Source organism: Pelomonas caseinilytica, from assembly GCF_021353235.1.
In the GTDB taxonomy this organism is placed as follows: Bacteria; Pseudomonadota; Gammaproteobacteria; order Burkholderiales; family Burkholderiaceae_C; genus Pelomonas; species Pelomonas caseinilytica.
The window spans coordinates 222,893-276,735 of record NZ_JAJTWT010000006.1 but is presented as its reverse complement, the minus strand read 5'-3'; the positions used below and the strand labels follow the sequence as shown (position 1 = coordinate 276,735).

The window sequence follows — 53,843 nt, the reverse complement described above, 5'->3', positions numbered from 1 at the left end:
CCCACCTGGCCATGCGCCACCAGCTGCGCGCGGCGCAGCTGGCCGTGTCCAACGCCTGCGCCTCCTCGGCCCAGGCCATCGGCGAGGCGCTCTGGCTGCTCCGCAACGGCCGCGCCGACCTGGCCCTGGTGGGCGGCTCGGAGGCCATGCTCAACGTCGGCAGCGCCCTGGGCTGGCAGGCCATGGGCGTCATGGCGCCGCTGGACGCCGAGGCGCCCGAGCAGAGCTGCCGCCCCTTCGACGACGGCCGCCGCGGCCTGGTGCTGGGCGAAGGCGCGGCAGCCCTGGTGCTGGAGACCGAGGCCCATGCCCGTGCGCGCGGCGCCACGCCGCTGGCGGTGCTGGCCGGCTACGGCCACAGCGTCGACGCCGTCCACCTGTCGCGCCCGGATGCCGCGGGGCAGGTGCGGGCCATGCGCGCCGCCCTGCGCGACGCCGGCCTGCAGCCCCCCGACATCGGTTACGTGAACGCCCACGGCACGGCCACCGAGGTGGGCGATGCGGTCGAGGCCGAGTCCATCGCCACCGTCTTCGGCGCGCGCGCCGTGCCGGTCTCGGCCACCAAGGCCCTGCACGGCCACCTGATCGGCGCCGGCGGCGCGCTGGAGCTGGTGTCCACCGTCCAGGCGCTGCGGCGCCAGGCCCTGCCCCCCAGCGCCCACGTGCGAACCAGCCGGTTGAGCGAGCAGCTGGACCTGCTGACCGACGGCGCCCGCCCGGCACGGGTGCGCGCCGCCATGTCCAACTCCTTCGCATTCGGCGGCAGCAACGTGGCCCTGGTGATCCACGCGGCGGACTGACCTCGCCGGCCGAACGGGCCGCGCTGGCGTGGCGCGGTCGCCGTTTTCTGGGGCTTCTTCACACGGCAAGCGCGCAATCACGCGGGTCATCTGGCGTCTGCCAGCACTACCATTGCGCCCTGCCTCGGGGTCACCATGAAACTGCTCGCCAAATTCAACCTGGTCTATCTGCTCGTCATGAGCCTGGGCATCGCCCTGAGCGGCTACATCGCCCGCCAACTGCTGCAGGACAACGCCCAGCAGGAGGTCGTCGGCAGCGCCCGCATGCTGATGGAAAAGGCGCTGGCGGTGCGCAACTACACCAACACCCAGATCAAGCCGCTGCTGGCCGCCCAGATGGCCACCGAGTTCCTGCCGCAGACGGTGCCGAGCTACTCCGCCACCGAGGTGCTGGGGACGCTGCTGGCCAAGCACCCCGAGTTCGCCTACAAAGAGGCGACGCTCAACCCGACGAACCCGCGCGACCGGGCCACCAGCTGGGAGGTCGACATCGTCGGCCAGTTCCGCAGCAATGCCGAGCTCAAGGAGACCGTCGGCACGCGCGACACGCCGGCCGGCCCGTCCCTCTACATCGCGCGCCCGCTGCGCATCACCGACCCGGCCTGCCTGGCCTGCCACAGCAGCGTGGACGCCGCGCCGGCCACCATGGTGGCCAAGTACGGCCCGGCCAACGGCTTCGGCTGGAACCTCAACGAGGTCATCGGCGCCCAGATCGTCTCGGTGCCCCTGGGCGTGCCGCTGCAGCGGGCCGACCAGACCTTCAAGGTCTTCATCACCTCGCTGGTGGGCGTCTTCGTCGCCGTCGGCATCGTGCTGAACGTGATGATCTGGATGCTGGTGGTGCGCCCCGTCACGCGGCTGTCGGCGCTGGCCGACCGCGTCAGCCAGGGCGACCTGGACGCGCCGGAGTTCCGCGCCTCGGGCCGGGACGAAATCGCCACGCTGTCCGACTCCTTCTCCCGCATGCGCGCCAGCGTCGTGCAGGCGATGAAGCTCCTCGACGCCTGATCGCGACGGCATGAGCGAAAGCAGGCATCCCACGCAGCTCGGCAAGTACCGCATCACGGCGGTGCTCGGCGAGGGGGCGATGGGCGTCGTCTACAAGGGCTTCGACCCCGACATCCAGCGCACCGTCGCGCTCAAGACCATCCGGCAGAACCTTGACGCCGGCGACGACAGCCCCGGCGCCCCGGCCTCGCGCTTCCGCAACGAGGCGCAGGCCGCGGGGCGGCTGGCCCACCCGGGCATCGTCGCCGTCTACGACTTCGGCCGCGACCAGCACATCGCCTACATCGCGATGGAGTACGTCGAGGGCCGCTCGCTGGCCAGCTATCTGAGCGCCAAGCTGCGCTTCACCGACACCGACATCCCGGGCATCATGAGCCAGCTGCTCGAGGCCCTGGACCATGCGCACGACAAGGGCGTCTGGCACCGCGACGTCAAGCCGGCCAACATCATCATGATGGCCAACGGCCGGCTCAAGGTGGCCGACTTCGGCATCGCCCGCATCGAGAGCACCCACCTCACGCAGACCCACTACATGGTGGGCACGCCCAGCCACATGGCGCCCGAGCAGTTCCTCGGCAAGGCCATGGACCGGCGGGTGGACATCTACGGCGCCGGCGTCGTCCTCTACCAGCTGCTGACCGGCCGCGCACCCTTCGCCGGCACGACCGAGGCGCTGATGTACAAGGTCGTCAACGAGCCGCCCGAACCGCCGTCCCAGGTGGAGGGCGCCGACCGGCCCGCCTGCTTCGACCCCATCGTGCTGCGCGCGCTGGCCAAGCGGCCCGAGGACCGCTTCGCCACCGCCGAGGAGTTCAAGCAGGCGCTGCTCGACGCCGTCGGCCAGAGCATCGACGACACCGGCTGGGAGAAGACGGTGATGATGGCCGCGCCGCGTGCCGCGCGCGCGCCGCAGGCGCCGCCCACCATCGCGCCGCCCTCGGTCGGCAGCGCCTCCAGCGGCGCCCCGCCCGCCACGCACTGGGACAAGGCCCTGCTGACCCAGGCCGAACAGACGCTGGCACGCCACGTCGGCCCGCTGGCCAGCGTCCTCGTGCGCCGCGCGGCGCGCGAGTGCCACGACATCAACGAGCTCTATGCCAAGCTCGCCGAGCAGGTCACCGACCCGCGCGCCCGCGACGCCTTCCTCGGCCAGGCCAGCCTCGTCACCGGCGGCAGCCTGCGCACGGCCGGCGGCACCAGCGGCTCGCCGCCCAGCCTGGGCTCCAAGGCGGCCACCGGCTCCGCCGGCAGCGGCACGGCCCTCGGCGGCCCGCTCGACGAGGCCGTCATGGACAAGGCCCAGGCCTTGCTGGCCCAGCATGTCGGCCCCATCGCCAAGGTCCTGGTCAAGCGCGCCGCCACCGGCACGGACAGCCGCGCGGTGTTCTTCAACCGGCTGGCGGAGGCGGTGGCGGATGCGGCGGCGCGAGACAGGCTGCTGAAGGACCTGGGGCGGCTGCCTTAGGGCCGCCGATAGGCCAGCACCTTCAGCGCCCGGTCCTCGTCCACGTCGGCGAACACGGCCGGGTTGGCCACGCGTTCCACGAACACCAGCTCCGGCGCGTGCTCGGCCACCACGCCGCGCAGGAAGTCCGGCCCCAGCTCCGGCGCGTTCAGGCACAGCAGGGCCGTGCCGCCCGGGGCGAGCAGGGCCGGCAGGCGCCTGGCGACGCGGGCGTAATCCTTGGTCGCCACGAAGCTGCCCTTCTGGAAGCTCGGCGGGTCGCAGACCACCAGGTCGTAGGGCCCGCCGCGGGTGAGCTTGCCCCAGGAGTTGAAGAGGTCGTGGGCCAGGAACTTCGCCCCCGTCTTCACGCCGTTGAGCTCGTGGTTGCCGCGGCCCGTCGCCAGCGCCCCTGACGCCATGTCCACGTTGACCACCTCGGCGGCGCCGGCCTGCAGGGCGACGACCGAGAAGGCGCAGGTGTAGGCGAAGAGGTTGAGCACCTTGCCGCCGGGCCTGACGTGTTCGCGCACCCAGCGCCGGCCCTCGGCCATGTCGAGGAAGAGGCCGTGGTTCTGGCCGCGCAGCAGGTGGACGAGGTAGCGCGTGCCGGCCTCGGTGACGACGTGGGGATCGGGCACGTCGCCGGACATCAGCCGGGTCTCGGCCCCTTCGCCGCGGCATTGGTAGACGCAGGGCCAGCGCCCGCCGATGGCCGCGGCGACGGCGGCCAGGTCGGCTTCGCCGAGCGGCCTGAAGCTGGTGAGCAGCAGCACCGGCGGGAAGGCGTCCAGCGCGAGATGCTCGCAGCCGGGGAAGCGGCCGCCGCGGCCGTGGAAGAGGCGTTGGGCGTCCAGCGGAAGTTCCGCCATCGCGACGATGGCATCGAGCAGGGCTTGCATGGCGGTGATTGTCCCGGCGCCAGAATGCCCGCCATGGACTTCCAGCTCATCCTCGACGAGATCAACGACGAACTGCGCCCGCTGCTGCCCACGGCCGGCGGCAAGGTGGCCAGCTACATCCCGGCGCTGGCGCGCGTGTCGCCACTGCAGTTCGGCATCGCGCTGCGCACCAATGCCGGCCAGACGGCGGCGGCTGGCGACAGCGCCGTGCCCTTTTCCATCCAGAGCATGTCCAAGGTGTTCTCGCTGACGCTGGCCATCCGCGCGCTGGGCGAGGCGATGTGGGACCGCATCGGTCGCGAGCCCTCGGGCAGCTCCTTCAATTCGCTCGTGCAGCTGGAGTCGGAGCACGGCATCCCGCGCAACCCCTTCATCAATGCCGGCGCCATCGCGGTGGCGGACCGGCTGGTCTCGCAGGGCGACGCCAAGGCCGAGCTGCTGGCCCTGTTGGGCCGGCTCTGTGGCGAGCCCGTGCACATCGACGCCGAGGTCGCGAGGTCGGAGGCCGACACCGGCTTTCGCAACACCGCGCTGGCCAATTTCATGAAGGGCTTCGGCACGCTGGACAACGACGTGGCCACGGTGCTGGACGTCTATTTCAACCAGTGCGCCATCGCGATGAGCTGCGAGCAGGTGGCCTGTGCGGCCGGCTACCTGTGCCGAGACGGCGGCCATCCGCTGGCCGGCACGCCCGTGCTGAGTGCGGCCCAGGCGCGACGGGTCAATGCGCTGATGCTGACCTGCGGCACCTACGACGCGGCCGGCGAGTTCGCCTTCCGCATCGGCCTGCCCTGCAAGAGCGGCGTGGGTGGTGGCATCGTGGCCGTGGTGCCGGACCGCCTCAGCCTGTGCGTCTGGTCGCCGGCGCTGGACGCCACCGGCAACTCGCTGCTGGGACGGCGGGCGCTGGAACTCTTCGTCGCGCGGACGGGGCTGTCGGTGTTCTGAGTTCGCTAACTGCCGTACTTGACGCAGCAGCCGTCGGGCCGCGTCGAGGCTTTCTGCAGCGCCAGCATGTTGCCGCTGCCGTAGTGCTTGCGGACGTAGGGGCAGTCGTGATTGGTCCACTCCAGCACCACGGTGCAACCCGTGAAGTCGGCCATGGCGGCCGCCTGGGCCAGCGCCGGCAGGACGAGGGCGGCGAGCAGGCTGCGCCGCAGCAGGCTCATGTCGAACTCCTGGAGGAGGCGCCCGCCGAGACGGCTTCGATGACGAGGCCGGGCGTCAGGATCTGCGGCAGCACCTCGGCCTCGGCGGCGCCGGGCGCGTAGTAGAGGTAGAGGGGCACGCCGGAGCGGCCATGGGCCTTGAGCACGGCGGTGATGCGCGGGTCCTCGCGGGTCCAGTCGCCCTTGAGGTAGACGACGCCGGCCTTGGCGAAGGCCTCGTGCACCTCGGGGCGCGACAGGGCCACGCGTTCGTTGACCAGGCAGGAGATGCACCAGGCCGCCGTGAGGTTGACGAAGACCGGCTTGTTCTGCGCCCGCAGCTCGGCCAGGCGCTCGCTGCTGAAGGGCTCGATGCCGCTCTCGCCGGCCGCTGCCTTCACGTCGGCCGCCACCGGCTTGATCCACGCCGCCGCGCCCAAGGCCAGCACCAGGCTGACGATGGCAGCCCCGGTGCCGACGGCGCTCGCGCGGCTGGCGTTGCGCCACCACAGGCCGAAGGCGATCAGCACCATGCCGCCGAGGGCCAGGGCCACGCCGTCGGCGCCGGCCTGCTGGGCCAGCACCCACAGCAACCAGACGACGGCCGCATACATCGGGAAGGCCAGGGCCTGCTTGAAGCGGTCCATCCACGCCCCGGGGCGCGGCAGCCAGCGCTGCGCGGCCGGCCAGAAGGCCAGCACCAGGAAAGGCAGGGCCAGGCCCAGGCCCAGTGCCAGGAAGACGGCCAGCATCACCGCCGCCGGCTGGGCCAGGGCGAAGGCCAGCGCCGCACCCATGAAAGGCGCCGTGCAGGGCGTGGCCACGACGGCCGCCAGCACACCGGTGAAGAAGCTGCCGGCCAGGCCGTCGCGGGCCGCCAGGCCCGAGCCCAGGCCGGTGAAGCTGCCGCCGATCTCGAACAGGCCCGACAGGCTCAGGCCCACCAGGAAGAGCAGGTAGGCCACCACCAGCACAAAGACGGGCGAATGGAACTGGAAGCCCCAGCCCACCTGCTGGCCGCCGGCACGCAGCGCGATCAGCACCGCCGCCAGCACGGCGAAGCTGGCCAGCACGCCGGCCGTGTAGGCCAGGCCCTCGCCGCGGTGGTTGCCCTTGTTCACCAGCGCCAGCGCCTTGATGGACAGCACCGGGAAGACGCAGGGCATGAGGTTGAGGATGAGGCCGCCGGCCAAGGCCAGGGCCAGGGCCGGCAGCAGGCCGAGGTCGCTCTCGGGGGCGGGGGCAGGCGGCGTGGCCGCCGCGCCCTCCGCGGTGGACGGCGCGCTGAGGTCGGCCGGCCCGGGGCCCTTGCCAGCACCCTCGGGCACGGGGGCCGAGACGGCCCAGGCCTGCTCGCCCGCCGCCGTGGTCAGCACCAGCACGCCGGACAGCGGCTTGCCGGCAGCCAGGGGCTCGTCCCCGGCGGGGATGTCCAGCGCCCAGCCGCCGCCCTCGGCCTGGAGGGCCTGGGGCGCGCTGTGGGCCACGGCGCCCCAGGTGTCGGCGAAGAAATAGGCCTTGGTGACCCCCGCGGTCGGGCCGCTCATGCGCACGCCCTGGGCCGCCGGCTTGAGCTGCACGGCGAAGCCGGCCGGCTTGGGGATGGCGCCGCGCCATTCCTCGATCTGGGCGGCGTCAGGGCCGGCCTTGGGCTCGGCGGCGACGGGCAGGTCCAGGCCCAGGCTCACCTGTTCGGGGATGCAGACGTCCTTGCAGACCAGCCACTTGACCTCGGCGCCGGGCTTGAAGCGGCTGCCGGGCTTGGCGTCAGCCGGGACGGCCAGGTCGACCAACAGGGCCGCGCGGCCTTCGTAGCCATAGTTGACGATGGGGCCGATGGCCTGGATGGAGGGCGTCGGCCACTGGATGTCGCCGGCCTGGGCGCCGGTCCAGTCGATGCTGGTGGCCTGGCCGGAGTCGCCCGGGTTGCGCCAGTAGGTGTGCCAGTGGGGCTTGATGGCCTGTTCCAGGGCCACCGTGAAGCGTTGGCCCGGCGCCACCGTGGCCTGGCTCGAGACCAGCCGCGCCTGGACGTGCTCGGTGGCCGCCTCCGGCGGTGCCGCCCAGGACAACAGCGGGGCGGCCAGCAGGGCCAGGACGAGGGAGCGCGCAAAGGAAGACATCCCGCGATGCTAGGCCAAACGGCCGCGGCCCCTTGAAGTCACCCCCGCAAGCCACCGCGGCGGGCAAGGCCGGCCTGGACGAAGCGGTCGAAGGCGGCCCACAGCGGCGCGAAGCGCTCGGCGCCGCCCTCCAACAGCGCCAGCGCGTGCAGGCCGGCTTCCAGCGTGGACAGTTGGCCCGGCCGGTGCGCCCGCCGCAGCGCATAGCGACCGGGCAGGCCGGACGGCAGGGCCAGCCGAGGCAGCAGGGCCAGCCACGGGTTGGCGGCGAGCAGGCGCCGGCTCTGTCGCCAGCTGCCGTCGAGCAGGATGAGCCGCCGCAGGCCGGCGGGCGCTGCCGCCGCCCCGCTCGTTCCCGGGTAGAGCAGCGCCGTGCCGGCGACGGCCAGCGCCGGATCGAAGCATTCTCCGCGCAGCAGCCGGGCCGACTGCAGGCCCGGGGTCAGCAGTGCCGCGGTGTTCTTGGCATGGCCGGCTTCGGCGGGGTGCTGCAGGATCAGCAGCTCGGTGCCGTGGGCCAGGGGCGCCGGCAGGGTGGCGCACAGGCAGGTGCTGGCCGGCCGCTCGCAGCGCGTGCAGACCGGCCGGCCCATCAATGGACCGGCGGCGAGACCGAATGCGGCGCCACGGTGGAGACCGTGCTGTCGGCACCGGCGTCGGGCGAGGAGGCCTCGCCACCCTGGCGACGGCGCGAGCGCGTGCTGGGCAGGCCGAGCTGACGCTTCTTGGCCCAGCGGCCGGCCAGCCAGACGCCGGCGACGATGCCGAAGATGTTCAACGCCCCGAAGAGCGGCGCGGCGCTGGAAGACAGCAGCATGGTCTGCAGCGGCGCCGAATAGGCGCGCGGCTTCAGGGCAAAGCTGAAGGCGCCGGAGATCAGCCAGCCGGCCCAGGCCACGCCCACGCCGGACATCATCCAGGCCACGTAGGGCCGGTGGCGGCGGCGCGTCGGGCGCAGGGTGACATACCCCCAGACCGCGGCGATCAGGCACAGCAGCAGGGCGATGGCCACCGCCTCGCCGAGCATGACGGGCAGGCTGTTGCGCCCGCCCAGGGCCGTGTAGACCTGGCGAGGCAGGCCGATGCTGGCGTATTTCATGGCCGCTCCGGCGCCGAAGCAGTAGAGCAGGACGCCCGAGACGAAGGCGATGGAGCGGCGGGCAGCTTTCATGGGGGCGCATTCTCGGTGCTGGCGGCGGCCCGGCGAAACCGGATCGACCGCCGGCGCGGCAAACTCCACGTCCGAGCGGCTGCGCGCCCAAAACAAAGCCCGCCGTCCGGAGGCCGGACGGCGGGCTGGGCAGGAAAGTGGGAGGGTGAGCCGGCGCTTCAGCGCTTGCGGTCCAGGCGCAGGGCGCGGGCGAGGCCGCGGCGTTCGCCGCTGTAGAAGCCAGTGTCGAAGGCTTCGTGCTTGCGGCCCTTGTCGACGGATTCCTCGGCGCTCCAGGCCATCTCGGAGGCGGGAAGGCGGCGCGGTTGCGGTTCGGTACGGGACTGGATCTTCATCATGGCTGTCTTGCCTGTCTCGCGGCCCGAAAGCGGCGCGATTGGGGGGACAACGCGGGCCCGCGGAGCCGGGTTGACAGGCTGCACACAATTCTTTGCATGTCCGAAGCGGCGGACGGCTGCGGCCAGGTTTGCCGACAATGCCGGCTTCCACACCCCCGGAACCCCGCCGCCATGAGCGTCCAGCTGAAGAAAACCCTGCCGGCCAAGGCCGTGCCCCTCACCGTCGTCGACCGCGCCGCCTTCCAGGCCCTGGCGCCCGAGCTGCCGGAGGCGACGCGCCAGTGGCTGGCCACCGTCGGCTTCGTCGGCGCGCCCGACACCCACGCCCTGGTCCCCGGCGCCGACGGCCGGCTGGCCGGCGTCTGGGCCGGCGTGGCCCACGCGGCCCATCCCTACGCCCTCAGCCACCTGCCCCTGGCCCTGCCCGAGGGCGTCTACCGGCTGGCCGACACCGGCCTGGCCCTGCTCCCGGAAGCCGCGGCCCTGTCCTGGGAGCTGGGGGGCTACCGCTTCGACCTCTACAAGCCCGCCAAGCGCGCCCCGGCGACGCTGGTGCTCAAGGCCGGCGCCGACGCCGAGCGCGGCCTGGCCCTGGCGGCGGCCATCACGGCCACGCGCGACCTGGTCAACACGCCGGCCGAGCACATGGGCCCGGCCGAGCTGTCGGCCGCCGCCAAGGCCCTGTCCAGGCAGTACGGCGCCACCTTCTCCGAGACTGTCGGCGACGCCCTGCTGAAGAAGAACTTCCCGAGCATCCATGCGGTCGGCCGCGCGAGCACGCGCTCACCTCGCTTGATCGAGCTGAACTGGGGCAACCCGCGGCACCCCAAGCTGGCCCTGGTGGGCAAGGGGGTCTGCTTCGACTCGGGCGGCCTCAACATCAAGCCGGGCGAAGGCATGCGCCAGATGAAGAAGGACATGGGCGGCGCGGCCAACGCCCTGGGCCTGGCGACGCTGATCATGGCCCTGGGCCTGCCGGTGCGGCTGCAGTTGCTGATCCCGGCGGTCGAGAACTCGATCTCGGGCAACGCCTACCGGCCCGGCGACGTCATCAAGACCCGCAAGGGCCTGCACATCGAGATCGGCAACACCGATGCCGAAGGCCGCGTCATCCTCTGCGACGCCCTGGCCTACGCGGCGGAGGGCCAGCCCGACCTGGTCATCGACCTGGCCACGCTGACCGGCGCCGCCCGCGTGGCGCTGGGCGCGCAGTTGCCCGCCCTCTTCGCCAAGCACATGGACACGGCGCGCGACCTCGTCGACCTGGGCCTGAAGCTGGACGACCCGCTCTGGCACATGCCGCTGTGGGCGCCCTACCACGCCGGCATCGAGAGTTCGATCGGCGACATCGTCAACACCGGCAAGAGCGCCCTGGCCGGCGCGATCAACGCCGCCCTGTTCCTGGAAGACTTCCTGCCGCCCCAGCAGGACTGGCTGCACATCGACCTGTTCGCCTGGAACGACACGGCGCGGCCCGGCCGGCCGGTGGGCGGCGAGGCGCAGACCCTGCGCACCCTGCTCGCCTACCTGGAGCAGCGTTACTCGGGCGCCTGATCCTCGGGCGCGGGCGCGGCGGGCGCCGCCTGGGGCGAAGCGGCGGCCGGCGCCGGGTCGGGGCGGGCCGGGCGGTCGCTGCGCGGCGGCCCGGGCTTGCGGCCCGGCTGGGGTGGTCGGCCGCCTTCACGTCGCTCACCTCCGCGTGGCGCCTCGCGCCGGGCGTCCGCACGCGGGCCCGGACGGCGTTCGCCCCGGTCCTGCGGCCGGCCGCCACCGGGGCGGCGGTCGTCGCGGCGCCCGCCATCGCGATCCTGGCGCGGCGGGGCCGGCGGCGCCTCGGCCCGCTCCTTGCGGGCGATCTCGAGCAGCCCCGGCAGTTCGGCCGGCGTCAGGCCCTTGAGGACGCAGAAGTTGGCCTCGGTCAGCGTCGTGCGCTCGAAGTCCCACAGCAGCTGGGCACGGTTGCGGCGCTGCTGCACCTCCAGCTGCTCACGTTCCTGGCGGGCTCCCTTGCGGCGGGCCAGCTCCTCGCGGGCGGCAGTCAGGTGTTCCTCGGTGATCTCGCCGGCTGGGTTGCCGTCGAGGTCGAAGCGCGTCTTGGCCTGGGTCAGGGCGATCAGGTAGCCGGTGCTGCCCGTGTGGCGGCGCAGGAAGGCGCTGAGCTGGGCCTTGCTGAACTTGCCCGGCGCACGCTCCTGGATGTCGGCCTGGATGCGCAGCTTGACGGGCTTGGGCTTGCCGGTGAACAGGGCCGGGAACAGGGCCTTGAGCTCGGCGGTGGCATCGGCCGGCTGGCCCGGGGCCCCGGGCTGGGGCGCCGCCTCGGATGCGGGCACGGCGGCGTCAGGCGCGTCGGCCCTGGGCTCGGCCGGGGCATCGGCCGGGTTGGCGGGATCGGGAAGATCGGAATTCATCGCAAGGCGGCCGCGGCCAGGTACATGGGCAAGGGCGGGGATTGTCGTTCAGCGCGGCGGCCCTTGCCTGGGGATGGCAAGAGTGCCCGGCCGGGGGCCATGATCGGCACCCCGCCCACGCCCGAGCGCCTGCCATGCACCTCGAAGGTTCCTGCCATTGCCGCAGCGTCGGCTTCTCGGTCGAGGCCGACTCGCCCGTGCCCTTCATGCGCTGCTACTGTTCCATCTGCCGCAAGACGGCGGGTGCCGGCGGCTATGCGATCAACCTCGGCGCCAGCACCCGGACGATGAAGGTCCGCGGCAAGCGCCATCTGCGCATCTACCGCGCCCGGCTGCCTGACAAGGACGGCGGCGGCACCCACGAGAGCAGCGCGCGGCGCTACTTCTGCGGGCGCTGCGGCAGCGCGCTGTGGCTGTGGGACCCGACCTGGCCGGAGCTGGTGCACCCGCACGCCAGCGCCATCGACACACCCCTGCCCACGCCGCCCCAGCACGTGCACTGCCTGGTGGGTTCCAAGGCCTCATGGGTCGAGGTGGAAGGCCATCCCGCCGACCCGCGCTTCGACGGCTACCCCGACACCTCGCTGGCCGAATGGCACGAGGCGCACGGCTTCAAGGCCGGGTGACCGGCGCCTCACAGGCTGCCGAACACCTTCTTCAGCAGGGCGCTGCCGGTGCCGACCGGGTCACGGCGGATCTTCTTCTCTTCCTCGCCGATCATGCGGTAAAGGCCGTCCAGCGCCTTGCCGGTGACGTACTGCTGGATGTTGGCCTCGTCGCCGCGCACCAGGCCGAAGCCGGAAGCCTTTTTCGCCACGGCGTTGTACTTGTCGGCCAGCGACACCCGCTCGGTGGCCCGGGTGACGATGGGCAGGAACTGCGCATGCAGCGGCTCGCGCGTCTTGCCGGCGAAGAACTGGGTCACGGACTCGTCGCCGCCGCGCAGGATGCCCAGGCCGTCCTCGACGCTCATGTCCCGCACGGCCTTGACGAGCAGCGGCTTGGCGGCGGGCACGGCGGCCTCGGCGGCCCGGTTCATGGCCGTCACGAGTTCGTCGAGCCGGGCGCCCTGCCCCGTGGCGCGCAGCAGCTTGGCGGCGTCCCGCAAGCCGCCGGGCAGCTCGATCTTCACGAGCGGGTTGCCGAGGAAGCCGTCGGGCCGCCCGAGCAGGGCCACTGCGGCATTGGCCCCGCGCTCCAGCGCCGTGCGGATGCCGGCATTGGCGTCACCCTCGGTCAGGCCCGCGGCCCCGGCCGGGCGCAGCAGCAGCAGCAGGGCGGGGGCGCAGGCGATGAGGTGGCGGCGTTGCATGGCGGTGCTCCGGTCGGGTGGGAGAGGCATCTTCCCACCGCGGAGCCCCGCTTGGCGCGCCGGCGTGCCGGTCATGCCGCAGCCGCCTGCGGGCGGCGCTTGTGGACGTACATGCGCTGGTCGGCCAGCTCGATGAGCCGGGAGACTTCGTCGCCGTCCTGGGGAAAGCAGGCCGCCCCCATGCTGGCGCCGACCAGCAGCTCATGGCCCTCGAAGTCGAAGCGGCCGTTGAGCCGCTCGGCGAGGCGGCGCATCGTGGCTTCGGGGCCGCCCTCGGCCGTCAGGGGCAGCAGCACGGCGAACTCGTCGCCGCCCAGGCGCGCGGCCGTGTCGGACTGGCGCAGCACACCGAGCAGGCGGCGGGCGAATTCGCGCAGGGCGGCGTCGCCGGCGCGATGCCCGAAGTGGTCGTTGATGGGCTTGAGGCCGTCCAGGTCGAGCATGACGACGGCCAGCGGCTGGCCGTCGCGGCGCGCCTGGGCCAGGCTGGCGTGCAGCCGATCCAGAAAGAGCGAACGGTTGGGCAGGTCGGTCAGGCCGTCGTGCGTGGCCTTGTGGAAGAGTTCGCTGGGCGAGTAGCTGGTGGCGAAGTAGGTCGCCGCGGCGACCAGGTCGGACAGCAGGCCCAGCAGCGTCATCTGCGCATCGCTGAAATGAGCCTTGCGCGTGGACATCGCCTTGAGCACGCCCACCGTCACGCCATGGTGGCGCAGCGGCACGACCACCATGGAGCGCAGGCCCAGGCGCTCGCAGGCGGCGTGGTCGGTGCGCGGGTCGGTGAGGGCGTCGTCGCAGCGCAGCGCCTGCCCCTGGGCGACGCACAGCCCCGACAGGCTCTGGTCGCGCTTCAGCCGCAGGCCCAGCGCCCCCTCGGCGATGCCGGCGGTGGCGCGGTAGACCATCTCGTCGCCCTCGGACATCTCCACGGCAGCGCCGTCCGCCTGCACGAGGTGCAGGGTGCGCTGGGCCACGAGATGCAGCAAGCGCCCCAGGTCCAGGTCCAGCCCCAGACCGGCCACCTCGGTCTGAATCGCAATGACCTCCAGCAGTTGATCCCTGCTTGGCATCGGTCCGCCCTCCACGTCGAACGGCGCGCCCTTGTGCCAGGACCCTGCCGCTTGCCCCTAGGACCAGTGTCTCACGCGGGCATAAATGATGTCGACTTCCGGTCAACCCTCATTCCTGGGCGGCATCCGGCCCGATTGCTCTGCATCAACACGCCGTCAGCCCCGCTGCCTAGCATGGCGGACAGGAGACAAGAACCATGCTGCCCGCCTACATCAGCCACCCCGACTGCGCCCGCCACGAGATGGGCGAGGGCCATCCCGAATGCCCCGAGCGCCTGGCCGCCATCGCCGATGCGCTGCTGGCGCGCGGACTGCTCGACTACATGCTCCCCTACGACGCACCCATGGCGACCGAGGCCCAGCTGGAACGCGCCCACACCGCGCTGCACGTGCGGCGCGTGCTGGACGCCGCCCCGGCCAGCGGTTATGCCCAGGTCGACCCCGACACCCGCATGAACCCCCACACCGTCACCGCCGCCCTGCGCGCCGCCGGCGCGGCCGTGCTGGCCACCGACCTGGTGCTTGGCGGCAAGGTGCCGGCGGCCTTCTGCGCCGTGCGTCCGCCGGGTCATCACGCCGAACGCAACGCGGCCATGGGCTTTTGCTTTTTCAACAACGCGGCGGTGGGCATACGGCATGCGCTGGACGTCCATGGCCTGGCACGCGTGGCCCTGGTGGACTTCGACGTGCACCACGGCAACGGCAGCGAGGACATCCTCGCCGGCGACGAGCGCGTGCTGATGTGCAGCATCTTCGAGACCGGCCTCTACCCTTTCAACGGCGAGGATGCCCGCTCGCTGAAGGACGCGCCCAACATGGTCAACGTCGGCCTGCCGGCGAGGAGCGGCAGCGAGGCCTTCCGTGCCGCCGTGACCGCACACTGGCTGCCCGCGCTGGACCGCTTCCAGCCGCAGCTGCTCTACATCAGCGCCGGCTTCGACGCCCACCGCGACGACGACATGGCCAACCTCGGCCTCGTCGACGCCGACTACGAGTGGGTCACGCGCCAGTTGATGGACCTGGCCTGGCGCCACTGCCGCGGCCGCGTCGTCTCCTGCCTCGAAGGCGGCTATGTGCTCAACCCGCTGGCGCGCAGCGTCGCGGCCCACGTCAAGGTGCTGATCGGCGCCGATTAGGCCACCAGGCCCTAGAGTCCCTGTCCATGGACAACCATTTCCTGACCCCGCTGTTCATGCCCCGCTCGGTCGTCGTGTTCGCCGGCCCGCGGGACGACCCCGACCGCCAGACCCGCCAGGCCCGCGTGCTGTGCGCCGCGCTGGAGGCCGCGCCGGGCACGAGCCCGCCTCAGTTCCTGCACGGCGACACCACCGGCACGCTGGGCGAGCTGGCCCGCTCCCGGGCCGACCTCGCCATCATCGCCCTGCCCACCGAGGAGATCGCCGCCGCGCTGGAGATGGCCGGGCGCATCGCCTGCCGCTCGGCCCTCATCGTCAGCGACGGCGTCGACGCCGAGCATGCCGCCCAGCTCAAGCGCATCGCGCGGCGCGAGGGCGTGCACCTGCTGGGGCCCAATTGCCTGGGCTTCCAGCGCCCGCATCTCAAGCTCAACGCCAGCGCCGCCGGCCCGCTCGCCGCGGAAGGCTCGCTCGCCCTGGTGTCCCAGTCGGGCGCATTGACCTCGGCCATGCTCGACTGGGCACGGCAGAACCACGTCGGCTTCAGCCAAGTCGTCTCCCTGGGGCCCAACGCGGCGGTCGACCTGGCCCAAGTGCTGGACTTCCTCGCCACCGACAACCACACCCAAAGCATCGTCGTCTACCTCGAAGGCATCTCCAGCGCCCGGCGCTTCATGAGCGCCTTGCGCTCGGCCTCGCACGCCAAACCCGTCGTCGTCCTGAAGGCGGGGCGGCGCAGCGCCGGCAACGAGGCGGCGCTGACGCACAGCCGCGCCATCGTTGGCAGTGACGACGTCTTCGACGCCGCGCTGCGCCGCGCCGGCGCGGTGCGGGTGCGCAGCTTCGTCGAGCTGTTCTCCGCCGCCAAATGCCTGGCGGCGCGCTACCGCCCGGTCGGCAAGCGCCTGGCCATCGTCACCAACGGCGGCGGCCCCGGCGTGCTCGCGGCCGACTGGGTCAGCGAGATCGGCCTGCAGCTCGGCCGCCTCTCGCCCGAGGTGGCCGCCGGCCTGCAACCGCGCCTGCCGGCGCTGGCCTCGCTGGCCGACCTGATCGACCTCTCCGCCGCGGCGACGCCCGAGCATTTCCGCGCCGCCGTGGAGGCCGCCGCCCAGGACGCATCCGTGGACGGGCTGCTGGTGGTCTACGCGCCGCAGATCGGCTCCGACGCCACCGAGACGGCGCGCGCCGTCGTCGCCGCCAAGGCGAGCACGGCCAAGCCGCTGCTGGCCTGCTGGATGGGCGACTCCTCGGTGCTGGAAGCGCGCCACGTGCTCAACGAGGCGGCCATCGCCAACTTCCGCACGCCCGAAGCCGCGGTCGGCGCCTTCGGCAACATCGCCTCGTTCTACGCCAACCAGCAGCTGCTGATGCAGACGCCGCCGCCGATGTCCAACCTCGCCCAGCCGGACGTCGAGGCCGCCCGGCTGCTGATCGAGAGCGTGCTGGCCGAACGCCGCCGCACGTTGACCGAGATGGAGAGCAAGGCCCTGCTCGCGGCCTTCCACATCCCCGTCACCCAGACGGTGCTGGCCCGCACCGCCAACGAGGCCATGATGCTGGCCACGCAGATGGGCTTCCCGGTGGCGCTCAAGATCGATTCGCCCGACATCGCCCACAAGAGCGACGTGCAGGGCGTGGCCCTGAACATCCAGAGCGGCTCGGCCGCGCGCGACACCTACAACGAGATGGTGGCCCGCGTGAAGCGGCTGCAGCCCCAGGCCCGCATCAACGGCGTGACGGTGCAGAAGATGGCGCGTGCCCGGCGTGGCCGCGAAGTCTGCGTCGGGCTGGTGACGGACGAGGCCTTCGGGCCCGTCATCGTCTTCGGTGCCGGCGGCACCATGATCGAACTCATCGCCGACCGGGCGATGGAGCTGCCACCGCTGAACCAGTTCCTCGCGAGGCGGCTGATCGAGCGGGCCCGCGTGGCCGAGACCCTGGCGCAGGGATGGCATGGCGGCGAGCTGGCCGACCTGGAGGCGCTGGAGCGCGTGCTGTTGCGCGTCAGCGAGATGGTCTGCGAGTTCCCGCAGCTGCGCGAGATGGACATCAACCCGCTCATCGTCGACGAGAACGGCGCCATCGCCGTGGACGCGCGGGTCGTGCTGCAGCCCGGGACCCAGCCGGGCAGCCCGCGCGCCTTCGACTACCCCCACCTGGCCATCCTGCCCTACCCGGCGCACTTCGAGCAGGTGTGGCCGCTGGCCGGCGGCGGCGAAGTCACCGTCAGGCCCGTGCGGCCCGACGACGCCCAGATGCTGCAGGACCTGGTGCGAGGCCTCAAGCCCGAGAGCCGCTACTTCCGCTTCGCCAGCGCCATCAAGGAGCTGCCGCCGGGCCTGCTGGCGCGGCTCACGCTGATCGACTACGACCGCGAGATGGCGCTCGTGGCGGTGTATTGCGAACGCACGGCCCGGGACGACGGCGGTTTCGACGAGAGCGAGCGCATCGTCGGCGTGTCGCGCATCATCACCAACCCCGACCAGACCAGCTGCGAATTCAGCCTGCTCGTGGCCGACGACTTCGGCGGCAAGGGCCTGGGTTCGCGCCTCATGGAAGGCATCATGGACGCCGCCCGCGAGAAGGGCCTGGCCGACATCGAGGGCCTGGTGCTGAGCAACAACGCCGACATGCTCAAGCTGATGCGCGGCCTGGGCTTCACGATCAAGCCCTTCGCCGAGGAGCCGGACTTCAGGCTGGTGACGCGCCCGCTACAGGGGTGAAGCCAGATCTCACAGCCGCGCTAACCGCTCGGTCAACAGCGCGAAAAAGCCGTCCGAATCGGCGTGGCGCAGCACCTGGGCGTTGGCCGGCAGGCCGGTCACGCCCCACCAGTCGATGACGCTCATGCCGCGCGTCAGCTCGCTGGCGGTCTCGATGCGCACGTTGCAGTCGCGGCTGGTGAACAGCGCAGGCTGCAGCAGGAAGGCGATGACGCAGGGGTCGTGCAGCGGGCCGCCGTCCTGGCCGTATTTCTCCTCGTCGTAGCGCTCGAAGAACTCCATCCAGGCGCTCACCACCTCGCCGACGCGCGTGCCCAGCCGGCGGATGGCGTCGATGCGCGCGGCCGTCGTCAGCACCTCGTGGGTGACGTCCAGCGGCGCCATCGTGATGGGCACGCCGCTGGTGAAGACCTCGTGCGCGGCGCGCGGGTCGACGTAGAAGTTGAACTCGGCCGCGGGGGTGACGTTGCCGCCCTCGAAGAAGCCACCGCCCATCAGCACGATGCGCCGGATGCGTGGCGCGATGTCGGGCGCGCGGCGCAGGGCCAGGGCGATGTTGGTGAGCGGGCCCAGGGGGCACAGCGTCACCGTGCCGGCCCCGCGCTCGCGCAGGGTCTGGACGATGAAGTCCACGGCATGGCGCGGGTCCGTCGGCAGCGTCGGCTCGGGCAGCTCGATGCCGTTCAGGCCGGTGTCGCCATGAACGTGCTCCGCCGTCACCAGCGGCACGTCCAGCGGACGGTCGGCACCGGCGCAGATGGGCACGTCGCGCCGGCCGGCCAGCTCCATGACGATGCGGGCGTTGCGCGTCGTCAGCGCCAGCGGCACGTTGCCGGCGACGGTGGTGATGCCGAGCAGCTCCAGCTCGGGGCTGGCGGCGGCCAGCAGCAGGGCGATGGCGTCGTCCTGGCCGGGGTCGGTGTCGATGATGATGGGGTTCATGCGGCGGGCGGGGGCAAGAAGTCGAGGTCGATGGCGCCGAAGAGGCTGTGCTGGCCGTCGGCGGCCTTGAGGTCCAGGCGCAGGCTGTCGCCCGGCGCGAGGGCGATGTCGAGCGCGCCCAGGGCGACGCCCGCGAGCTGGCCGGCCCGCAGGGCGCGCCAGCGCACCACGCGGGCCAGGGCCTCGCCCGGCGCGGCGGCCACGTCGCGCGGCTCCAGCTTGCTGCCGTTGTGCAGGGCGACGAGGCTGGCCTGCAGAACGCCGCGCTGCCAGGCGTCGCCCAGTTCGTCGGGCGTCACGGCCAGCGGTGCGGCATGCGAGGCGACGAGCTCGCCCTCCGCGCGCCAGTCCACCGCCAGGCCGAGCAGCCGCAGCGCGTCGAGCGCGGCGCCGGCGTCGCTGGCCGCGTGCAGGTCTCCGGCAATGGCCATCAGCGCCGGCTCGCAGCTCGCCAGGGCCCGCAGGGGCTTGCCGCCGCCGAGGAACTGGCCGGCCTCGCGCCGCACGCGGCCATCGGCGGCGACGACGGCCCAGCCGTAGGCGCGCGGCAGGGGCGCCAGGCATTTGCCGGGCTCGAAGGGGAAGGCGTGGCGGAGCTTGCCGTGGTTGAGCTGCACGGCGAGGTCCTGCAGCTGGGGCGCGATGAAGCCCCAGTCGTCGAGGAGGTCCTGCAGCCGCGTGCAGATGCCGCTGGCGTAGTGGGCCTGGGTCAGGTCGCGCGAGACGACGACGAGGTGGCCGTCGCGCGAGCCGTCGGCGTAGCTGGCGAGTTTCATGGAAGGTGGTGCAGGGAAGGCGGCGCTTGGTGGCAGCATTGTGCGATGCGCGCCGGCACGCTCCCGCTCCGCGCCGCCGCGATCGCGCTGGCGGCGAGCCTGCTCGCCCACGTCCTGCTGCTGGGCGGCGGCCGGGCACGCGAGGAGGCCACCCGCCCGGCGGCCCGCGCGGCCAGCATCAGCCTGCTGCGGCCGCCCGTGCCGCCGGCAGCGACCCGCCCCGAGCCCGCGGCACAACCGCTGCCTGCCCGTCCCCGGGCGGGCAGGCCGGCCGATCAGCCAAGCCCGGCAGCCGAGATCCATGTCGACGTGGAGACCTCGTCGGCCGCGCCCACCGCGCCGCCGCTGCGCCTGGCCGGCCCCGCCTCTTGGCGCTACCGCCTGCGCCAGGGTGGCCAGGACGGCGAGGCGTCGCTGGCCTGGCAACCCCAGCCCGACGGCCGCTACAGCCTGCGCCTGACGCGCAGCATCGGCGAGCGCGCCCTGCCCGCCTGGGAAAGCCTCGGCCACACCGGCGCCGCCGGCCTGGCGCCGGAACGCTTCGCCCTGCAACGCGGCGGCCAGGACCGCCAGGCCGTCAACTTCGATGCCGAGGCGCGCCGCGTGAGCTTCTCCGCCAGCCCGGCGCGGCTGGACCTACCCGAGGGCACGCAGGACCGCCTGTCCTGGTGGCTGCAGCTGGCGGCGCTCGTCGAGGCGGCGCCCGCACCCGGCGGGCGCTGGCGCCTCTGGGTTGCGGGCCTTCGCGGCGAGCTGCGCGAATGGGTGTTCGAGGCGGCCGATGCCGCCCCCGAAGACGCCGGCATGCTGCACCTGCGCCGCCAGCCGCTGGGTGAGCACGATCCGGGCATCGAGCTCTGGCTGGACCCGGCGCGGGGCTTCTGGCCCGTGCGGCTGCGCCAGGGCGACCCTGAAACACGCGGCTACGAAATCCGCCTGGCCGACGTGAACTCCTGACGCTTCCTACACGTTGTCGGCGCGGGGGATGACCCGATTTCAACCCCGTTCTGCCAGTATCTGAACCGACCGGGGCTTGAAACACCCCGCCCCACCCGCAGTTGAAGCCACGAGGAGAACCCCATGCACATGCTCTACAACTCCGACAGCTTCATCGTCGTCCAGTTCGACGTGCCGGCCGCCGACGAGGCGGAGCCCGGTCCGCAACTGAACCGCGGGGGGTTCGAAATCGTCGACAAGTTCGCCCGCAAGGAAATCTTCATCGAGGGCGCGCTGGCGGAGTCCTTCCAGCAAGGCGTGCAGGCCCTGATCGAGGATGGAGAGCCGTCCGAGGACGAACTCGACGCCTTCATCGAGCGTTATGCGGTGATGGGCCAGCAGCCAGTCGTGATGCACTGAACATTCCTGGGGCCGCTCTTACATTTGATCTGCCGCCAAGCCTGATACAAGATGGGTCGACGCCGGCCGCTCCGGGCCGGTGAAGGACTCCATCGCATGGTGAAGCGAGCCGCCACCGAGACAGCCTCCAGGGCCGCCGCCCGCGTGCTGCCCTCGCCAGGCCTGGACAGCGCTCCGGTGCTGGACCGCATGTGCTCGCAATTCGTGCTGACGCTGACCGTCCGGCATGCCGGGCGCTTCAACCTGCGGCGCGATTTCAACGGCCTGCTGTCCTTCACCGGCCGCCACCTCGTCTGGCCCACCCGGGTGCTGCAGCGGCTGCGCGCCTACCTGGCCCAGCGCTGCGCCGGCAACGAGCTCTGGCGCGGCCACGAGGCGCTGTCCGACGAAGCCTTCCTCGAACGCTTCGGCCAGTGGAGCGGGCCTTTCTCGGAAGGCACCCTCTTCTTCTATCTCGACGAGTACGTCAAGGACGCGCCCAAGGACATGATGGCCCTGCTGGCCACGACCTGCGAGCACCTGGAGCGGCGGCTCAAGCGCGAATCCACCCTCGTCGAGAAGAACATCGCGGCGCTGGGCACGCTGCTGCAGCTCAACCCCGCCGAACGGGCCATCCTGCTCTACGGCACCCTGGCCCGCTACCAGCGCGAACTGCGCGGTGCGCTGGTGGAGTTCAAGGTCAACACGGCCCAGGAAGCCTTCGCCGCCATCGCCGCGGTGGCCGGCGTGGACGAGCGCGAGGTGGCGGAGGCCCTGCGCGCCGGCTCGCGGCTCGAGCGCATCGGCATGGTCGAGAACCTGATCTCGGAGCACAACATCACCGACCTGGCCGACCTGATGAAGGTCAGCGACCAACTGCCGCCGGTGCTGATGCGCGAATACCAGGGCCCGCACGACCTGATGGCCGTCTTCACGCGGCCCGCCACGCCCAGCCTGCTCGGCCCCGCCGATTTCCAGTTCGTCGCCGAGGACCTCGGCCTCCTGCAGGGCCTGTTGCGCCAGGCGGTGGCCAAGCGCGCCAGCGGCGTCAACATCCTGCTCTACGGCCCGCCGGGCACGGGCAAGACCGAGCTCGCCAAGGTGGCCTCCGCCGCCGCCGGCCTCGACCTGTACGAGGTCGAGTACGCCGACCGCGACGGCAACTCGCTGTCGGGCCGCGACCGCTACCGCTCCCTACAGATCAGCCAGGTCTTCCTCAAGGCCAGCGCCAGCGTGGCCCTGCTCTTCGACGAGGTCGAGGACGTCTTCCCGCCACTGTCCAGCGACACCGCCTCGCTGCTCAACCGCCTGGACGCGAGCGCCGAGGGCGGCGTCGGCAACTCCGTCAGCGGCAAGGCCTGGGTCAACCAGATCCTCGAGACCAACCCGGTGCCGGTCATCTGGGTGACCAACCGCATCGAGCAGATCGACCCCGCCTTCCGCCGCCGCTTCCAGTACCACCTGGAGCTGAAGTCGCCGCCGCCGGGGGCCCGCCGCGGCCTGGTGGCGCGGGCCCTGGGCGAAGTGGCCGTGAGCGAGGACTTCGTCGCCCGGCTGGCCGAGCGCCCGGGCCTCACGCCGGCACAGATCCGCACCGCCGTGCGCTTCGCCCAGTTGGCGGGTCCGGCCGCGGACGCGGAAAAGCTCATCGAGCGCCAGCTGCTCAATGCCGACAAGGCCCTGGGCCGCGACGACGGCAGCAGCAGCGCGCGGCCGAGCGTGACCCGCTATGCCCTGGAGCTGCTGAACTGCGAGAGTCGCTTCGAGATCCCTCGCATCGTCGAGGCCCTGCGCCGCAAGGGCACCGGCCAGCTCTGCTTCTACGGGCCGCCCGGCACCGGCAAGACCGCTCTGGCCGAGCACATCGCCCAGGAACTCGGCCGGCCGCTGATGGTCAAGCGCGCCAGCGACATCGCCAGCAAGTTCGTCGGCGAGACCGAGCAGAACATGGCCCGCATGTTCGAGACGGCCCAGGCCGAGGGCGCCGTGCTGCTGCTGGACGAAGCCGACAGCTTCCTGCGCAGCCGCCGGCACGCCGAGCGCAACTACGAGGTCAGTGAGGTCAACGAGATGCTGGCCGGCATGGAGCGCTTCGCCGGCCTCTTCATCTGCACGACCAACCTCTTCGAGGAACTCGACGAGGCGGCGCTGCGGCGCTTCGCCTTCAAGATCCGCTTCAAGGCGCTCAGGCCCGAGCAACGCGTGGCGATGTTCGAGCGCGAGGCGGGCGCCGCGCCCGACGGCGAGCAGTGCACTCGCCTGGCCGCGCTGGACTGCCTGGCCCACGGCGACTTCGCGGCCGTGCGCCACCAGGTCGAGATCCTGGGCGAGGCCTTCACGCCGGACGAGTTCCTGGCCCAGCTCGAGGCCGAGCACCGGGCCAAGCCGGAGGTCAGGCAGAGGCGAGGCATCGGCTTCAGAGCCGCTTGACGTAGTAGGTCGTCGAGCAGAGCGCGCCGTCGGGCATCAGGGCGTAGTCCGGGATGTCGCCGACCTTCTGCCATGCCAGCCGCTCGTAGACCCGCGAGGCGTCGCTGCCCGTGACGGTGTCCAGCACCAGCGTCGTGCGGCCGAGCGCCCCCGCCTTCGCCTCCACGGCCCGCAGCAGGGCCTCGGCCACGCCCCGGCGGCGCGCCCGGCGGTGCACCAGCATCTTGGCCACGTCGGCCCGGTGCGGCTGGTTGTCCGGCATGTCGACGACGAGGGACAAGGTGCCGCAGACGCGGCCGGCCTCGTCCTCGGCCACGAAGAGATGGCGCTCGCCGGCCGCGACACCGGCGGCCACCTTGCGCCAGAAGGCCTCGGGCCGGCCCGGCGCCAGCGGCAGCATGAAGCCGACCGACGCACCGCCCTCGACGCAGTCGCGCAGCACGTCGGCCATTTCGTCGACGCGGGCCAGCGCCTCGGCTCCGTCGAGTTCCCGGATCGTGGCGGTCATGGCTTGGCTCCTGTGAGGGCGACGAGATAACGCGCCGGCCGCGTGCCGGGGTTGTGGAAGCGGACGGGGGCGTCGAGCCGCATGGCCAGGCAGTCGCCGGCCTCGAGCCGCCACTGCTGCTCGCCATGGGCGATCTCCATGCTGCCGTCGATCATCCAGACCAACTGATGGATGTCGGCATCGCGTTCCGAGGTCTCGAAGGCCACGCGCTGGCCGGCGGGAAAGACCACGTCCACCAGCTGCAGCGGCGACACGCCCGGCGGCGACACGTTGCGGCGCCGGTAGCCCGAGGCCGGGTCGCTCCACACCGGCTGGTCGGCCACCCGCGCCACCGGCGACGGCGCAGCGGGCGCGGGGCTGGCCTCGAACATGGACGCGACGCTGACGCCCAGGGCCGACGACAGCTTGTCCAGCACCACGGCCGTCGGGCTGCTCTGGCCGCGCTCGATCAGCGAGATGTTGGAGCGGCTGACGCCGCTCTTGTGAGCCAGGGCGTCGAGGGAGAGGCCGGCGTCGGTGCGGAGCTGGCGCAGACGGGTAGCGATGCGATCGTGGAGTGAGACAACGGAAGATTCCATTTTGCTGGATTCTGCCTCCAGAATACAGGAAACAGCAAGTGAGTCTTGGCGCGCTAGGGTTCGCACCGACACATAGGCCGGCGTCATATGGAAAATGTCCCCACACCGCACCGACGGCCAGTCACGGCCGCACCAAGGGAGGACTCCATTGAAACAAACCGTCTGGCTGAAACATGCCGCCTGCGTCTTGCTGGGACTGGCCTGTTTGGCAGCCTTTTCGCAACCGACAGCCGGGCCGACGGCCGGTGCGCCCAAGACCACTGCCGCGGCTCTTCCGGTAGAAGCCTTCTTCAAGAAAGGTGATCTCGGGAAAGCTCAGCTATCGCCCTCGGGGCGCTATCTCGCTGCACTCGAAAGCGGAATTCACGAGCGGATGGGCGTGGTTGTCACCGATCTCGAGGGCAAGGAGGGCAGCCATTTCATCAGCGCAAGCGAAAAGGATGACGTCACCTGGTTCAGTTGGGTCACGGACGACTGGATCGTCTTCAAGGTGAACAACCCTAACTACCGGGGCACGCGGTGGGTCGGCTCCGGTCTGATGTCCATGAGTCGCGATGGCAAGACCTCGCGGCAGTTGATCGCGCGCGACTGGGAATCCGGTTCCGAGAACTCCCGGCGCCTGACGCTCAGCCCCGACCATGGGTATGTGGGTCGAGGTGCACCTGACAGCCTCGAAGTGCTGGTTGCCCAGCCGCACTATGACGGGAACTACGAGTACCGATATTCGACGCTGCACGCGGTCAACGTCGTATCGGGGCAATCTCGCGTGGAAGCGGCGCCGCGGGCGGATGAATGGCTCATCGATGGCAGAGGGCGTCCTCGAGCCTCACTCCATGCCGCCGACGGGCAGGTCACGGTGATGTGGTTGGACCCACGTTCACGTGAATGGACAGAACTGCAGAAATCGCCGGTGCATCACATGGATTGGATCCCCCTGGCCATCCAGGATGAGGCGCATCTTCTCGTGTCGACGTCCGACAAGGACGGCTATGACGAACTCCGTGAATACGATGCCATTGAACGGCGCGTTGGCAGCGTGCCCATCCTTGCGACGCCCGGCTTCTCGCGATCCATCGAACCCATTTACGCAAGGCATTCCGACCGTCTCCTTGGGCTGTCGGTGCTGGTGGACAGCGTGACCACCACTTGGCTGGACCCAACGCTGAGCAAGCTTCAGGACCGCGTCGATGCCAAGCTGCCCAACCGGGTAAATATCCTGCAGTGCAGCCAGTGCGAACGGCCGCAGCGTGTGTTGGTTCACTCTTACAGCGACACGGATCCCGGAATGGTCCTGCTGTTCACGCCGGAGAAGGACGAGTGGAAACTCGTGGGCCGCGTTCGGCCTCAGATCGATCCAAAGACGATGGCCACGATGGAACTGCACCGGACAAGCGCTCGCGACGGTGAAGACCTGCCGGTCTGGATTACGCGCCCCCGCGGGGCAGCGCCGGAAAAGCCTCTGCCTGCAGTCGTCCTTGTTCACGGCGGCCCATGGGAGCGAGGTACCGAATGGCGCTGGAATCCGGAGGGGCAGTTCCTGGCGTCACGCGGTTATCTCGTCATCGAGCCGGAATTCCGCGGCAGCGTCGGATACGGCGAGCGTCATTTCCACCTTGGGTTCAAGGCGTGGGGCCTGAGCATGCAGGACGACGTCACCGACGCCCTCAAGTTTGTCATCTCCAAGGGTTGGGCCGATCCGGGTCGCGTTTGCATCATGGGTGCCAGCTACGGCGGCTACGCAACCTTGATGGGGCTTGCAAAGGACCCCGGCCAGTACCGTTGCGGCATCGCCTTCGCGGCCGTGTCGGACCCGCGGTACATGTTCGACTTCCATTGGAATGACATCTCGAGGCAAGCAAAGTCATATGGCCTCAACGAACTGTTGGGTGACCGGATCAAGGACGAGGCGAGATTCATTGCCACTTCACCGGTGGAGCAGGCGGCCAACATCAAGGCGCCGCTGATGCTCGTCCACGGCGCCAAGGACAGGCGAGTACCTATCCAGAACGGCGAACGCATGCGCGATGCCTTGCAAAAGGCCAACAAGCAGGTCGAGTGGGTCTTGTACCCATGGGCCGGACACGGCTTCCCGCTGCTGGAAGACGAGCTGGACTACTACGGTCGCGTCGAGCGCTTCCTGGCCAAGCACCTGAACTGACCGCGAGCGGTTCAGGCAAGGGCCCGCTCCACCGCCCGCCGCCACGCCAGGTCCGGCCAGCGCCGGCCCAGCCGCCAGGCGGCGTGGGTGAGCTTGATGACGTGGGCGTCGTCCTGCTCGCAGGCGCCGGCGATCAGGGCCGGCCAGGGGCGGCTGGGCGGGTGGTCGAGCGCGGGGCTGGGCGTCGCGCCACTGGCCAGCAGGCCCGCTGCGGCGGCGATGCTGAAGCCGCGAGGCAGCTCGGCGCGCGGCCACCAGGGCTCCAGCACGCTCATCGCGTGGCTGGCCGTCAGCAGGTGCAGCACCGTGAAGTTGCCGGTGGCGGCATAGGTGCGGGCCGCCAGCAGGGCCAGGTCGCGCAGCGTGTCCGGTCCATGCCGCAGCCGGCCCGCGACGTCGGCGAAGCCGGGCGCCGCCGCCCAGGCGCGCATGCGGGCGGTGATGAGGCCGCCACGCTCGTCGGGGCGCGGCAGGGCCAAGAGTGCGTCCAGCCAGTCCGTCAGGGCCAGGTCGGCGGGGCGCGTCGCCGCCGGCAGGGGCATGAAATGCGCGGCCCAGTGGGCCAGGCCCGCGGCGAGTTCGGCCTCGTGGCCTGCGAGCACGGCATGCGCGGTGCGGATCAACCCGTGGAAGGCGACGGCACCGGCACCGGGCAACAGCATGGCCAGGGCCTCGCGCAGCGCCTCGCCTGGCCCGACCGCGGCGACGCGGCCCGCGAAATGGGCGCGCCAGGCGTTGTCGCTGTCGGGCCGGCCCAGGTCGCGCGCCTGAACGATGCGCGCCGGCCGTGTCGCGGCGCGGGGCTCGAGCAGGGCCTCGTAGCGCTCGGTGAAGGCCTGCAGCCGCGCCGCCGAGGCGCCCAGCTCCAGCAGGGCCTGCTGGGCCATGGGCAGGTGGTTGCTGAGTTCGCCCCGGTAGGTCGGCGACAAGGCCTGGCCGGCGTCGAGCAGGCGGTGCAGCTGGGCCAGGGTGGCTTGCACGGGCGTGGCGGTGGCGGTCGTCATGCGGGCCTCGGTTGTGGGAACATGGCGGCATGCTCGAAGTTCAAGTGAACTTGAAGTCAAGCCCCGGCAAGGCGGCGGCCGCGCCGCTGGGCATCGGCCAATTGGCCAAGCGCTCGGGCGTGGCCGCGAGCGCGTTGCGCTTCTACGAGGCCGAGGGCCTGATCGCCGGGACGCGCAGTGCGGGCGGCCACAGGCAGTACCCGCGCCACGTGCTGCGCCGGGTGGCCTTCATCCGCGCCGCCCAGGTGGTGGGCCTGACGCTGCCGCAGATCAAGGCGGCGCTCGCCACCCTTCCCGAGGGGCGCACGCCCACCAAGGCCGACTGGACCCGGCTGTCGGCCGCCTGGGCGCCGCTGCTGGACGAGCGCATCGCGGCCTTGCAGCAGCTGCGCCAGCGGCTGACGGGCTGCATCGGCTGCGGCTGCCTGTCGCTGAAGGCCTGCGCCCTTTACAACCCCCAGGACAGCGCCGCAGGCCCGAGCGCCGGCGCGAGGCTTCTGCGCATCGAAACCACGGGTTGACCCCTTGGCGACGGCGGGTCGCGCGTTCCCGGCGAAAATCCCCGGGTTAACCCCGCCACCACACCGCCATGAGTGCCTTCCACGAAGAGACCGTCCTGACCGTCCACCACTGGACCGACCGCCTGTTCAGCTTCACGACGACGCGCGACCAGGCGCTGCGTTTTTCCAACGGCCACTTCACGATGATCGGCCTCAAGGGCGAGAACGGCAAACCGCTGCTGCGCGCCTACAGCATCGTCAGCGCCAACTACGAGGAGAACCTCGAGTTCCTGAGCATCAAGGTGCCCGACGGCCCGCTGACCTCGCGGCTGCAGCACATCAAGCCGGGCGACAAGATCATCGTCGGCCGCAAGCCCACGGGCACGCTGCTGATCGACTACCTGCTGCCCGGCAAGCGCCTGTACCTGCTGGGCAGCGGCACGGGCCTGGCCCCCTTCATCAGCATCGTGCGCGACCCGGTGACCTACGAGCGCTTCGAGAAGGTCATCGTCGTGCATGGCGTGCGCGAGGTGGCCGAGCTGGCCTACCACGACCACCTCACGGTGGACCTGCCCCGCCACGAGTTCCTGGGCGAGTTCGCCTCGGAGCAGCTGCTCTACTACCCCACGGTCACCCGCGAGCCCTACAAGAACATGGGCCGCATCACCGACCTGATCCAGACGGGCAAGCTCCAGGCCGACCTCGGCCTGCCGCCGCTCAACCCCGAGGAAGACCGCATCATGCTCTGCGGCAGCCCCGCGCTGCTCAAGGACATGAAGGAGATGCTGGAGATCCGCAACTTCAAGGAAGGCAGCACGACGACGCCGGGCGACTACGTCATCGAGCGCGCCTTCGTCGAGCAGTAATCAGGCGGCCTGGCGGGCGTAGCGCCGCGCCAGCGGCGCGCACACCATGAGCTGCAGCTGGTGGAAGAGCATCAGCGGCAGCACCAGCAGGCCCACGGCCTGGCCGGCAAACAGGATCTGGGCCATCGGCACGCCGCTGGCCAGCGTCTTCTTGGAGCCGCAGAAGACGATGGCGATCTCGTCCTCACGCGGGAAGCCCAGCGCCCGGCTGAGCAGGGTCAGCAGCGGCATGACGATGGCCAGCAGCAGGGCGCAGACGCCCAGCAGGGCCAGCAGCGTGGCCAGCGGCAGGTGGCGGTACAGGCCCTGCACCGTGGCCGCGCTGAAGGCGCCATAGACGACGAGCAGGATGGTGCCCTGGTCGCTGATGCGGATCCAGGCGCGGTGGCGAGCCACCCAGGGCCCCGTCCAGCGCTGCAGGGCCTGGCCGGCGACGAAGGGCAGGAGCAGCGTGGTGACGATGCCCTCGAAGGTGTGCCAGGACAGGTGCACGGCCCCGGCGCCCGCCGACACGCCGATGGCCTGGGCCATCGCGGCCATCAGCAGCGGCGTCAGGGCCATGCCGAGGATGTTGGAGGTGGAGGCGCTGCACATGGCCGCCGCGACGTTGCCGCGGGCCAGCGAGGTGAAGGCGATGGACGACTGCACCGTCGACGGCAGGGCGCAGACGAAGAGCACGCCCAGGTAGAGCGTCGAGCCCACCAGGGGCTCCAGCCAGGGCCGCAGCGCCAGGCCCAGCAGCGGGAAGAGCACGAAGGTGGCGGCGAAGACCAGGGCATGCAGCCGCCAGTGCAGCAGCCCCTCGAGCACCGCCTGGCGCGACAGCTTGCTGCCGTGCAGGAAGAACAGCAGGGCCACGGCCAGTTGCGTCAATACGTCCAGCACCGCCACGCCCCGGCCATGCACCGGCACCAGCATGGCCAGGGCCACGGTGGCGATCAGCATCAGGACGAGGGAGTCGGGCAGCCAGGCGGGTCGTTTCATGCCGCCATTGGACCCGAGTTGCACGGGGCCGCCGCCCCCGCCGCTGGAGCGGCGCGCCTACATCCCCTTGAAGAGGTGGGTGTAGCTGCGGCTGACTTCGAGCTTCTCGGTCAGGCCCTTGACGCCGACCAACTGGCGCCCGCGGAAGTCGCGGGTGATGCCGTCGATGGCCCGCGCATTGACGAGGGTGGAGCGGTGGATCTGCCAGAAGAGCTGGGGGTCGAGTTCGTCGACCAGCTCCTTGATGGGCTTGCGGATCAGGGCCTCCAGCCGCGCCGTCTGCACCCGGGTGTACTTCTCGTCGCTGATGAAGAAGAGCACGTCCTCGACCGGGATCATCTGGATGGCCTGGCCGACCGTCGCCTGGATCCACTGCAGGTACTGCGGCTTGGCGGCCGGGTTCATGCCGGCCGACAGCTTGTGCAGCAGCTGCTGCAGCGGCGCGGGCGCGCTGTCCTTGAAGTCGGGCGTGGGCGAGCTGCGCTGGGCCAGGCGCTTCTTGATGCGCGCCACGGTCAGTTGCAGGCGCTCGCGCTCGGCGGGCTTGAGCACGTAGTCGGCCACGCCCTGCTCGAAGGCCTCGACGGCGTACTGGTCGTAAGCCGTGATGAAGACGATTTCCGGCACCAGCCAGTCGTCGTCCTCGGGAAGCTGGGCGATCTGGCGGGCCGCCTCGACGCCGGTCAGCCCCGGCATGCGGATGTCGAGGAAGACCAGGTCGGGCTTGTGCTCGCGGGTCAGCTCCACCGCCTCCAGGCCGTTCTTGGCCTCGGCGACGATGTCCAGCTCGGGCCAGACCTCGGTCAATCGGCTGCGCAATTGCTCGCGCATCAGGCGTTCGTCGTCGGCCAGCACGGCGCGGATGGGGGCGTTGCTCATGGCCGCGGATGCTAGTTCAGACTGCGCTCGATTGGGCGGCCATCGAACGGCGGCGGTTGCGCAGCACCACGAAGAGCAGCAGGCCGAGCAGGATCAGCGGCGAGCCGAGGACGGCGCCCACGCCGAGCACGCAGGCCACCATCAAGGCCAGCACGCCGCCCACGATGAGCAGCGGCAGGGCCACGCCCAGCAGCAGCACCAGCGGCACGACGATGACGCAGACGATGCCGGCCACGAAGAGGCCGATGCTGGCACCCAGCCAGTCGCCGAAGTCGCTGCCACCGAGGAAGAACTCACCGTCGTCGAGCACGACGTGCAGGTCGGAGCCGCCGTGGTGGTGCAGCAGCGCGAAGCCGCCGAACATCGCGGCCAGCACCATCAGGGCGGTGCCGATGAACAGGATCTTGAACAGGGTCTTCATGCTGCGGCTCCTTCGTCGTTGCGGCTGCGGTAGGGCACGGTGATGGTGACGACCGTGCCGCTGGGTTGGTTCTCGGTGACGGTGACGCTGGCCTTGTTGCCATGCAGCAGCTGCAGGCGTTCACGGATGTTGGCCAGGCCCACGCCGGTGCCCGAGGTGGCGGCCCGGCCGAAGCCCAGGCCCGTGTCGGCCACCGTGACGGCGAGCTTGCCGTGCACGATCTCGGCCTTGACGGTCAACTTGCCGCCTTCGGCCTTGGGCTCCAGGCCGTGCTTGATGGCGTTCTCCACCAGGCCCTGGATCATCATGGGCGGGAACTCGGCGGACAGCAGGCCCTCGGGCACGTCGATCTCGGTCTGCAGCCGCTCTTCCATGCGCACCTTGAGGATCTCGAGGTAGGGGCGGATGACGGCCAGCTCGCGGCCGAGGTCGCGCACGGCGCCGTTGGCGTTGGCCTCGCGCATGGTGGGCATGGAGGCGCGCAGCAGGGCGATGAGGTTGCGCTGCATCTGGCTGGCGCGTGGCGGGTCGGTCTCGATCAGGTGGTCGATGCTGGCCAGCGTGTTGAACAGGAAGTGCGGCTCGACCTGGGCCTGCATGGCGGCCATGCGGGCCTCGACGACCTGGCGCTTCAGGCTCTCGGCCTCCGCCGTCTCCGCGGCCTGCGCGGCCTTGACCTCGGCCTGGATGCGGCCCTTGTACATGGCCTTGATGACGGCGGAGGCGATGATCCAGAGGACGGCGAGGTCGGCGAGCGAATCGCCCAGGCGCACGCTGGTCACGCGGCGGCGGCTCTGGAGCGTCTCGTTGGCCACCTCCTCGGCGGCCTCCTGCAGCGCCTGCTGGGCCTCGGTCGCGGCGTCCTGCGCCTCCTTGACGGCCTCGGCCTCGCGCTTGAGCTGGCCGAGCTGTTCCTTGGCCTGCTCGATGGCGGCGCGCACATCCTCGGGGCGGGTGCTCTTGGGGAAGTCGATGGCGATGGACGGGGCGTCATCGGCCTTGGCCTCGCCGTCCTCGCCATCGGCGGCGCTGGCGGCCGAGGCCGCCGGGCGCACCGGCTGGATGCGAACACCGCGCTCGTCGACTTTGATCTCGTAGTGGATGCCGGCCTCGCCGCCGGTCTTGGCCTTGCTGCTCTGCTTGCTGGCGAGCTTGCGGGCCTGCTCGGCGGCCTTGCGGGCCTGCTCGGCCGCCTTGCGGGCGGCAGCCACGCCGTTGTCCGGCTCCTCGATCGTCTCGCTGATGCGCCAGGTGAAGGGCGGCAGGTTCTTCAGCACGTTCACGCCGATGAGCAGCGCCAGCGACAGCAGCACGAAGCGCTTCCAGCTGATGCCCACCAGCCAGCCCGCGTAGACGTGGAAGTAGCGCACCGCGGTGGCGGCAAAGCGCTGCCAGCGCTCGATCCAGAGCTTTTGCTGGGGGCTGGGGGTGAAGGAGGGTCTCATGGCAGGGGATCGTCGTTGGAAGCCACTGTACGCAAGGCCTCGGGCCGGCGCGGAGCCGGCGCGACGCGCCGGCCGGCGCGGGGGACGAACTGCAGCGGCGGGCGACAGGCCGCGCGCCGGAAATGACGGCGGCTGGCGCGCCCCGGTGATATCTCACGGCTCGCACCCGCGCGGGCAGCAAAAAGCCCGCCGAGGCGGGCTTTGGGCCGGGAGGGCGAGGCTTACTGCTTGACGGCCTCGACCTGGATGACGATGCGCACGCTGTCCGGAATGCCCGGCAGGCCGTAGTTCACACCCCACTGGCTGCGCTGGATGGTGGTCTCGAAGTCGCCGCCGCAGACCTCACGCTTGAGCATGGGGTTCTCGTAGCAGTTGAAGCTGGTGGCCGTCAGCGTGACCGGGTTGGTCTTGCCGCGCAGCGTCAGCTCGCCCGTGACGCTGGCCAGCTTGTCGCCGTTGAAGTTGAACTTGTCGCCTACGAATTTGGCCGTCGGGAACTGCTCGGCAGCGAAGAAGTCGTTGCTCTTGAGGTGGCGGTCGAAGCCCGGCACGCCGCTGGAGATGGAGTTCATGTCGAGGGTGACGTCGACCTTGCCGGTCTTGGCCGCCTTGTCCAGCGTGATGCTGCCTTCCTTCTTGTCCCAGCGGCCGCGGTTGGTGCTGGTGCCGAAATGCTTGGCCTCGAAGAACACGGTGGTGTGCGTCGGGTCGATCGCGTAGGTGGCGCTCTGGGCCTGGGCGGCGCCGGCAGCGGCGAGCAGGGCGGCGAGCAGCAGGGAAGTCTTCATCGGTCAGGTCTCCGGTGGTGGGAAGGAAAGGGGAAGGAACAACTCAAAGGCCCGAGAAGGCCAGCTTGAACTTGACGGTCACGTCGTTGGCGACGACCGAGGTGTCGGCCCATTCGCCGTCACCGATCTTGAAGTCCAGGCGCTTGATGGGCACGCTGCCCGTGGCGACGCCGGCGGCCAGCGTGATGGGCACGACGATGTCGCGGCTAGAACCCTTGATGGTGAGCTTGCCGGCCACGTCGTACTTGCCGGCACCGGTGGCCTTGATGCCGCTGGACACGAAGGTGGCCTTGCCATTGCGCTTGGTGTCGAACCACGGGGCGCCGGCCAGCTCATGGTCGAAGCTTGGGTCGCCGAGGGACACGCTGCCGAGGTCGACCGTGAAGGCGATGTGCCCGGCCTCCGGCTTCTTGGGGTCGAAGTCGAGCTGGGCGTCGAATTTCTTGAACTTGCCGTCGACGGGCACACCCATCTGCTTGAAGGTGAAGGCGAGGTCGCTCTTGTCGGGCTGCAGCGTGGCCGCCGGGGCACAGACGCAGGCCGCAGCGAGCAGGAGGGCGGAGAGGGGTTTGAGCATGGCGGTCATCCGAAGGTCAGGTGCGGCGCAGCGACATGCGCTGAAGCAGGCCGTCACGGTCGACGAAATGGTGCTTGAGGGCGCCGGCCACGTGGGCCAGCACGAGCACGGCCAGCCCCCAGGCCAGGGCGGCATGCACTTCCTCGAGCAGTTCGCCCAGGTCGTGGTCCTTGGGCACGAAGTCGGGCAGCGGCAGCACGCCGAACCAGACGACGGGGAAGCCCTTGGCCGAACTCATCGCCCAACCCGTCAGCGGGACGGCGAAGAAGGCCAGGTAGAGCAACCCGTGCACCGCATGGGCAGCGCGGGCCTGCCAGACCGGCATGGGCAGGTCGGCCGGCGGCCGGTGGGCCAGGCGCCACAGCAGGCGCAGGGCCGACAGCGCCAGGATGGTGACGCCCGCCCACTTGTGCCAGTTGTAGAGCTTGATGCGCGACGGCGAGAACGGCAGGTCCGACATGTACAGGCCCAGGCCGAAGGCGCCGACGATGGTGATGGCCAGCAGCCAATGCAGCACGATGGCGAAGGGCGAATAGCGGTCGGCAGGGCTCATCATGGGTAGGGAGTGTGTTCCTCGTGGGCGGGGCTTCGGTTCATTGCCCTTGTCGCCAATGTTCAGCGATTTTGAACGCCGCTGCCTGTAACAGGTCAATCCCGTTCAGCGCGGCGCCCTGGCCCGGCCGCCGCCGACCAGGAAGACGCCCGACAGCACCAGCACCGTGCCGACGGCGATCCAGGCGTTCATCGGCTCGCCGAGCAGGAGCCAGCCCATGACGATGGTGCTCATCGGGCCGACCATGCCCACCTGGGCCGACAGCGGCGCGCCGATGCGGGCGATGGCCAGCATCAGCATGAGCACCGGAGCGACCGTGCAGGCCGTCGCATTCAGCAGCGACAGCCACAACACGGGCTCGGGCACCCAGGCCGCCGACAGCGGCCTGAGCAGCGCGAACTGCGCCATGCACAGACCGCAGGCCACGCTGCTGGCCAGGCCGGTCAGGCGCAGGGCACCCAGGCGCTGGACGACGCGGCCCGACAGCGCCAGGTAGATGGCATAGCTGACCGCGCTGCCGAACACCAGGGCCGCCCCGAGGGCGGTTTGCGTGCCTTCGAAATGCAGCTCGTGGGCGAAGACCGCGACGACGCCGGCATAACTGACCGCCATCGCCACCAGTTGCCGGCGCTGCAGCCGGTGGTGGAAGAAGGCGACCGAGATCAGCAGCACCAGGGTCGGGTTGAGATAGAGGATGAGGCGCTCGAGGCTGGCCGAGATGTAGGCCAGGCCGGCGAAGTCCAGGAAGCTGGCGAGGTAGTAGCCGGTGAAGCCGAGCACGGCGATGTCGCGCCAGTCCCGCCCGGTCAGCCGCGGCTGGCCCCGGCCGGCCCAGGCCGCCAGCGCCAGGAACAGCGGCAGTGCCAGCAGCATGCGCCACATCAGCAGGGTGACGGCATCGACGCCATGCCGGTAGGCCAGCTTGACGATGATGGCCTTGCCGGAAAAGCCGATGGCGCCCAGCACGGCCAGCAGCACGCCCGGCCAGAGGTGGCGCGGGTTCACCGCAGCGGAAGGACATAAGCCATGGCCCAGTCTAGGCCGGCCTGCCTGCGCGTACCGCGAAGCTCAGGCCGCCGCGGAGGCAAGCATCTCGTGCACGTCGTGGCACATGACGGCGAGGTAGGCGGCCAGGACGGTGAGCGTAACCCACGGCCCAGGTGGCTACCATCGCCCTTAGCAAAGGAGGAGTAACGAGAGATGCGGACCGACATCCAAATGGAAACCCGCGGCATGAAGCGCCGCTCGATGCTCGCCAGCATTGCGGCGCTGGGACTCTCGGCTTGCGCCGGGGGGCCGGTCAAACCAGGGGCCGATCAGCAAATTCGCAGCGTGGCGATTCTGTCGCTGCTTGGCGAAGAACCGCCCTATGCGTCGATCGGCCTCACGGTGTTCAACAACAGCTACAGACCGATCAAGACCGAGGGCAAGCTGGCCGAAGCAATCGAGAGCACGATCCGCTCGCGCCTGCAGACCGGCCGTCCGCAGTGGCAGGTCAAGCCCGTGGCCGAAGCGAGCGCCATCCGCGCGGTGCTGCAGGACAAGCCTGCTCTGCGCCTGAAGCGGCAGACCGACATCGGCCGGATCGAGTCACTGCTACCGGATCTCGCCGCGCGGTCGGAGGTCGATGCCGTGTTCGTCGTCGCGGCCCTCCAGATGGATTTCGTCGGTGATGCCGGCGCGGGGGTCGTGTCGCGCTACCAACGTGAGGCTCAACTCATGGCGGCGACCAGGCTGGCCCTGGTCTCCAGGGCCGGCGTCGAACTGGCCGGCGGCGACGGGTATTTCAACGAAGTCCTGAAGAAGGTGCCGCAGGGCGGATTGGCCGAATCCATGGTCCGCGCCGTCAATGCCGCCGTCCAGCAGGCGGCCCAGCAGGCCGGCTACTGATCGGCCCCGGCCTTCAGGCCATCGCCCTCCACTGCGCCATCAGCCCATCCCACTTCGTGCGGGCCGCATGGAGGTGGCGCTCCTTCACGTGGCCGTAGCCGCGGATCTCGTCCGGGATGCGGGCGATGTCCACCGCCAGCGCCAAACGCTCGGGCGTGAGGCCGCGCGCGAGGATGGCTTCGACGCTGGCACGGTACTCGGCGATCAGGGAACGCTCCATCCTGCGCTCCTCGGTGTGGCCGAAGACGTCGAAGGCCGTGCCGCGCAGGCCCTTCATCTTCGCCAGCAGGCCGAAGGCCGGGCGGACCCAGGCGCCGAAGGGGCGCTTGACCAGCTCGCCCTTGGCGTTCTTCTTGGCGAAGAGCGGCGGTGCGAGGTGGTGGACGACCTTGTAGTCGCCCTCGAACATGCCGGCGATCTTCTCGTCGAAGCCCATCTGGGTGTGCAGGCGGGCGACCTCGTACTCGTCCTTGTAGGCCATCAGCTTGAACAGGTAGCGGGCGACGGCCTCGGTCAGCCGGGTCGTGCCGCCGACCTTGGCCTCGGCGGCGCGCACCTTGTCGACGAAGGCCTTGTACTCGGCGGCATAGGCGGCGTTCTGGTAGCCGGTGAGGAAGTCCACGCGCTTGGCGACGAGTTCGTCCACGCTCTGGCGCTTGACGAGCTGGATGACGGCCTGGGCCGCGTACAGGGCCTGCACGCCCTTGAGGTCATGCGCGCAGCGGCGGCCCCACTCGAAGGCCGCCTTGTTGTTGTCGACCTGCACGCCGTTGAGCTCGATGGCACGCATCAGGGCGTCGTAGCTCAGCGGCACGCGGCCCTGCTGCCAGGCGTAGCCCAGCATCAGCGGGTTGGTGTAGAGCGAATCGCCCAGCAGCTTGACGGCCACCTCCTCGGCGTCGAAGGCGCCCAGGTGTGGCTGGCCGACGGCCTTGGCCAGGGCCTGCTCGCAGGCGGCGCCGGGGAAGGACCAGTCCGGGTTGTTGACCAGCGTGGCCGTCGGCGAGCCGTGGGTGTTGAGGGCCACGAAGGTGCGGCCCTCGCGCATGACGGCCAGCGTGGTCTTGTTGGCGGCCACGATGGCGTCGCAGGCGATGACGAGGTCGGCCTCGGCGGTGCCGACCTTGGTGCAGTAGATGGCCTCGGGGCGGTTGGCGATCTGGATGTGGCTCCAGGTCGCGCCACCCTTCTGCGCCAGGCCCGCGGCGTCCTGGGTGATGACGCCCTTGCCTTCGAGGTGGGCGGCCATGCCCAGCAACTGGCCGATGGTGATGACGCCCGTGCCGCCCACACCGGCCACGACGATGCCCCAGGCCTCGTCGGCGTCGGGCACGACGGGCATGGGCAGGGCCGGCAGGCCGGCGTCGAAGGGGCTCTTGCGGCCTTCCTTCTTGGGCTTCTTCAGCTCGCCGCCCTCGACGGTGACGAAGCTGGGGCAGAAGCCCTTCACGCAGGAGTAGTCCTTGTTGCAGGTGTTCTGGTTGATCTGGCGCTTGCGGCCGAACTCGGTCTCCAGCGGCTCGACCGACAGGCAGTTGGACTGAATGGAGCAGTCGCCGCAGCCCTCGCAGACCAGCTCGTTGATGACGACGCGCTTGGCCGGGTCCACCAGCTTGCCGCGCTTCCTGCGGCGGCGCTTCTCGGTGGCGCAGGTCTGGTCGTAGATGATGGCCGTGGTGCCTTCGATCTCGCGGAACTGGCGCTGGATGTCGTCGAGCTCATCGCGGTGGTGCACGGTCACGCCCGGGGCCAGGGCGACGCCCTCGTACTTGGCCGGGTCGTCGGTGACGATGACGAGCTTTTTCACGCCTTCCGAGATCACGCTGTTCATGATCTGCAGGACCGTGTGGCCCTCCGGCCGCTCGCCCACCTGCTGGCCGCCGGTCATGGCGACGGCGTCGTTATAGAGGATCTTGTAGGTGATGTTGACGCCCGCGGCGATGCTCTGGCGGATGGCCAGGCTGCCGCTGTGGAAGTAGGTGCCATCGCCGAGGTTGCTGAAGATGTGCTTCTCGTTGGTGAACGGCGCCTGCCCCACCCAGGGCACGCCCTCGCCGCCCATCTGCGTGAAGGTGGCGGTGTTGCGGCCGGGCATCCAGGTCACCATGTAGTGGCAGCCGATGCCACCCACGGCGCGGCTGCCCTCGGGCACGCGCGTGGAGGTGTTGTGCGGACAGCCCGAGCAGAACCAGGGCGTGCGGTCGGCGCCGCCGGCGGTCTGCTCCTCGGCCTTGAGCGAGGCCTCCTTGGCGTCGATGACCGCCATGCGGGCGTCCAGGCGAGCGACGATGTCGCTGTCCACGCCCAGCTTCTTCAGCCGCTTGGCGATGGCGCGGGCGATGAGGGCCGGCGTGAGGTCGGCCTGGGGGCGCAGCAGCCAGTGGTCGCTCGGGTTGGGCACGCTCCACTCGCCGCCCTCGGCGTCGCCGGCGTCGAACTTGCCGAGCACGTTGGGCCGCACGTCGGGGCGCCAGTTGTAGAGCTCCTCCTTGACCTGGTACTCGATGATCTGGCGCTTCTCCTCGACGACGAGGATTTCCTGCAGGCCCTGGGCGAACTCGCGCGCCACCTGCGCCTCCAGGGGCCAGACGACGTTGACCTTGTGCAGCCGGATGCCCACGCGGCGGCAGGTGGCATCGTCCAGGCCCAGGTCGTGCAGGGCCTGGCGGGTGTCGTTGAAGGCTTTGCCGCTGGTGATGATGCCGAAGCGGTCGTTCGGCCCCTCGATGACGTTGTAGTTCAGCCGGTTGGCGCGGATGTAGGCCAGCGCGGCATACCACTTGAAGTTCATCATCCGCGACTCCTGCTCGAGCGGCGGATCGGGCCAGCGGATGTGCAGGCCGCCCTCGGGCATGACGAAGTCCTCGGGCAGGATGATGTTGACGCGGTCGGGGTCGACGCTGACGGAGGCCGAGCTCTCGACGATCTCCTGGATGGTCTTCATGCCCGCCCAGAGGCCGGAGAAGCGGCTCATTGCGAAGGCGTGCAGGCCCATGTCGAGGATGTCCTGCACGCTGCTCGGGAAGAAGGTCGGGAAGCCCACCGCCTTGAAGACGTGGTCGCTCTGGTGGGCGGCCGTCGAGCTCTTGGCGATGTGGTCGTCGCCGGCGATGGCGATCACGCCGCCGTGCTTGCTGGTGCCCGCCATGTTGGCGTGCTTGAAGACGTCGATGCAGCGGTCCACGCCCGGGCCCTTGCCGTACCAGAGGCCGAAGACGCCGTCGAACTTCGCCTTCTCGGGGAAGAGGTCGAGCTGCTGCGTGCCCCAGACGGCCGTGGCGCCGAGTTCCTCGTTGACGCCCGGCTGGAAGACGATGTTCTGCTTGGCCAGGTGCTTCTTGGCCGCCCACAGCGCCTGGTCGTAGCCACCCAGCGGCGAGCCGCGGTAGCCGCTGATGAAGCCGGCCGTGTTGAGCCCGGCCATCGCGTCGCGCGTGCGCTGCAGCATGGGCAGGCGCACCAGGGCCTGCACGCCGCTCATGAAGGCCTTGCCGTGGTCGAGGGCGTATTTGTCGTCGAGCGAAACGGTCTGAAGAGCCTTCAGGATGTGCTCGGGAAGGGGTGCATTCATTGCCAGCCTCCTTGTGCCGCCAGCTCGACGCCAAATCCGCGACCGGCTACGCCGGTGCGCAATTTGTGGTTCAAGTTGCTTCGCAACTTGTCGTCGAGCGAAACCTCCTTGAGGGCGCGCAGGACGTGTTCGGGCAGCGGGGCGTTCATCGGTGGGGCTCCAGGATGGCGGCCAGGACGGGCGGCCCTCGTGGGGCCGGCGCGCGGGCCATGGGCCAGTATGGCCGGATCGGGCAGTGTAGGGAAATCGGGGCGCCGGATGCTTTCTCAATCGCGCCGGAATTCCTCATCCACGGCAATATTGTTGCCCAATCAAAGAAATTGCGTTTGAATATGTATCGCCATTTCGCCGATCAGGGCAAACCATGAGCTCCGAAGAAACCACCCCCGAGGCCCTCGACCGCTACCACATCGCCATCCTGGCCGAGCTGCAGCGGGACGCCCGGCAGTCCAACGCCGAACTGGCCCAGCGCATCGGCCTGTCGGCCGCGCCCACCTGGCGGCGCGTCAAGTGGCTGGAGGAGCAGGGCTACATCACCGGCTACCGCGCCGAACTCGACCGCCGCAAGGTCGGCCTGGGCGTGCTGGCCTTCGTGCGCGTGGACGCCGAACGCAGCGCCGGCGCGGCCACCAAGGCGCTGGAGGACGAGATCCGGCGACTGCCCGAGGTCATCGCCTGCCATTACATCTCCGGCACCGGCACCTTCGAGCTGCAGGTCATGGCCACCGACCTGGACGCGTTCTCGCGCTTCTCGATCAACACCCTGCTCAACCTGCCCAACGTCAAGGACATCCACACCAGCTTCTCCCTGGGCGAGGTCAAGGCCGGCGGCGCCCTGCCCCTGGGCCACCTGAAAGGCTGAAGGCGGCGTGCACAAGCACCGCGCCCGCGCCCCGGAGGGCAAGCCCTGGCACCGCGCGGCGCGGCCTCGCGGTTAGGCTAGCGGCATGGCGGCCTCTCGCACGCATCGGCTGATCGACCTGTGGCTGGGCACCGAGTCCGCCCAGCGCCTGCGCCTGCGCCAGACCTCGCTGGCCATGGCCCTGATGGTCATCAGCATCGCCGCCCTGCACTACGCCGTCCACGTCGGCGGCGGCGAGCGGGGCGTCCTGCTGTGGGGCTGGACGGCCTGCTCGCTCGGCGGCATGGTGGCTTTCTACGCCGCCATCCGCAGCGGCTGGTCGCTGCGCTTTCGCGACCCCTCGCTGACCAGCCAGCAGATCGCCTTCGCCCTCGTGGCCGCCGCCCTTGGCTATGCGCAGGCAGGCCCGCTGCGCGGCGCCGTCTTTCCGGTGCTGACCCTGATCCTGATGTTCGGCATGTTCCAGCTGCGCGCGCGCAGCGCCTATGCCCTGAGCTTCGGGGCGCTGGCGCTGTTCGGTGCCGTCATGGCCTTCATGGCCGGGCTGCGCCCCGCGGCCTATCCGCCGGCCGTCGAGATCGGCCACTTCCTGATGCTGTCCTTCATGCTGCCGGCGGTGGCGATGCTGACGGCACGGTTGAGCCGCATCCGCCGCCGCCTGTCCGAGCAGCGCGAGGAACTGGCACGCGCCCTGGCCCAGCTGCAGGCCATCGCCACCCGCGACGAACTGACCGGCCTGCCCAACCGCCGCCAGATGCAGGCCCTGATGGACCAGGAGCTGCTGCGCTCCCTGCGCCACCACCACGATTTCTGCATCGCCCTGGTGGACCTCGACCACTTCAAGCGCATCAACGACGAGCACGGCCATGCGACCGGCGACGCCGTGCTGCGCGCTTTCGCCCAGGCCGGCCAGGCGGCATTGCGCGCGACGGACGTGCTCGCACGCTGGGGCGGCGAGGAGTTCGTCGTCCTGCTGCCCGACACCTCCATGCCGCCGGCCATCGCCGGCCTGGAGCGGCTGCGCCTGCAGGTGGCCGCCCTGCGCGTGGAGGCCGGCGGCGGCACGGTGGGCGTCACCGCCTCCATCGGCCTGACCGGCCACCGCCATGGCGACACCCTCGACCAGACCCTCGCCCGCGCCGACCGGCTGCTCTACCAGGCCAAGGCCGAAGGCCGCAATCGGACCGTGACAGATGAAGCCCCTCGCCCAATCTCGCTCGGCTGAACGCCGGCGAGCCCGGTCGGTCCCCCGTGGGGACGGCGATGCTTGCCGGATCGACCGGCAAGCACATCGCCTGCGCGGGCCGGCTTGGGAGCGGCCCGGCGCTCGGCCCTCAAACACACGGAACCCATGAACCCCTCACTGCCCCTGCGCCACCTGCTGCTCGCCCTCGCCGTCGTGGCGATCTGGGGCAGCAACTTCGTCGTCATCAAGGTCGCCCTCGACACCCTGCCGCCCATGACGCTGGCCGTGCTGCGCTTCAGCTTCGCCCTCGTGCCGGCCTGCTTCTTCCTGCGCCGGCCGGCCGTGGGCTGGGGCAACCTGGCCGCCTACGGCGTGCTCATCGGCGTGGGCCAGTTCGGGCTGCTCTACCTCGCCATGCGCGGGCACATCTCCCCGGGCCTGGCCTCCCTCGTCGTGCAGACCCAGGTCTTCTTCACGCTGCTGCTGGCGGTGCGCATCCGCAAGGAAAAGGTCGTCGGCATGCAATGGCTCGGCCTCGTGCTGGCGGCCGGCGGCGTGGCCGTCATCGCCTCGCACACCGACGGCACGACCACGCCGCTGGGCGTCGCCATGGTGCTGGCCGCCGCCTTCGCCTGGGCCTGCGCCAACCTCCTGACCCAGCGCGCCGGCCGCATCGACATGCTGGCCTACGTCGTCTGGAGCAGCGCCTTCGCCGTGCCGCCGCTGCTGGTGCTGGCCCTCCTCCTCGACGGCCCCGCGCAGATCGCCGCCGGCCTGGCCGCCTCCGGCCCCGGCACCTGGGCCGCCGTGCTGTGGCAATCGGTCGGCAACACGCTCTTCGGCTACGGCGTCTGGAGCTGGCTGCTGGCCCGCCACCCCGCCGGCCGCATCGTGCCCATGGCCCTGCTCGTGCCCGTCTTCGGCATGGGCTCGGCCAGCCTGCTGCTGGGCGAACCCCTGCCTGGCTGGAAACTCCTGGCCGCCGCCCTGGTGATGGGCGGGCTGGCCATCAACCTGTTCGCCCCCCGGCTGCTGCGACGGCCGGCCCAGGCCTGACACTCGCCGCATGCAACGCCGCTCCGCCCTCCTTCTCGTTCTGGCTGCCCTCGCCGCCGGTCCAGCCGCGGCGGCACCGCCGGCCGTGACGCTGCTCGTCGAGCTGCGCTGGGTGGACAGCCAACTGCCCGCATCGGCCCAGGCGGGCGTGCGCGACGGCGCCGTCGTGGTCGGCACGGCCGGTTCGGTCTCGCCACGCGGGCCCGGCCTCGTCACCTCGACCGCCCAGCCCGCCCCGGCGCCGGTGCAGCGCCTGCTGGTGCGCAACGGCGAACGCGCCCGGCTGACGCTCACGTCCGTGGAGCCGCTGCAGCCGGTGGATGCCGTCGTCGAGATCGATCCCTCGGCCGCGCCGGCCAGCGCCGTGCGCCGCGTCTACGCCAGCCCGCGACCGGCGCAGCGCCGCGACGTCCAGTCCATCGCCGTCCAGCCGAGCTGGCCCGGCGGACGCGCCCCGGTGCGGCTGGCCTTTTCGGTGGAGGACGAGGCCGGCCGCTTCGAGTCCACGCTGGACCTGCCGCTGGAACGCTGGCAGGCCGTCGCCCGCACCGGCAGCGCCGGCGCGCCGTCAGCCCGCGGCACGGTCAGCAGCCGCGACGCGGCCGGCCAGCCGCAGCGCGAGCTGCAGATCCGCGTCGGCGTTCAGTGAAACGGCCCCCGGCCCAGCCCCGCGCGCTGAACGCGGCGCGTGTCTGGTCCGCCCCCCTGGGGGGCGGCGATGCTTGCGGCATCGAGCCGCAAGCACATCGCCAGCGCGGGCCGGCTCGGGGGCGGCCCAGCGCTCGGCCCGCAAATACCTCGTTTCATCAGCTGGTGGTGTGCAGCCCCATGGCCAACTGAGAGGCTGCGCCCAAGGCGTTGTTGATCTCCGGATACGGCGCCGCGCCCTCGAACAGCGCCTCGCAGGCGCCCTCGGCGAGGAAGCCTTCCGCAGCCCGCCGGGCGCGTCCCCAGGCCGCCTCGGCGATGGCGCTGCCGGCGCTCAGGCGGCGCACGCCCAGGCGCTGCAGCGCTTCGAGCCCCGGCATCGCCGGCCGCGCCATCACGTTCAACGGCAGCGGCTGGCCGGCCACCAGGGCGGCAATGTCCGCCTCGACCGTGGCGCCAGCCGCGAACAGGCCATCGGCCCCGGCTGCGGCGTAGTCGCGGGCCCGCGCCAGCGTCTCCTCCACCTCGCGCCCCGGCGCCAGGCGCTTGAGCCAGACGTCGCAGCGGGCATTGACGAAGACGTCCACCCCCGCACGGGCTGCCGCGGCCTTGATGGCCTCGACCTTGCGGCACAGCAGCGCCGCCGGGCCGGCACCGTCTTCCAGGTTGATGCCCGCGGCACCGGCCTCGACGAGGCGCATGACGTGGCCTGCTGCCGTCGCCGGGTCATCGCTGTAGCCTGCCTCGCTGTCGACGCTGACCGGGACGCGGGCCACCCGGGCGATGCGCCGGACGGCCGCCGCGTGCTCCTCGATGGGCATGTGGTTGCCGTCCGCATAGCCCAGGGCCCAGGCCAGCCCGGCGCTGGTGGTGGCCAGGGCCGGCGCGCCCAGGGCCTGGACCAGGACGGCGCTGCCGGCGTCCCAGACGTTGGCGATCTTCAGGAGCTGCGGGCCCCGGTGGAGCTGGCGGAAGTTCATGGCGGTGCGGCAAGGGTTCTTGAAGGCGGCATGCTGCCGCGGGCCGCTGCCAGGATCTGGCAGCAGCCGGCCAGGCCGGCGCGCCGGGTACATCCTGGTAACAAGTCCTACGCCGGGGCGCCGAGCGTGGCAATGTGCCAAGTCTTGCGCGCCCGGGCCTTCGCCTTGCGTGTAACGTCAATCCCTTTCAGACCCACGGCCCCGCTCAGACATGAAGCTCGCATTGATCGCCCACGATGGCCGCAAGGACGCCATGATCACCCTCGCCGCGGAGTTCCTGCCGCTGCTGCGCCGCTGCCAGCTGGTCGCCACGGGTACGACGGGCGCGCGCCTGGCCGAGGCCCATGGCCTCACCATCGAGCGCATGCTCAGCGGCCCGCTGGGGGGCGACCTGCAGATCGGGGCGCGGCTGGCCGTCGGCGAGCTCGACGGCGTCATCTTCCTGCGCGACCCCATGACGCCCCAACCCCACGAGCCCGACATCAACGCCCTGGTGCGCGCCTGCGACGTGCACGACGTGCCCTGCGCCACCAATGTGGCCACTGCCCGGCTGCTGCTTGGACGCTGGAGCGCCGGTTCATGACGCCCTCCGTCCCAGGGATGCCGGCATGACGGCACCGGCCAGGCCGCTGGCCAGGCTGTCCCGGCGCCTGCGCATCCGCACGCGGCTGGGCCTGGCCTTCGGCCTGCTGCTGCTGTTGCTGCTGGGCCTGGCGGCGCTGTCGGTGGTACGGCTGACCGGCCTGTCCGAGGCCCTGAACCGCATCGTCGACGAGCAGGCCGCCATCCGCGATTCGGTCAACGAGATCAACCGCAACGCCGAGGCTGCCGCCCGCAAGCTGCTGGTGCTGATGAGCCCCGACGGCGAGCTGCGCGTGGCGGCCTACCCCGAGATCTCCTCGTCCAACGCGCGCCTGGACGACGCCATGCAGCGCCTGGCCCTGGTGCTGCCGCCAGGCCCGCGCAGCGAACGGCTGGAAGAGGTGCGCCAGCGCCTGGCCGACTACCGCGCCAGCTACGTGGCGGTGCGCGACCTCATCGAGCGCGACGACTTCCAGGCCGCGCGCGCCCTGCTGGGCGGCGACACCGAGTCGGCCCTGTCCCTCTTCGTCGGCGCCATCCACCAGCTCGCCGCCAGCGAGGAGCGGGCCGGCACCGCCAAGGCCCGCGAGCTGCGCGACCAGATCGACGCCGACCGCACCGGCGTGCTGGCCTTGTGCATCGGCGCCCTGGTGGCCGGCGCCCTGCTCGCGGTGGGCGTCACGCGCTCCATCATCAACCCCCTCAAGCGCGCTGAGGACGGCGCCGAGCTGATCGCCCGCGGCGAGTACGGCCACCGCATCGCCGTCGATTCGGCCGACGAGGTCGGCCACATGGCCGCCGCCATGAACACCATGGCCGCCGCCGTCGGCGAGCGCGAGGCCGAACTGCGCCGCCTGGCCGACGTGGATCTGCTGACCGGCCTGCCCCAGCGCGCCCGCTTCATCGCCGACGGCGACCGGCTGCTTGCCAGCCTGCCCGAGCGGGAACGGCTGGCGGTGCTGATCTGCATCGACGTGGACCGGCTCAAGGCCGTCAACGGCGTGCTCGGCTTCGAGGCGGGCGACGCCCTGCTGCGCGGCGCCGCGGCCAAGCTGCAGACGCTGTTCGAAGGCGTGGCGGCCTACGGGCGCCTGGCCGGCGGCACCTTCGCCGCGCTGGCGCCGGTGCTGCGCCTGGACCACGGCGCGGCCCTGGCGGCCCAATTGCGCGAAGAGGTCGAGCACAAGCTGTCCTGGCAGGGCCAGTCGCTGGACCTCTCCGTGTCCCTCGGCGTCGCGCACTGGCCCGAGCACGCGCCCGACACCGAGACCCTGCTGCGCCGCGCCGAGCAGGCCATGTTCGAAGCCAAGCGGCTGCGCCAGGCCGTGGCCGTCTACAACCCCGGCGCCGAGGCCGCCCGGGCCCTGCACCTGAGCCTGCTTTCCGACCTGGCCGCCGCCATCCAGCAGGACCAGCTGCGCCAGTTCCTGCAGCCCAAGCGCTGCCTGAAGACCGGCCGCATCACCGGCGCCGAGGCCCTCGTGCGCTGGCAGCACCCGCAGCGCGGCTGGCTGCCGCCGGGCGACTTCATCCCCTTCGCCGAGCGCAGCGGACGCATCCGCCAGATCACCGACTGGATGCTGGCCCGCGCGGTGCGGACCCTGGCCGAGTGGGAGGCCCAGGGCCAGGAGCCGCTGACCATCGCCGTCAACATCTCCACGCTCGACATCCAGGACCAGACCCTGCCGGCCCGCCTCGCGGCCCTGCTGTCCGAATACCGCGTCGATCCCGCCCAGCTGCAGCTGGAGGTGACCGAGACCGGCCTGATGGCCAGCGGCGCCGACCCCATCGCGGTGCTCAACGCGCTCAAGGCCTGGGGCGTGCGCCTGGCCATCGACGACTTCGGCACCGGGCAATCGTCGCTGGCCTACCTGCAGCACCTGCCGGTGGACGAACTCAAGATCGACCGCAGCTTCGTGCAGGACGTGGACCGCGACCCACGCCGCCAGGCCCTGCTGAAGTCCATCGTCGGCGTGGGCCAGGGCCTGGGCCTGACGGTCACCGCCGAGGGCGTCGAGAACGAGGCCGAGCTGGCCTGCGTGCGGGCCTGCGGCTGCGACCTCGTCCAGGGCTATCTGCTGGCGCGGCCGATGGACTTGCGCGACTTCGAGAGCTGGCGCGGCAGCGCCACCGCCGAAGCCCGCTAAAATCCCCAACCTTTCCTGTATCGCCCCTGTCAGCGGGCTTTAAGCGTTTCAACGGAGCCACTCATGGGCAACAAGATCGTCACCGAAGCGGATCGCCGCGCCTCCCCCCGTCCCGCCGCCCCCAAGGGCGTCACCTTCACGGCCGGCAAGGGCCAGATGCGCAGCCTGGAGCGCGGCTCGCACACCCGCTCCAAGAAGAACCCGGGCAAGCGCCCGCATTCGGGCTGATCGACAGGCCGACCGCCTGACGGTTCACCCCACGCACAGGCCCTCACGGGCCTGTTTGTTTTTGTCGGCTCGACACTGACCAAACGCCATGATCCGCATCACCGAACTCCGCCTGCCGCTGAACCACGCCGAGGACGCGCTGCGCCCGGCCGTGCTGGCCCGCCTGAAGCTGGCCGACGCCGAACTGGCCGCCCTGCACGTCTTCCGCCGTGGCTACGACGCCCGCAAGAAGAGCGACATCCAGCTCGTCTACACGCTGGACTGCGCCCTGGCCGACGGCGTCGACGAGGCCGCCGTGCTGGCCCGCTTCGCCGGCGACCACCAGGTGCGCCCCACGCCCGACACGGGCTACCACTTCCTCGCCCAGGTCGGCGAGCACGCCGGCCCGCGGCCCGTCGTCGTCGGCTTCGGGCCCTGCGGCCTGTTCGCCGCCCTCATCCTGGCGCAGATGGGCCTGCGCCCCCTGGTGCTGGAGCGCGGCAAGGCGGTGCGCGAGCGCACCCAGGACACCTGGGGCCTGTGGCGCGAGCAGCGCCTGAACCCCGAAAGCAACGTGCAGTTCGGCGAGGGCGGCGCCGGCACCTTCTCCGACGGCAAGCTCTACAGCCAGATCTCCGACCCCCGCCACCTCACCCGCAAGGTGCTGACCGAGTTCGTCAAGGCCGGCGCGCCGGAGGAGATCCTCTACGTCAGCAAGCCCCACATCGGCACCTTCCGCCTGGTCAGCATGATCATCAAGATGCGGGCCGAGATCGAGCGCCTGGGCGGCGAGATCCGCTTCCAGCAGAAGGTGACCGACCTGCACATCGAGGACGGCGCCGTGCGCGGGCTGACGCTGGAGTCCGGCGAGCAGATCGCCGCCACCCACGTGGTCATCGCCCTGGGCCACAGCGCCCGCGACACCTTCAAGATGCTGCACGAGCGCGGCGTGCAGATGGAGGCCAAGCCCTTCTCCATCGGCTACCGCATCGAGCATCCACAGTCCCTCATCGACGCCGCGCGCTTCGGGCCGAACGCCGGCAACAAGATCCTCGGCGCCGCCGACTACAAGCTCGTCCACCACGCGAAGAACGGCCGTTCGGTCTACAGCTTCTGCATGTGCCCGGGCGGCACCGTGGTGGCGGCCACCAGCGAGCCCGAGCGCGTGGTCACCAACGGCATGAGCCAGTACTCGCGCAACGAGCGCAATGCCAACGCCGGCATCGTCGTCGGCCTGATGCCCGAGGACTACCGCCAGGACGGCAAGCGCGACGGCAGCCCGGTGAACCCGCTGGACGGCATGGCCTTCCAGCGCGTGTGGGAGAGCCGCGCCTACGAGCTCGGCGGCGGCGGCTACCTGGCGCCCGGCAGCCTCGTCGGTGACTTCGTCAAGCGCCAGGTCAGCCGTGAGTTCGGCGACGTGATGCCCAGCTACAAGCCGGGCGTCACGCTGACCAACCTGCAGGAAAAGGGCCGCGGCTCGCTGCCGGCCTACTGCCTGGAGGCCATCCGCGAGGCCCTGCCCGCCTTCGCGCGGCAGATCCGCGGCTTCGACCGGCCCGACGCCGTGCTCACCGGGGTCGAGACCCGCACCTCCTCGCCCCTGCGCATCAACCGCGGCCGCGACTACCAGAGCGTCAACGTGCGCGGCCTCTTTCCTGCCGGTGAAGGCGCCGGTTATGCCGGCGGCATCATGAGCGCCGGCGTCGACGGCATCGAGGTCGCCGAGGCCCTGGCCGCCGACCTGCTCGGCCTGCCGGATGCACCGGTGCTACAGGGCAAGGGCGCGAAGGCGGGCGGGCAGGTCTAGTAGTCCGCTGCGTTGGGGAAATGACACCCCCGGCGCAGTGGACTACCGTTGCACCCGGACGATGCCGCCGGGGTTGCCTGCGGCTTCGTCCTCGAAGAGCTGTCGCAGGTACTGCTCCAGCTCGTCGTCGGCGACGAACTCGGGAATGGCGAAATGCGCCGGCGAGCGCTGGCCGTCGTGGCCCACGGCCAGCACCGACCAGTGGCCCCCCGTGCGTTCGATGTCGAACAGGCCGCCCAGGATGTGGAAGCGTTCGGAAATCAAGGCCTACTCCTCCGGGAAGCGGTCACGCCACAGTGCCGCCAGGCGCGGCTCGGCGTCGACGCGGCGCACGGCCGGCGTCATCTTGGGCGCCACCTCATGGAAGCGTTCGCGCCAGGGGCCGAAGCGCGAGACCACGGCGACGTAGAGGTCCAGCACCGTCAGCTCGTCGCCGAGCAGGTAGTCGCCCGGCGCGAGCTGGCTGTCCATGTTGGCCCAGCAGAAGGCGATGCGCTCGTGCACCGCCTCGACCACGGCATCGCGGCAGCTCTCGGGCGCGCCGATGCGCTTCACATCGGGCTTGATCCAGTGCAGCGAATAGATGGCCGACGAGACGTAGAGCATCCAGCGCAGGAACTGCCGCCGCCGCGGGTCGCTCGGCGCGGGCGCCAGCGTGGCGGCGGGGTCGAGGTCGGCGAGATAGATGAGGATGGCCGCGCTCTCGGTCATGACCTCGCCGTCGGGCATGACCAGCGTCGGGATCTGGCGCATCGGGTTGCTCGTCGCGACGCGGTCGCGCGCGGCCTCCTCGGCCCAGGTGGCGCCTTCGATCAGGTGGTAGGGCAGGCCCAGCAGCGTGAGCGCCGCCTCGACGGCCACCGAGCCCGAGGCCTGGGCGCCGTAGAGCGTGAGGTGGGCATGTGTCTGCATCGCGGTCAGTATGACGGGCCATCGCCCGGGTTGACCAGCATTTCGACCAGTTCCTTGGCGAAAGCCAGGGCCTCTTCAGGCGTTTCGAAATGCATCTCGTTGTTGAGGTCGACCACGTCGCCCCCCGGTCCCTTGTGCACCACCGACCAGCCGCCCGCGCCGCCGTCGATGGCCAGCACGCCGAACTGGCCCGGTTCGAGGTCGCGGGCGCTGCCGCCGGTGAGGACGATGTCGCGGCCGAGGTGGGAGTGGTAGCGTCGCATCGGCCCGATTTTCCCAGGAGACCGTCCATGAAAGCCGTTTGGAATGGCGTGACCATCGCCGAGAGCGACGACACCGTCGTCGTCGAAGGCAACCACTACTTCCCGCCCGAGTCGCTCAACCGCCAGTACACGACCTTCAGCAACCACGTGAGCCGCTGCCCCTGGAAGGGCGAGGCCAAGTACTTGAGCCTGCTCATCAATGGCGAGATGAACCCGGACGCGGTCTGGTACTACCCCGACCCGCTGCCGGCCGCGGCCGAGATCAAGGGCCGCTACGCGTTCTGGAAGGGCGTCAAGGTTTCGGAGTAGACCCCTCGGGCCAGAGCGCCCACATCCGCAGCGGCTGCCGGGTGCGGGCGGCGCGCAGCGCGGCCTCCTCGCCCCAGCCCCAGAAAAGGTCGGCCCTCACGGCGCCGGTGATGGCGCTGCCGGTGTCCTGGGCCATGACGAGCCGCCTGAGCGGAGCGGGCGGCGCACCGGGCGACCAGGGCTCGGTGCTGTCCAGCCACAGCGGCGTGCCCAGCGCGATCGCGTCGCGGTCGACGGCGACGGAGCGGCCGGGCGTCAGCGGCACGCCCTGGGCGCCGCGCGGGCCGAGGCCCGGGTCCGGCAGAGGCTCCTCGCGGAAAAAGACGACGCGCGGGTTGACGGCCATGGCCTCCTTGACCCGGGACGGATTGCGGCGCGCCCAGTCGCCCAGGCTGCGCGGCGTGGCGTCGGCCACCTCGCCGCGGTCCAGCAGCGCGCGGGTGACCGACTGGAAGGGCTGGTCGTTGTGGCCGGCGAAGGCGACGCGGATCACGCGTTCGGCGCCGGCGGCGTCGCGCATGACGAGGCGCCCCGACCCCTGCACCTGCAGCTGCAGCAGGCCGAAGGGGTCGTCCACGTAGGCCAGCTCCAGGGCGGCGAAACGCGGGTTGCCGTCGATGTCGCGGCGCGGCGTGCGGCGCAGGGCCGGGTCGGCGGGCAGGGCGTGCAGCGGCCACTGGAAGGCGCCCTGGCGGCTGCGGCTGGCGGCGAGCTGGGGCTCGAAATAGCCGGTCAGCAGGCCGGTCGGGTCGCCGCCGTCGCCGGCGATGCGCCAGGGCCGCAGGTGCTTCATCAACAGCAGCGTGGCCTCCAGGGCGTCGGCCGGCGGCTGCAGCGCGGCGCGGGCGCAGAACTCGGCCCAGGCCGGCGCCGGCCGCTGGCAGCTGGCCAGAAGCGCCGGCCAGGCCGCGAGGAGGTCGTCGCCGCCCCAGCCGGGCAGCTCCTTCCAGTCCACGGCGACCCAGCGCGCCGCGGGCCGCGGGGCGGGTGCGCTCGACGGCGGCGCCAGGGGCGGCGGCGAGGAGCAGGCGGCCAGGCTTCCTAGAATCGCGGCCAGCACCCCACGCGCCCACCCTCCCATGCTGCTCCTCCTGCTCGAAGCCCTCGGCGCGCTGCTGATCTTCGTCTTCATCATCTGGTGGACCATGTTCGCCGGCCGCAAGAAGGGCGAGCGGCAACCGGACGACTGATCATCCCGCAGCGACTCCTTGGACGAGGGGCTTCATTTCGGCGGCACCAGGAAACTCAAGGGCTCATGCCGCAGCCGCGCGCGGATGGCCGCGTAGACGCGGCGGCGGTCGGCCAGGCGGATGCCCCGCGAGCGCAGCGCGACCTTGAAGGCGCACAGGAAGCTGACGCCGACGTTGAGCATGCCGATGCCGGCGATGCAGATCACGCAGGACCAGAAGTCCCACGTGGCCATGACGCCGAAACCGAGCGCACCGACCGCGGCGGCCAGTTGCCCGGTCGACAGCGTCACGTGGCGCACCTCGACGGGCAGGCCGAAGAAGCTGAAAAGCGCCGGCACCAGGCCCAGCATCAGCCCCAGGCTGGTGTTGGCCGCCAGGCCGGAGATGTTGGCCCGCCACCAGCGCGACCAGCGCTGCGCCCGACCCTGGCCCAGCCAGGCCACGATGCGGGGGTTCCAGGCGATGGCGCTGTCCAGGCGGTGGAAGACGAACCAGTTCTCCACCCAGCCGGCGATGAGGCTGGAGGCGAACAGCAGCGTGCCGGTGAAGGCGGCGAAGAGCAGCGAGGGGCCGAAGAGGCCGAGGGAGTGCAGCACGTAGCGGGCCTGCGGCTCGCCCACCGGCGGCGCCCCGAAGGCCAGGCGGCACAGCAGCTGCACGGCCAGGACGACCGGCGCCACGACGGCGAGGTTGCCGATGACCCCGGCCACCTGCGAGCGCACGAGATGGGCCACCTCGTCGACGAAGCCCTGGACGCCGTCCTCGCGCTCGATGTGCAGCAGCCGGTGGGCCATGGCCGGCGCCGTCATGGCGGGCTGCTTGGTGGCCACCGTCCAGTGCAGCAGGTGGATGCAGACGAAGCTGATGGCGTAGTTGACGCCGGCCCAGAAGCCGCCCCAGAAGGCGGTGAACCCGAGCAGTCCGATGAAGAACTTGAACAGGGTGGTGCCGGCCAGCACGGCGCCGCCGCCGGCCGCACGCGCCAGCATGTCGCGGTATTCGGCGCGGTTGCGGGTGATGTAGTGCTCGCCGGTCTCGGCGCTGCGTTCGGCCACCTTGCGCGCAAGCAGCGAGTAATGCCGCGCGAACAGCGTCCGCAGGCTGCGCCGCTCGTGCACGACGCGCACGAGGCCGGCCACCAGGCGCAGCAGCTCGCGCTGCGGCTCGGGCGACACCAGGCAGGCCAGCAGGGCCTCGATGCGGTCCAGGCGCGCCGTGAGCTGCTCCACCGAGAACATCAGGTCGACCGACACGCCGTGCGCCTCGAGGTGCTCCGGCACGGTCAGCGCGGCGGCGCGGCAGCGGTCCAGCAGGGCGCGCAGGTATTGCAAGGTGGGCGCCAGCACGTCGCCCTCGCGCTGCTGCAGCGCCCGCTCGACCGCCTCCCAGGCCGAGGGCAGTTGGTGGAAAGGCCGGTCCTGCAGCAGCAGCTCGTCCATGCGCACGCGCAGCGGCCCGGCCAGGCCCGCCGCATGCACGCTGCTGACCAGCACGGTCAGGGCCGCCTGCATCTCCATGCGCCAACCGCCGTCGGGGGCGGCGGCGAAGAGCAGGCCCAGGCGGCCGAGCAGTTCGTCGTCGATGGCGGCGATCCAGTCCTCATCGGCCTCGTCGCCGAAGAGCAGCTCGAACAGGGCGGCGAGGTCGCGCGTGTCGGCCGTGGCGGGCAGCAGGCGGCGCCGCAGCCGCGCCAGGAATTCGTGCCACAGCGCCATGCGGGGTGCGAAGCCGACCTCCGCGAACAGCGCCACGGCGTCCACGTCGTTCCAGACGCCGGCGATGACGGCGGCGAAGGCGCGGGCATGCTCGGGGTGGCGCTCCAGCACGTTGAGCAGGTGCTTGAGCCTCACCAGCGGCCTGGGCGTCGCCGGCAGGCCGTCGTCGCGCGGCGCATGCCTGA

At 71.1% G+C, this 53,843-nt stretch carries 52 protein-coding genes and 2 pseudogenes (2 of these 54 running past the window's edge); 25 read left to right on the top strand and 29 right to left on the bottom strand.

What is annotated here, in order from left to right; translation table 11 throughout:
• From LXT12_RS16205 to LXT12_RS16195, 3 genes are all read left to right on the top strand, one after another.
• Positions 1-800, top strand: the 3' portion of a protein-coding gene (locus LXT12_RS16205; protein ID WP_233393261.1) for a beta-ketoacyl-[acyl-carrier-protein] synthase family protein. Its footprint begins 424 nt before the window's first position; 800 of the gene's 1,224 nt are visible here — the last part of the coding sequence; its start codon lies beyond the left edge, outside the window; it ends in the stop codon at positions 798-800.
• Positions 801-935: 135 nt separating this feature from the next.
• Complete coding sequence (locus LXT12_RS16200) at positions 936-1,808, top strand: Tll0287-like domain-containing protein (protein ID WP_233393258.1); 873 nt, start codon at positions 936-938, stop codon at positions 1,806-1,808.
• A gap of 10 nt (positions 1,809-1,818) precedes the next feature.
• Entirely contained in the window at positions 1,819-3,273 is a 1,455-nt protein-coding gene (locus LXT12_RS16195) for a serine/threonine-protein kinase (RefSeq protein WP_233393256.1), read from the top strand.
• Here the strand turns inward: LXT12_RS16195 and LXT12_RS16190 are convergent.
• A complete protein-coding gene (locus LXT12_RS16190) occupies positions 3,270-4,154 on the bottom strand; it encodes a class I SAM-dependent methyltransferase (protein ID WP_233393254.1) in 885 nt (294 codons plus the stop codon). The two genes, LXT12_RS16195 and LXT12_RS16190, sit on opposite strands and share 4 nt — an antisense overlap.
• A 24-nt stretch (positions 4,155-4,178) precedes the next feature.
• On the opposite strand from LXT12_RS16190, the gene LXT12_RS16185 reads away from it, so the two are divergent.
• Positions 4,179-5,102, top strand: coding sequence for a glutaminase (locus LXT12_RS16185; RefSeq protein WP_233393252.1), 924 nt, complete (start codon positions 4,179-4,181; stop codon positions 5,100-5,102).
• 41 nt (positions 5,103-5,143) lie between these two features.
• On the opposite strand, the pseudogene LXT12_RS16180 reads toward LXT12_RS16185, so the two are convergent.
• The 5 genes and pseudogenes from LXT12_RS16180 to LXT12_RS16160 form a co-directional block, all read right to left on the bottom strand.
• Positions 5,144-5,323: pseudogene (locus LXT12_RS16180) on the bottom strand (thioredoxin family protein); the annotation flags it as partial.
• Positions 5,320-7,425 (bottom strand): protein-disulfide reductase DsbD family protein, encoded by a 2,106-nt coding sequence (locus LXT12_RS16175; protein ID WP_233393250.1) that lies wholly within the window; start codon positions 7,423-7,425, stop codon positions 5,320-5,322. The pseudogene LXT12_RS16180 and the gene LXT12_RS16175, both read right to left, overlap by 4 nt.
• Positions 7,426-7,463: 38 nt before the next feature.
• Positions 7,464-8,018 (bottom strand): tRNA-uridine aminocarboxypropyltransferase, encoded by a 555-nt coding sequence (locus LXT12_RS16170; protein ID WP_233393247.1) that lies wholly within the window; start codon positions 8,016-8,018, stop codon positions 7,464-7,466.
• Positions 8,018-8,596: a hypothetical protein gene (locus LXT12_RS16165; RefSeq protein ID WP_233393245.1), complete on the bottom strand. Its 579-nt coding sequence runs from the start codon at positions 8,594-8,596 to the stop codon at positions 8,018-8,020. Before LXT12_RS16165 ends, LXT12_RS16170 begins: the two co-directional genes overlap by 1 nt.
• Positions 8,597-8,754: 158 nt before the next feature.
• Positions 8,755-8,934 carry a hypothetical protein gene (locus LXT12_RS16160; RefSeq protein ID WP_233393244.1) on the bottom strand — a complete coding sequence of 60 codons (180 nt, stop codon included), beginning with the start codon at positions 8,932-8,934 and terminating at the stop codon, positions 8,755-8,757.
• Between the two features lie 171 nt (positions 8,935-9,105).
• Between LXT12_RS16160 and LXT12_RS16155 the strand changes: the two genes are divergently transcribed.
• Entirely contained in the window at positions 9,106-10,488 is a 1,383-nt protein-coding gene (locus tag LXT12_RS16155; RefSeq protein WP_233393243.1) for a leucyl aminopeptidase family protein, read from the top strand.
• On the opposite strand, the gene LXT12_RS16150 is transcribed toward LXT12_RS16155, so the two are convergent.
• Positions 10,473-11,345, bottom strand: coding sequence for a ProQ/FINO family protein (locus LXT12_RS16150; RefSeq protein ID WP_233393242.1), 873 nt, complete (start codon positions 11,343-11,345; stop codon positions 10,473-10,475). The genes LXT12_RS16155 and LXT12_RS16150 overlap by 16 nt on opposite strands.
• Positions 11,346-11,479: 134 nt before the next feature.
• Between LXT12_RS16150 and LXT12_RS16145 the strand changes: the two genes are divergently transcribed.
• Positions 11,480-11,971, top strand: a complete 492-nt coding sequence (locus tag LXT12_RS16145; protein ID WP_233393240.1) for a GFA family protein — start codon at positions 11,480-11,482, stop codon at positions 11,969-11,971.
• An 8-nt stretch (positions 11,972-11,979) separates the two neighbouring features.
• Here LXT12_RS16145 and LXT12_RS16140 read toward each other — a convergent pair whose 3' ends face one another.
• Together LXT12_RS16140 and LXT12_RS16135 are read right to left on the bottom strand one after the other, a co-directional pair.
• Entirely contained in the window at positions 11,980-12,657 is a 678-nt protein-coding gene (locus LXT12_RS16140; RefSeq protein ID WP_233393239.1) for a DUF4197 domain-containing protein, read from the bottom strand.
• A 71-nt stretch (positions 12,658-12,728) separates the two neighbouring features.
• Positions 12,729-13,724, bottom strand: coding sequence for a GGDEF domain-containing protein (locus LXT12_RS16135; RefSeq protein WP_233393234.1), 996 nt, complete (start codon positions 13,722-13,724; stop codon positions 12,729-12,731).
• 197 nt (positions 13,725-13,921) lie between these two features.
• On the opposite strand from LXT12_RS16135, the gene LXT12_RS16130 reads away from it, so the two are divergent.
• Positions 13,922-14,860, top strand: a complete 939-nt coding sequence (locus tag LXT12_RS16130) for a histone deacetylase family protein (RefSeq protein ID WP_233393233.1) — start codon at positions 13,922-13,924, stop codon at positions 14,858-14,860.
• Between the two features lie 26 nt (positions 14,861-14,886).
• Positions 14,887-17,586 (top strand): bifunctional acetate--CoA ligase family protein/GNAT family N-acetyltransferase, encoded by a 2,700-nt coding sequence (locus LXT12_RS16125; protein WP_233393231.1) that lies wholly within the window; start codon positions 14,887-14,889, stop codon positions 17,584-17,586.
• Between the two features lie 9 nt (positions 17,587-17,595).
• Here the strand turns inward: LXT12_RS16125 and LXT12_RS16120 are convergent, their stop codons facing one another.
• Positions 17,596-18,528 (bottom strand): nucleoside hydrolase, encoded by a 933-nt coding sequence (locus tag LXT12_RS16120; RefSeq protein ID WP_233393230.1) that lies wholly within the window; start codon positions 18,526-18,528, stop codon positions 17,596-17,598.
• 530 nt (positions 18,529-19,058) lie between these two features.
• A pseudogene (locus tag LXT12_RS27140) lies at positions 19,059-19,304 on the bottom strand (fumarylacetoacetate hydrolase family protein); the annotation flags it as partial.
• Positions 19,305-19,349: 45 nt separating this feature from the next.
• On the opposite strand from LXT12_RS27140, the gene LXT12_RS16110 reads away from it, so the two are divergent.
• The 3 genes from LXT12_RS16110 (at position 19,350) to LXT12_RS16100 (ending at position 23,069) form a co-directional block, all read left to right on the top strand.
• The gene (locus LXT12_RS16110) at positions 19,350-20,261 is read left to right on the top strand and encodes a hypothetical protein (protein ID WP_233393225.1); all 912 of its coding nucleotides are present in this window, start codon (positions 19,350-19,352) and stop codon (positions 20,259-20,261) included.
• Positions 20,262-20,384: 123 nt separating this feature from the next.
• Positions 20,385-20,660 (top strand): BTH_I0359 family protein, encoded by a 276-nt coding sequence (locus LXT12_RS16105; protein ID WP_233393224.1) that lies wholly within the window; start codon positions 20,385-20,387, stop codon positions 20,658-20,660.
• A 96-nt stretch (positions 20,661-20,756) separates the two neighbouring features.
• On the top strand, positions 20,757-23,069 hold the full coding sequence (locus LXT12_RS16100) for an ATP-binding protein (RefSeq protein WP_233393223.1): 2,313 nt from the start codon (positions 20,757-20,759) through the stop codon (positions 23,067-23,069).
• Here LXT12_RS16100 and LXT12_RS16095 read toward each other — a convergent pair.
• Positions 23,056-23,577, bottom strand: a complete 522-nt coding sequence (locus tag LXT12_RS16095; RefSeq protein WP_233393222.1) for a GNAT family N-acetyltransferase — start codon at positions 23,575-23,577, stop codon at positions 23,056-23,058. The genes LXT12_RS16100 and LXT12_RS16095 overlap by 14 nt on opposite strands.
• Positions 23,574-24,155 carry a helix-turn-helix domain-containing protein gene (locus tag LXT12_RS16090; protein WP_233393221.1) on the bottom strand — a complete coding sequence of 194 codons (582 nt, stop codon included), beginning with the start codon at positions 24,153-24,155 and terminating at the stop codon, positions 23,574-23,576. Before LXT12_RS16090 ends, LXT12_RS16095 begins: the two co-directional genes overlap by 4 nt.
• 148 nt (positions 24,156-24,303) lie before the next feature.
• On the opposite strand from LXT12_RS16090, the gene LXT12_RS16085 reads away from it, so the two are divergent.
• Positions 24,304-26,313, top strand: a complete 2,010-nt coding sequence (locus tag LXT12_RS16085) for an alpha/beta hydrolase family protein (protein ID WP_233393219.1) — start codon at positions 24,304-24,306, stop codon at positions 26,311-26,313.
• Positions 26,314-26,324: 11 nt separating this feature from the next.
• On the opposite strand, the gene LXT12_RS16080 is transcribed toward LXT12_RS16085, so the two are convergent.
• Entirely contained in the window at positions 26,325-27,317 is a 993-nt protein-coding gene (locus LXT12_RS16080; protein WP_233393217.1) for a questin oxidase family protein, read from the bottom strand.
• A 29-nt stretch (positions 27,318-27,346) separates the two neighbouring features.
• Between LXT12_RS16080 and soxR the strand changes: the two genes are divergently transcribed.
• Together soxR and LXT12_RS16070 are read left to right on the top strand one after the other, a co-directional pair.
• Positions 27,347-27,838 (top strand): redox-sensitive transcriptional activator SoxR, encoded by a 492-nt coding sequence (gene soxR / locus LXT12_RS16075; protein WP_233393212.1) that lies wholly within the window; start codon positions 27,347-27,349, stop codon positions 27,836-27,838.
• A gap of 68 nt (positions 27,839-27,906) precedes the next feature.
• Positions 27,907-28,683, top strand: a complete 777-nt coding sequence (locus LXT12_RS16070; protein WP_233393211.1) for a ferredoxin--NADP reductase — start codon at positions 27,907-27,909, stop codon at positions 28,681-28,683.
• Here LXT12_RS16070 and LXT12_RS16065 read toward each other — a convergent pair whose 3' ends face one another.
• The 8 genes from LXT12_RS16065 to LXT12_RS16030 all read right to left on the bottom strand — a co-directional run bounded on the left by LXT12_RS16065 (position 28,684) and on the right by LXT12_RS16030 (position 35,335).
• On the bottom strand, positions 28,684-29,667 hold the full coding sequence (locus tag LXT12_RS16065; protein WP_233393210.1) for a bile acid:sodium symporter family protein: 984 nt from the start codon (positions 29,665-29,667) through the stop codon (positions 28,684-28,686). It abuts the gene before it with no gap.
• A gap of 57 nt (positions 29,668-29,724) precedes the next feature.
• Positions 29,725-30,546 carry a LytR/AlgR family response regulator transcription factor gene (locus LXT12_RS16060; protein ID WP_233393209.1) on the bottom strand — a complete coding sequence of 274 codons (822 nt, stop codon included), beginning with the start codon at positions 30,544-30,546 and terminating at the stop codon, positions 29,725-29,727.
• A 16-nt stretch (positions 30,547-30,562) separates the two neighbouring features.
• A complete protein-coding gene (locus tag LXT12_RS16055; protein WP_233393208.1) occupies positions 30,563-30,967 on the bottom strand; it encodes a hypothetical protein in 405 nt (134 codons plus the stop codon).
• Positions 30,964-32,412, bottom strand: a complete 1,449-nt coding sequence (locus LXT12_RS16050; protein WP_233393207.1) for a sensor histidine kinase — start codon at positions 32,410-32,412, stop codon at positions 30,964-30,966. Before LXT12_RS16050 ends, LXT12_RS16055 begins: the two co-directional genes overlap by 4 nt.
• 221 nt (positions 32,413-32,633) lie before the next feature.
• Entirely contained in the window at positions 32,634-33,200 is a 567-nt protein-coding gene (locus tag LXT12_RS16045) for a YceI family protein (RefSeq protein ID WP_233393206.1), read from the bottom strand.
• A 43-nt stretch (positions 33,201-33,243) separates the two neighbouring features.
• Positions 33,244-33,786: a YceI family protein gene (locus LXT12_RS16040; RefSeq protein ID WP_233393205.1), complete on the bottom strand. Its 543-nt coding sequence runs from the start codon at positions 33,784-33,786 to the stop codon at positions 33,244-33,246.
• Positions 33,787-33,793: 7 nt separating this feature from the next.
• Positions 33,794-34,333, bottom strand: a complete 540-nt coding sequence (locus tag LXT12_RS16035) for a cytochrome b (RefSeq protein WP_233393204.1) — start codon at positions 34,331-34,333, stop codon at positions 33,794-33,796.
• A 102-nt stretch (positions 34,334-34,435) separates the two neighbouring features.
• Positions 34,436-35,335, bottom strand: coding sequence for a DMT family transporter (locus tag LXT12_RS16030; RefSeq protein WP_233393203.1), 900 nt, complete (start codon positions 35,333-35,335; stop codon positions 34,436-34,438).
• 195 nt (positions 35,336-35,530) lie between these two features.
• On the opposite strand from LXT12_RS16030, the gene LXT12_RS16025 reads away from it, so the two are divergent.
• Complete coding sequence (locus LXT12_RS16025) at positions 35,531-36,220, top strand: hypothetical protein (RefSeq protein WP_233393202.1); 690 nt, start codon at positions 35,531-35,533, stop codon at positions 36,218-36,220.
• Between the two features lie 13 nt (positions 36,221-36,233).
• Here LXT12_RS16025 and LXT12_RS16020 read toward each other — a convergent pair whose 3' ends face one another.
• Positions 36,234-39,791 (bottom strand): indolepyruvate ferredoxin oxidoreductase family protein, encoded by a 3,558-nt coding sequence (locus tag LXT12_RS16020; protein WP_233393201.1) that lies wholly within the window; start codon positions 39,789-39,791, stop codon positions 36,234-36,236.
• An 11-nt stretch (positions 39,792-39,802) separates the two neighbouring features.
• On the opposite strand from LXT12_RS16020, the gene LXT12_RS16015 reads away from it, so the two are divergent.
• The 5 genes from LXT12_RS16015 to LXT12_RS15995 all read left to right on the top strand — a co-directional run bounded on the left by LXT12_RS16015 (position 39,803) and on the right by LXT12_RS15995 (position 43,544).
• Positions 39,803-40,159, top strand: coding sequence for a hypothetical protein (locus LXT12_RS16015; protein WP_233393200.1), 357 nt, complete (start codon positions 39,803-39,805; stop codon positions 40,157-40,159).
• Positions 40,156-40,653, top strand: coding sequence for an Lrp/AsnC family transcriptional regulator (locus LXT12_RS16010; protein ID WP_233393199.1), 498 nt, complete (start codon positions 40,156-40,158; stop codon positions 40,651-40,653). Before LXT12_RS16015 ends, LXT12_RS16010 begins: the two co-directional genes overlap by 4 nt.
• An 85-nt stretch (positions 40,654-40,738) precedes the next feature.
• Positions 40,739-41,878: a GGDEF domain-containing protein gene (locus LXT12_RS16005; protein WP_233393198.1), complete on the top strand. Its 1,140-nt coding sequence runs from the start codon at positions 40,739-40,741 to the stop codon at positions 41,876-41,878.
• 138 nt (positions 41,879-42,016) lie between these two features.
• Positions 42,017-42,895 carry an EamA family transporter gene (locus LXT12_RS16000; protein ID WP_233393443.1) on the top strand — a complete coding sequence of 293 codons (879 nt, stop codon included), beginning with the start codon at positions 42,017-42,019 and terminating at the stop codon, positions 42,893-42,895.
• A 10-nt stretch (positions 42,896-42,905) separates the two neighbouring features.
• Positions 42,906-43,544 (top strand): hypothetical protein, encoded by a 639-nt coding sequence (locus tag LXT12_RS15995; protein WP_233393197.1) that lies wholly within the window; start codon positions 42,906-42,908, stop codon positions 43,542-43,544.
• A 157-nt stretch (positions 43,545-43,701) separates the two neighbouring features.
• On the opposite strand, the gene LXT12_RS15990 is transcribed toward LXT12_RS15995, so the two are convergent.
• Positions 43,702-44,523 (bottom strand): isocitrate lyase/PEP mutase family protein, encoded by an 822-nt coding sequence (locus LXT12_RS15990; protein WP_233393196.1) that lies wholly within the window; start codon positions 44,521-44,523, stop codon positions 43,702-43,704.
• 211 nt (positions 44,524-44,734) lie between these two features.
• On the opposite strand from LXT12_RS15990, the gene LXT12_RS15985 reads away from it, so the two are divergent.
• From LXT12_RS15985 to LXT12_RS15970, 4 genes are all read left to right on the top strand, one after another.
• A complete protein-coding gene (locus LXT12_RS15985) occupies positions 44,735-45,106 on the top strand; it encodes a methylglyoxal synthase (RefSeq protein ID WP_233393195.1) in 372 nt (123 codons plus the stop codon).
• Positions 45,107-45,131: 25 nt separating this feature from the next.
• A complete protein-coding gene (locus tag LXT12_RS15980) occupies positions 45,132-47,252 on the top strand; it encodes a putative bifunctional diguanylate cyclase/phosphodiesterase (RefSeq protein WP_233393194.1) in 2,121 nt (706 codons plus the stop codon).
• Between the two features lie 63 nt (positions 47,253-47,315).
• On the top strand, positions 47,316-47,480 hold the full coding sequence (locus LXT12_RS15975; protein WP_233393193.1) for a hypothetical protein: 165 nt from the start codon (positions 47,316-47,318) through the stop codon (positions 47,478-47,480).
• 88 nt (positions 47,481-47,568) lie between these two features.
• The gene (locus LXT12_RS15970; protein WP_233393192.1) at positions 47,569-49,269 is read left to right on the top strand and encodes an NAD(P)/FAD-dependent oxidoreductase; all 1,701 of its coding nucleotides are present in this window, start codon (positions 47,569-47,571) and stop codon (positions 49,267-49,269) included.
• A gap of 42 nt (positions 49,270-49,311) precedes the next feature.
• On the opposite strand, the gene LXT12_RS15965 is transcribed toward LXT12_RS15970, so the two are convergent.
• The 3 genes from LXT12_RS15965 to LXT12_RS15955 are packed head-to-tail and all read right to left on the bottom strand — an operon-like array spanning position 49,312 to position 50,444.
• Positions 49,312-49,533, bottom strand: a complete 222-nt coding sequence (locus LXT12_RS15965) for a DUF7661 family protein (RefSeq protein ID WP_233393191.1) — start codon at positions 49,531-49,533, stop codon at positions 49,312-49,314.
• Between the two features lie 3 nt (positions 49,534-49,536).
• On the bottom strand, positions 49,537-50,181 hold the full coding sequence (locus LXT12_RS15960; protein ID WP_233393190.1) for a glutathione S-transferase family protein: 645 nt from the start codon (positions 50,179-50,181) through the stop codon (positions 49,537-49,539).
• Positions 50,182-50,186: 5 nt separating this feature from the next.
• The gene (locus LXT12_RS15955; protein ID WP_233393189.1) at positions 50,187-50,444 is read right to left on the bottom strand and encodes a hypothetical protein; all 258 of its coding nucleotides are present in this window, start codon (positions 50,442-50,444) and stop codon (positions 50,187-50,189) included.
• Positions 50,445-50,471: 27 nt separating this feature from the next.
• Between LXT12_RS15955 and LXT12_RS15950 the strand changes: the two genes are divergently transcribed.
• Positions 50,472-50,753: a DUF427 domain-containing protein gene (locus tag LXT12_RS15950; protein ID WP_233393188.1), complete on the top strand. Its 282-nt coding sequence runs from the start codon at positions 50,472-50,474 to the stop codon at positions 50,751-50,753.
• Here the strand turns inward: LXT12_RS15950 and mltA are convergent.
• Positions 50,737-51,834: a murein transglycosylase A gene (gene mltA, locus LXT12_RS15945; protein ID WP_233393187.1), complete on the bottom strand. Its 1,098-nt coding sequence runs from the start codon at positions 51,832-51,834 to the stop codon at positions 50,737-50,739. The genes LXT12_RS15950 and mltA overlap by 17 nt on opposite strands.
• A gap of 141 nt (positions 51,835-51,975) precedes the next feature.
• Positions 51,976-53,843: the 3' portion of a site-specific recombinase gene (locus LXT12_RS15940; protein WP_233393186.1), read on the bottom strand. The gene runs 103 nt beyond the window's last position; only the last 1,868 of its 1,971 coding nucleotides appear in the window; its start codon lies beyond the right edge, outside the window — the gene reads right to left on this strand; the stop codon is at positions 51,976-51,978.

Excerpts from the sequence above, each read along its gene's own strand:
- LXT12_RS16200 (WP_233393258.1), top strand. The coding sequence starts at position 936 with ATGAAACTGCTCGCCAAATTCAACCTGGTCTATCTGCTCGTCATGAGC.
- LXT12_RS16195 (WP_233393256.1), top strand. The coding sequence starts at position 1,819 with ATGAGCGAAAGCAGGCATCCCACGCAGCTCGGCAAGTACCGCATCACG.
- LXT12_RS16190 (WP_233393254.1), bottom strand. The coding sequence starts at position 4,154 with ATGCAAGCCCTGCTCGATGCCATCGTCGCGATGGCGGAACTTCCGCTG.
- LXT12_RS16185 (WP_233393252.1), top strand. The coding sequence starts at position 4,179 with ATGCCCGCCATGGACTTCCAGCTCATCCTCGACGAGATCAACGACGAA.
- LXT12_RS16175 (WP_233393250.1), bottom strand. The coding sequence starts at position 7,425 with ATGTCTTCCTTTGCGCGCTCCCTCGTCCTGGCCCTGCTGGCCGCCCCG.
- LXT12_RS16170 (WP_233393247.1), bottom strand. The coding sequence starts at position 8,018 with ATGGGCCGGCCGGTCTGCACGCGCTGCGAGCGGCCGGCCAGCACCTGC.
- LXT12_RS16165 (WP_233393245.1), bottom strand. The coding sequence starts at position 8,596 with ATGAAAGCTGCCCGCCGCTCCATCGCCTTCGTCTCGGGCGTCCTGCTC.
- LXT12_RS16160 (WP_233393244.1), bottom strand. The coding sequence starts at position 8,934 with ATGATGAAGATCCAGTCCCGTACCGAACCGCAACCGCGCCGCCTTCCC.
- LXT12_RS16155 (WP_233393243.1), top strand. The coding sequence starts at position 9,106 with ATGAGCGTCCAGCTGAAGAAAACCCTGCCGGCCAAGGCCGTGCCCCTC.
- LXT12_RS16150 (WP_233393242.1), bottom strand. The coding sequence starts at position 11,345 with ATGAATTCCGATCTTCCCGATCCCGCCAACCCGGCCGATGCCCCGGCC.
- LXT12_RS16145 (WP_233393240.1), top strand. The coding sequence starts at position 11,480 with ATGCACCTCGAAGGTTCCTGCCATTGCCGCAGCGTCGGCTTCTCGGTC.
- LXT12_RS16140 (WP_233393239.1), bottom strand. The coding sequence starts at position 12,657 with ATGCAACGCCGCCACCTCATCGCCTGCGCCCCCGCCCTGCTGCTGCTG.
- LXT12_RS16135 (WP_233393234.1), bottom strand. The coding sequence starts at position 13,724 with ATGCCAAGCAGGGATCAACTGCTGGAGGTCATTGCGATTCAGACCGAG.
- LXT12_RS16130 (WP_233393233.1), top strand. The coding sequence starts at position 13,922 with ATGCTGCCCGCCTACATCAGCCACCCCGACTGCGCCCGCCACGAGATG.
- LXT12_RS16125 (WP_233393231.1), top strand. The coding sequence starts at position 14,887 with ATGGACAACCATTTCCTGACCCCGCTGTTCATGCCCCGCTCGGTCGTC.
- LXT12_RS16120 (WP_233393230.1), bottom strand. The coding sequence starts at position 18,528 with ATGAACCCCATCATCATCGACACCGACCCCGGCCAGGACGACGCCATC.
- LXT12_RS16110 (WP_233393225.1), top strand. The coding sequence starts at position 19,350 with ATGCGCGCCGGCACGCTCCCGCTCCGCGCCGCCGCGATCGCGCTGGCG.
- LXT12_RS16105 (WP_233393224.1), top strand. The coding sequence starts at position 20,385 with ATGCACATGCTCTACAACTCCGACAGCTTCATCGTCGTCCAGTTCGAC.
- LXT12_RS16100 (WP_233393223.1), top strand. The coding sequence starts at position 20,757 with ATGGTGAAGCGAGCCGCCACCGAGACAGCCTCCAGGGCCGCCGCCCGC.
- LXT12_RS16095 (WP_233393222.1), bottom strand. The coding sequence starts at position 23,577 with ATGACCGCCACGATCCGGGAACTCGACGGAGCCGAGGCGCTGGCCCGC.
- LXT12_RS16090 (WP_233393221.1), bottom strand. The coding sequence starts at position 24,155 with ATGGAATCTTCCGTTGTCTCACTCCACGATCGCATCGCTACCCGTCTG.
- LXT12_RS16080 (WP_233393217.1), bottom strand. The coding sequence starts at position 27,317 with ATGACGACCGCCACCGCCACGCCCGTGCAAGCCACCCTGGCCCAGCTG.
- soxR (WP_233393212.1), top strand. The coding sequence starts at position 27,347 with ATGCTCGAAGTTCAAGTGAACTTGAAGTCAAGCCCCGGCAAGGCGGCG.
- LXT12_RS16070 (WP_233393211.1), top strand. The coding sequence starts at position 27,907 with ATGAGTGCCTTCCACGAAGAGACCGTCCTGACCGTCCACCACTGGACC.
- LXT12_RS16065 (WP_233393210.1), bottom strand. The coding sequence starts at position 29,667 with ATGAAACGACCCGCCTGGCTGCCCGACTCCCTCGTCCTGATGCTGATC.
- LXT12_RS16060 (WP_233393209.1), bottom strand. The coding sequence starts at position 30,546 with ATGAGCAACGCCCCCATCCGCGCCGTGCTGGCCGACGACGAACGCCTG.
- LXT12_RS16055 (WP_233393208.1), bottom strand. The coding sequence starts at position 30,967 with ATGAAGACCCTGTTCAAGATCCTGTTCATCGGCACCGCCCTGATGGTG.
- LXT12_RS16050 (WP_233393207.1), bottom strand. The coding sequence starts at position 32,412 with ATGAGACCCTCCTTCACCCCCAGCCCCCAGCAAAAGCTCTGGATCGAG.
- LXT12_RS16045 (WP_233393206.1), bottom strand. The coding sequence starts at position 33,200 with ATGAAGACTTCCCTGCTGCTCGCCGCCCTGCTCGCCGCTGCCGGCGCC.
- LXT12_RS16040 (WP_233393205.1), bottom strand. The coding sequence starts at position 33,786 with ATGACCGCCATGCTCAAACCCCTCTCCGCCCTCCTGCTCGCTGCGGCC.
- LXT12_RS16035 (WP_233393204.1), bottom strand. The coding sequence starts at position 34,333 with ATGATGAGCCCTGCCGACCGCTATTCGCCCTTCGCCATCGTGCTGCAT.
- LXT12_RS16025 (WP_233393202.1), top strand. The coding sequence starts at position 35,531 with ATGCGGACCGACATCCAAATGGAAACCCGCGGCATGAAGCGCCGCTCG.
- LXT12_RS16020 (WP_233393201.1), bottom strand. The coding sequence starts at position 39,791 with ATGAATGCACCCCTTCCCGAGCACATCCTGAAGGCTCTTCAGACCGTT.
- LXT12_RS16010 (WP_233393199.1), top strand. The coding sequence starts at position 40,156 with ATGAGCTCCGAAGAAACCACCCCCGAGGCCCTCGACCGCTACCACATC.
- LXT12_RS16005 (WP_233393198.1), top strand. The coding sequence starts at position 40,739 with ATGGCGGCCTCTCGCACGCATCGGCTGATCGACCTGTGGCTGGGCACC.
- LXT12_RS15995 (WP_233393197.1), top strand. The coding sequence starts at position 42,906 with ATGCAACGCCGCTCCGCCCTCCTTCTCGTTCTGGCTGCCCTCGCCGCC.
- LXT12_RS15990 (WP_233393196.1), bottom strand. The coding sequence starts at position 44,523 with ATGAACTTCCGCCAGCTCCACCGGGGCCCGCAGCTCCTGAAGATCGCC.
- LXT12_RS15985 (WP_233393195.1), top strand. The coding sequence starts at position 44,735 with ATGAAGCTCGCATTGATCGCCCACGATGGCCGCAAGGACGCCATGATC.
- LXT12_RS15980 (WP_233393194.1), top strand. The coding sequence starts at position 45,132 with ATGACGGCACCGGCCAGGCCGCTGGCCAGGCTGTCCCGGCGCCTGCGC.
- LXT12_RS15975 (WP_233393193.1), top strand. The coding sequence starts at position 47,316 with ATGGGCAACAAGATCGTCACCGAAGCGGATCGCCGCGCCTCCCCCCGT.
- LXT12_RS15970 (WP_233393192.1), top strand. The coding sequence starts at position 47,569 with ATGATCCGCATCACCGAACTCCGCCTGCCGCTGAACCACGCCGAGGAC.
- LXT12_RS15960 (WP_233393190.1), bottom strand. The coding sequence starts at position 50,181 with ATGCAGACACATGCCCACCTCACGCTCTACGGCGCCCAGGCCTCGGGC.
- LXT12_RS15955 (WP_233393189.1), bottom strand. The coding sequence starts at position 50,444 with ATGCGACGCTACCACTCCCACCTCGGCCGCGACATCGTCCTCACCGGC.
- LXT12_RS15950 (WP_233393188.1), top strand. The coding sequence starts at position 50,472 with ATGAAAGCCGTTTGGAATGGCGTGACCATCGCCGAGAGCGACGACACC.
- mltA (WP_233393187.1), bottom strand. The coding sequence starts at position 51,834 with ATGGGAGGGTGGGCGCGTGGGGTGCTGGCCGCGATTCTAGGAAGCCTG.